Here is a 57671-nt window from a genome sequence, read left to right as displayed (position 1 = left end):
GCCAGCATACGTTGCTGCACATCTAAGCTTGTTTGACTTAGTGAGCCTGAAATCGTTGCCACTAAGCGTGCTTTCTCCGCTTCTGAGAAAATACGATACAGATTACCCGCTTGGGTGTAGTCGTCTTGGTTATAACGGCTATAACGCGCCGCCTCGCCTTCTAAACGCAGTGGTGGCTCGGTAAAGTTTACCGGTTCAACCAGAGCATCCGCAGTGCTGTTCGGGCCATAGTTTGCCGTGGCATCGGCACCCGTTTGGCTGCCATGGTAAGGACATTGTGTGCCCGCCATAGCGCCCGCACGTTGATGGTGATTTGCCTTAGCGGCATGTGGGCAGTTCACCGGTAACTGGTTGTAGTTGGCACCAATGCGGTAACGCTGGGCATCAGCATAGGCAAATAAACGCGCTTGCAACATCTTGTCGGGTGAAGCTCCAACACCGGGAACCAAATTGCTGGGCGCCAATGCCACTTGCTCAACTTCGGCAAAGTAGTTTTGTGGCAGACGATTCAGCTCTAACACCCCAATCTCAAGCAATGGATAGTCGCTATGTGGCCAAACCTTAGTTAAATCAAATGGATTGATATGGTAAATATTGGCATCCGCCTCAGGCATGATCTGCACGTTAACAGTCCAACGCGGGAAATTGCCATCGGTAATCGCCACCACCATATCGCGCTGTGATGAATCGGGATCTATCCCCTTTAATTTATCAGCCTGTTCGTTGGTTAAGTTGACCACGCCTTGCTGGGACTTAAAGTGGAACTTCACCCAGAAACGCTCGCCCTTAGCATTCCACAACGAGAAAGTGTGTGAACCATAACCGTGCATTTGACGGTAGTTGGCCGGAATACCGCGATCCGACATCAAAATGGTCACTTGATGCATGGCTTCAGGGTTCAATGACCAAAAGTCCCACATGGCCTGCGGATCTTTTAAGTTTGTCTGGGGATTACGCTTTTGCGTATGGATAAAGTCTGGGAACTTAATCCCGTCACGCAAAAAGAAAGTCGGCGTATTATTACCCACAATATCGTGATTACCGCGAGCCGTATAGAAACGTAAACCAAAACCGCGTGGATCGCGCTCAGCATCGGCTGAACCCATTTCGCCACCTACGGTCGAGAAACGAATAAAGGTTTGAGTTTGCTTACCAACGCCATTGAAATGGTCGGCAATGGTGTAATCGCTTAAATCTTTGGTCAGAGTAAATGTGCCGTAAACACCGGTACCTTTGGCATGCACGATACGTTCAGGGATACGCTCACGGTTGAAATGGGCTAACTTTTCAATTAAATGCCAATCCTGTAATAGCAAAGGACCACGTTCACCCGCCGACAGTGAGTTTTGATCGTCGGCCACTGGGGCACCACTTTGGCTCGTTAAGTACTGACTTGTTTGATGTTGTTGACTCATGCCCTGCTCCTTAGTCTTGATTGCTGGTTAACCAGGTTTCAATTAAATCGTAAATGGTGGCCATGGTTTATCTCCTTGGCTGCGACGTGTTGTCGATGGAGCAAGAATAGATAATTACCAACAAAGAATAAAACGATTAAACTAGATTCATGCAATCTACAAAAAAGATTAGAAGCGAGATAGCAAAGTAGATAAACGATTGCGCGGACTCACAGCCAATGATTCGCTCACATCATTTAAGATGTGGTTGAAAACCAACATGGCTGCTCGCTGCGATGAAGCGGAGTGCTGTAAAGCAAAGTGCGGTACAAGCAAGCGGAGAAAGATGATGCGTTGCCATTAACTGGCGGGAGAGTCGGCTTCGCGGTAAAGCTTAACCAGATAATAAGTGTCAATCAGCACGATAAAAAAGTTCACTAAGGCAACAGGATAAGCCCCAATTGCCACGCCGTAGGCCACAAATAAAGCCGCGCCGATGAGATTCCACCAGCGCAGTTTTTTGATGTTCGACATCATCAGTGATATTGCGACGACCACAGACGCTAAATAACCAACCCATTCCCAAATTGTCGCGTTATCCATATCCAATCCTTATTTATATATTATTTAAATCAAACGATTGATACGCCATTCACCACAAGAAATAGGCCGGGCTATTGCACTTAGCATTTAGCATTTAGCATTTAGCGTTTAACGACAGCCGCCGTCATCCGTGAAATACAGGTCAGTTCACCGGCGCTGTTATGGATTAACACTTCCCATACAGAGCTGCGTTTTCCTAAATGAATAGGCTTAGCCGTGGCAGTTAATAGCCCATTACGGGAAGCCCGTAAGTGGTTAGCGTTAATTTCTTGACCGACACAATAGTACTGCTCAAAATCCACCGCGAAATTTGCCGCATAGCTAGCAACGGTTTCAGCAAGCGCGACATTCGCGCCGCCATGGACTATCCCCAAAGGGTTATGTACTGCTGGACTGGCTGGCATAGTTGCCTTCATGTAATCGTCGCCAATCTCACTGATCTCAATCCCTAAGGTCTGCATCAAGGTGCCTTTGCCGCCCATACCGGCATCTAAACGCGCGCAATCCTCTAACGTGACAGCTCTAAACCAAATACTCATTGCAACTTCCTAGTCAATAAAACCAATCAGCAGTTTACTGCGAAGTGGATGAAGTTCAACTAGTTTGCGCTAAGCCAGTCCCGTCAATCTCGGCAAAAATAAGACTCAAACTAACCATTGTTTAGTAACACTCAGCCGACTAAACCAGACGAGAAACAATCCCCAAATCACCACCACACTCGGCATGATTAACGCGTCAGCCCCCAGCACCACAGCCGCTTGTTGAATGCAAAACACATAGCTCATTTGCAACAAAACCGCGATAAGCGAGGCAACCAGCACTTTATAGGCAAGGGATTTTCGTAAAAACAACAATAGGCAGCCTAGAACGCCCGACACCACAGCAAAGCCAAATATCGCATCAACGAAAGCCGGCGTGGTTTCATAGAGTTTGATTTGATCTGGGCTCATTTGCGCCAAGGCATCCGGCGTCATGGTCATTTGGATCACAAAGGCCATCAGCCCCATGATATTCCACAATAAACTGAGCGTTGCGACAAAGTAAAACCACAGTGGCGCTTTCGCTTTAATGGTTTTCAGCGGATTTGAGACTGTATCCATACTCACTCCTAATAAAAACTGAAAAAAACAACTAAAAAAGGGATGGCGAACCATCCCTTCGTTTCAGTCTAGCTCACAAATAACACTTGTGAGTTCACCCGTTACACAGGTTAACGGCGACGACGTTGTAAACCAAACAAGGACATCAGTGCTAAACCTAAATAACCCAAAGCACCGCCATCATCTTTAGGCGTTGGCTCAGGTTTTGGTGGCACTACTGGCGCTGGGTAGCTTAAGGCAACGATCACAGGATCGTGGTCCGATGCAGAGAACGCATTTTCAGATTTAGCCAGATCACCAGAGAACTTCTTACCGTATTCAAACAGGTTAGATTCCACTGAGTTGATGTGCCAATCTTCAATATCCACTAAACGTTTGGCTAAGCTAGCATTGGCTAAAGCGTGATCTAAGTTGCCTAGCTCGCCGTTATAGCTGTAAGAGTAAGTGCCTGCACCGTGGGCTTTCGTGTTCAAGTTGATCAGGCCATAACCTTTTTCAATCTTGCTACCTTGGCGTTCAAATACTTTGCCATCGAGCGTCGTCCACGAAGCGGTCATGATGTCACGATCTGACTTGCTCGCATCAAAGTCGGTCAGCACACGGATAGGATCTTCCATGCCGTAGGCATTCATATCACCGATGATCAGTAAGTCGCCCTTCACGTCTTTTAGCGTTTCACCCAAGACTTTGGCAGCAGATACGCGGAAAGCATTACACTTGCCCTGTTGATCGGCAGGATCGACTGACTCTTCAAAGTTAGCCCAATCTTCTAAACAGCCTGAGCCTTTAGATTTCAAATGGTTAACGACTACGGTCAGCGACTCATCATGGATTTTAAAGGTTTGCGCTAAGCTGTGACGTTGGTAAGCATCGTTACCTGGATTTGTCTCAGTTTTGCCATCTTTAGTACGAGTCACGCTGCCAGCACTGGCATGTTGCTCAGGAGTATCGATAGCTTGAGCAGCACCAGCTAAGGTCACTTTGCCGCCACGGTATAACATGCCCACAGTGATAGCATCAGTGCCAAAGTACTTGCCGTCATACTTGTCAGCGTCGGTGATTTCAACAAAGCTATAAGCGTTTTCAGGCGTTTGCTTATCGTTCAGTGCATCGACTAAGTTTTTAATCGCACTCTTCTCACCAAAACCGTTGTTGGCAATTTCCATCAGACCGACGATATCGGCGTTCATGGCAGTAATAGCGCTAACGATTTTAGTGCGTTGTAGCACCATTTCTTCCAGCGTTAGCGCGCCACGGTTACTACCTGATGGATTGGTATCACCACCATCAACATCGTTAAAGAAGTTCAACACGTTAAAGCTAGCCACGCGCAGATCGCCCTTAGTGGCGACGCTTGGGGCATCAGTTCTATCATCACCACGGATAAAATCACCCGCTGTAATAGTGTTCGTTGCCACTAAACGATAAGCACCGTAGCTGTAACCAATCACGCCTTGCAGGTTAGTCAGTTGGTCGCCCACACGGATATAGCCCGTTTCCACATTGAAATCAGGGAAGTATGGAATTACACCGTCGGCAGGTTTGTAATCAGATTCGATAAAGAGTTGGTTTTCGAGGTTAGATTTAACTAACGCAGTCGCTTCTGCAGAAAGCGCAGGATAAAGCTGTGTCGACTTCATTAGCGGTTCTTTATAAGACACTAGCATGTTATTACGACGGCCTGCGTAGTCATAGCTGAAGGTACGGCTGATCTTAAGATCGCTGCCCGCATCTAAAGCCACATTCATGCCTTCATAACGCTCTAATGCTTGCGCTAAGGTTTCGCCATCGGCGACATAGAAAGGCGCGGCAACTGGAACTTCACCCTTAGCGCCGACTTCAAATTTCTTATCGGCTTTAATATCAATTTGAGTTAAGCCAAAGTATTCTTTCACTTTACCTTGTACACAAACTTCAACCCCAGGTTGAATCGCTTCAGGTACCGCTTCACCTAAGAATACAAACACACCATCAGAGGTATACGGTGAGTTATCACCTTTCACTTCTTGTAGATAAAAACCTTTAAACAAGCTTTCACCACGGGCAGTCACGACACCGCGCACTGTAACTTCAGCTTCAGACTCAAATGCACCTTCTGGAACGTAAGGGCTAGATTCACCCGCACCTTGTACTTGATAAATCGGCACTATTTTAGCGCCGCTGCAGCTAAAGAGCGGCACTTCTGGCTCTGCTGGGGCTTCTAGATAACCTAATCCTGAGAAGGTATCTTTAGGTAATTGTTCCCACTGGGCGGCATTAAATACCGTATTCGCCACTAACGCATCTAATTTACGTTTTAGGGTAACGTCTAATCCCCAACCCGTTGGTGTTGGTACATCGCCAATAATATCGACAACCGCATCATCTTTAACGAGTGCGACCGCATCACCACCATTAAAACTTAAACTGCCAGAGTAACTGTCAACACCTTGGTCAAGCGTGATCACAGCGCTAGAATTTAAAATGACTTTAGTCGTTTTAGGCGCAATGGATTGGCCATCTAATGCCACCATATCTGATGCAACAGTTGCCCCATCTTTATAACGAACCAGTTTATAACCCGTGAGATCAATTGCCGTATCGCCGCTGTTATACAGTTCAATTGCTTTATTGTTTGCGCTACCTTCAACATATTCGGTAATCATCACATCTGCGCTTGCCATCATAGGCAAAGCTGCTGCGACAGCTAAAGAAATCGCCGTTAACTTATTAACATTATCCATATCATCAACCCCATTATTATAATATTGCCGCTAACTTCTATTAACGTGCGGGCGGATTATTTCAGAGTTGAATGCTTAAAAAAAGAGGGCAAGATCGCACATTGCCAATGTAACACATTGATGAGTAAATGATTATGGACATGACACTGTTCACCTAGCAGAACAAGGTGATAATTCGAAAGTATTAGCCAAATAAAAACAAACAGTAAGAGTAATACACATATGCTCAGCCAAAGCACTAGCGCGAACAAATAATAACCAATATTTTAATGTGATATTTTGATGATATTTTTCAGTATGGGATACCCAATAAAATATAAAGAACGCGGCGCTTTAACAGATGACCGATATCATTAAAACGTAATTTAGTCTTCATCATTTTGAAATAAATCCAACGCTAAAACGGACTGGATTTAATGATTAATCTCATCCATTGGCATATCCGATAGATATTGATGGTTGCTATACAAAACTAAACATGACTAAAGACTGCAAACCTTGTATAGCATGGCAATAAATTAAGCATTAAAACAATAATGTGATTTTTACAGACAAAAAAATACCGCCCATTTAGGAGCGGTATTCCACTTACTGAGTATTAAACGCGGCAGTTAATTCATTACTTTTTAGCTGCTGGTTCAGCGGCTGGCGTTGCAGACGCTTTCTCAACTGATTTCAATTCAACTTCAAAAACCAGTGTGGAATTTGGTGGAATAGTACCAGTGTCACGCTCGCCGTAGGCTAAGTTTGCAGGAATAACAAACTTGTACTTAGCGCCAACAGGCATTAATTGAACGCCTTCGGTCCAACCTGGGATCACGCGGTTCAGTGGGAACTTAGCCGTTTGACCACGTTTGTATGAACTGTCGAACTCAGTACCGTCGATTAAAGTACCAACATAATCCACTTCTACAGTGTCTTCTGCGGCAGGTTTTTCGCCAGTACCTGGTGTTAATACTTCGTATTGTAAGCCAGACTCAGTTGTCACTACGCCAGACTTAGCCTTATTTTCTTCAAGGAATTTTTTACCGTCTTCGATGTTCTTAGCAGAAATCGCAGTAGCTTGTTCCTGACGTTTATCGTTTAACTTTTTATCTAGACCTTGAAGAATGGTTTGCATTTCTTCTTCGGTTAATTTTAATTGGTCATTCAGACCATTAGTGAAACCAGTGACGATCAGAGTGCGATCAACTGGTAGGCCTAATTCTTCTTGCTCTTTGATATGGCCAGACATGTAACGACCGATTGAAGCGCCTACACTATAAGCTTCTTTTTGAGCTTCTGTCGTTAATTCAACACTTGTACTCGCAGCAGCTGCTTTTTCTTCTTGATTACAAGCAGATAGGCCAATAACAGCCAATGCAACTAACGATAATTTATAAATCGATTTCATTAAAGCTTCCTCAGCATCCTCAAGCGGTTACAATAACCTAAGCGAGACAACTTTATACTAGTTATCTCGGTTATACCAACTAGATTCTTTATGGGTTAACAGTGATTAATGTCACTTGATCAAGTCTAAAGACAGCAACTTAGGGAGCAAGTTCATGAAGAAAAATCTACTGCTGGTAATTTGCACAATTTTTCTGACAGCTTGCCATCCTAAAGCGGAAGACATTAGCGTTCTCACCACGGAACCTAGCTATAGCGCGAGTCTATCGAGCAATGGACAATTCGCCTTAGTCGCCACCCAAAGTAGTGGAGTCCAATGCTGGGATCTCAGCACCCATACACTTAAATACCAATGGATACATGGCGATATCAATACTGGCGTCACAGGTACGGCAATTTCGCCCAACGGACTATTTGCAGCGTCGTTAAGCCGAGATTCAGTTGCCATGTGGAGAATAGCCGACGGTAAATCCCTAGGATGGTGGTCTTTGCCTTCATCCGGTGAAAGCGTGGCGGTAGCTGATAATGGCGCGCTACTCATTGGTTTAAATGATGGTTCCGTTATGTCGCTCAATGCCGCCCAAAGTGCCTTAATCAAATTTCTGGGACATAAAGATCGCGTCAATAGCGTGGCCCTCTCCGCGGATGGCCGTTTAGCATTGACGGGGTCGAATGATATGCAGGCGATTCTTTGGCAGGCGCAAACGGGTCAACCGCTTCATAGCTGGACCTTAAGCAGCCGTATCACTAAAGTGGCGCTTAACGACAGTGGCACACTAAGTTTTACCAATGGCAGCACAAATGAAGCCAAAATCTGGGATAACACTAGCGGTAAACTGTTAAATCAGTTAGATATTACCCGTCGTCAGATGAACTTTTCTGCGGTGAGGTTTATCAAACAAGACAGCCAGATATTAACGGGAACGCCGGCGCGGGAAGTCATATTGTGGCAACGCGACTCGGGTAAAGAAATCGAAAAATGGCAGGTTGCACTCACTAAAAACAGCCAAAATCGAGGAGCCGTTGTATACTCTGTGGCAATTCGAGATACCAATAAAGTCGTTAGTATCAGTAGCCAAGGCTTAGTTGAGACTTGGCAGCAATAGAGGTTAGTCATGCAAGGCGTACAAGCACAAATTGAAGATCTAGAAACCAAATTGGCTTTTCAAGAGCTCACAGTCGAAGAGTTAAACCAAGAAGTGATCAAATTGAATCGACTGGTGGCTCACCAGCAACACCAAATTCACATGTTAATTGGTAAGTTACAAGACATGGAACCGAGTAATATGGCGACTCAGGCTGAAGAAACGCCGCCGCCACATTACTAATACTGACGCTTTAAAATAAGACTTTGATTCAAAGACGGTTACCGCAAAATATCCAGGGAATGCGATGTTTAAACATTTGATGCCAAAACAAACCCCGCCTTTATTACCCATAGCGTTAGTGGGTGAAGCTATCCTAGGGCAGACTGCAATTGCAGTGCATCATTTCGATGCCGAGCTCGCGCACCTTGCAGAGCAAATGTCTGCCAGCATGGAAGCCGCCAAAGGCGTTGGCATCGCGGCGCCACAGGTTCACAGTCCCTTAGCTTTATTTATTATGGCTTCTCGACCTAATGAACGTTATCCCGACGCACCCAATATGGCGCCTGTAGTCGTGGTTAATCCACAAATCATTCATGCATCGAGTGAATTAGTCGGCGGCGAAGAAGGTTGCCTGTCCGTTCCCGGCCAAAGATTTAACATACTAAGACATCAAGCCATTGAAGTGCGCTACCAGAATTTACAAGGCGAGTGGCAACAGGCCGAATTAACAGGCTTTATTGCGCGGATTTTTCAACACGAATTTGATCACCTGCAAGGGATCACCTTACTCGAGCGTTCACGTATGCCTGAACAGGCTCAGTCGATTTCAGCCCAGTCCATCGAACAAGGTGAAGCGCAATAATGAAACTGTCTTTGGTTACACCTTTATCTCGCGCGTTTATCGCCCCCGCTTTGGCAATAGGATTGGCGCTAGGTTTATCGGGCTGCGCCTACAACAGTATTTTTATTAATTACCCTTCACAGATTGAACCGCTTAAACAAGAGTTGAATAGTGCAACGCCCTTGGCCGATATCGACAAACTTGCCAGCAATATCAATGGCAACGATGGCCTGCTCTATGCTCAAGAAGCGGGCCGTATTGCTCAAGTCGCCGGCGATTTTGCGGCCAGTAAAAAGTACTACCAACAAGCGGTCGATGCTTACACCGCCTTTGATGATAAGGCCAAAGTCAGCGTCAGTGATATTAGTGCCACAGCCAGCAGCTTAGTGTTAAACGACAATGCGATTCCGTACCGTGGTCCTGGGTATGAACGCATCATGCTGCACCAATACCAAGCGCTGAATTATTTGTTTAGTGGCGATTACCAAGGTGCTTTAGTCGAAGTTCGTCGCAGTAACGAGTTACAAAGCAGTGAGCAAGAGCGCTATCAAAAATCGCAAAAGTCGGTACAAGCCATGGCGAACGGGACTATCGATGCCGAGGTCAACAAACTAGGCCAAGCCGCAGGCACTGTGACGAGTTCGTTCTTAAACGCTTACAGCTATTACACCACTGGCGTATTACATGAAGTACTGGGTGAGCCGAACGATGCCTATATCGATTATCGTAAAGCGGCACAAATCACCCCAGACAACACCTATTTACAGCAAGATCTGGTGCGTCTCGCCAAGCAACTCGGCATGCCGCAATATGATGAGTTCAAACGTCGTTGGGGCGATGCTAAATTGCCTAATCCCAAAGATGGCCAAGTGATTTTAATGGTTGAACGCGGCTTTGTGCCCGCCAAGCAAGCCCTCACAGTGCCTTTTACTATCCATGGCAATTGGCAAACTGTATCGCTAGCCACTTACATGCCAAACAATACTTTTGTGCCAGAGACGCAAGTGCAAGGTTTAGGTACAGTGCTGAAAACTGAACCTATTGCCAATATCGATGCCTTAGCCATCACAGCACTCAAAGAAGATCTGCCCGCAACCTTGGTTCGACAAGTCGCACGTGTCTATGCCAAATCTGAGATGGCCTATCAGGTTGGAAAGAGTGGCAGCCCCGGAAACAATGCCGCCGATATTGGCAGCATAGCGATGCAGATTTTTAACGTAGTAACAGAGCAAGCGGATCGCCGTAGTTGGCTGACGCTGCCTAAACAAGCACAGATCGGGCGGCGTTATTTGAGTGCAGGTGAATACACTTTGCAGTTAGATAAAGCGCCACCGGCAAAAATTGACGTTGCAGCAGGCAAAACCACCTTAGTCTGGGCAATTGATACTGGTAATTACACCCGAATTTATTCAATAATCATTTAGCCTAGCGGTTGTGGTATTTGAATAAGACGTGTGTCATTAAGTTTATACAATCACAAAATGGAACTGACTATGAAACAATTTAAACTGATTTTTGTGCTGGCTGCCGTTATGGGTCTGGCTGCATGTCAATCTAAAGTCGAATATGGCGATGCCACCGAAGTTGAAACCGTCAATGAGAATTTTGGCTCAACGGATCTACAAGCTATTGCAGCCAAGATGGTGGATAGCATGATGACTTTCCCTCCTATCGTGGCCATGACAGCCAATAGCCGTCCGATTTTATTTGTCGACAGCATCAAGAACAAAACCTCAGAGCACATTGATACTGAGTCTGTTACTGACTCTATCAGCAACAAACTATTGCGCTCAGGCAAGTTCCGTTTTATCGACATGACTAAAGTAGATTCAGTCCGTAAGCAATTGGATTACCAAAACAACACTGGCATGGTTGATCCATCAACCGCCATCAAATTTGGTCGTCAAATCGGCGCGCAATACATGTTATACGGCAATTTATCTAGCATAGTTAAGCAAGACGGTAGCACTAAAGATGTGTACTACAAGATGACAATGCGTTTAATGGATTTAGAAACAGGCCTGATCGAATGGTCTGATGAAAAAGAAATCCGTAAGATGAAGTCTAAGTCTTTCTTAGGCATGTAATTGTCTATTGGCGCTTACTACCGCCAAACAGAGATCCCAAGAAGCCAGCTTAAACGCTGGCTTTTTTTTACATTTTTAACATTGGTTATCCAAGGTAAATAAGGTAGTGTACTCGGCCAAAATACACTGCAATGATACTGGCTCAAATCGGCGCTGACGCGAGGGATCATTTGCCACTCAGGCAACCCCAAACTCCCGATATTGAAAGCAAATATCCAAGCAGAAAACAAAACAAATTGTTGAAGGATTCAGTTGTGAACTTGTTTAAAGCCAGTTTTGTTGCCCTTGCCTGCGGCGCATTGATGTCGTGTGCCACCCAAAGCACTCTTAATACGGGTCCACGTGACGCCAGTGCTTACATTAGCCAGTATCAGGCTGCGCTGCGCTCGCAGATCATTTCCGATGTTCGCTATGAATTGGATTTTCAGCTCACAGGGGAAGCCGAGTTTTCCGCCACCTCCAAAGTGACCTTTCAATTAAGTGAAATACCAAAACAACTGAGCTTAGATTTAAACAAGGCACAGATAAAACGCTTTATCATCAACGGCACCGCTGTATATCCAAACTATAATGGCGCTTACATTAGCTTAAATACGCGTCTGCTGACCTCGGGTGAAAACACGGTTGAAGTGCAGTTTACTCGCCCTCACAGCACTAATGGCGAAGGCCTGCACCGTTTTAAAGATCCGGTCGATGGCAAGGTCTACCTCTATTCGCATTTTGAACCCGCCGCCGCGCAGCAAATGTTTGCCGTATTCGACCAACCGGATATCAAAGCCAACTATCAGATTACGGTCACAGCGCCCAAAGATTGGCAAGTGATTAGCACTATGCGTGAAAGCCAAATCACTCCAGCGGGCGCTTACAATCGTTGGACCTTCCCTGATACGCCAAAACTCAGTCCGTATAACTTTTCTATGCATGCGGGCCCTTACCACATGTGGCAGGACAACTCGGGCCGCTATCCGATGCGCCTGTTCGCCCGTGAATCTGTGGCGAATCAAGTCACACCGCAGGATTGGTTTAACTATACCAAACAAGGGTTAACCTTCTTCGATAACTACTTTGGCATTCCATATCCCTTTAAGAAATATGATCAAATTCTGGTGCCTGATTTCCTCTATGGCGCCATGGAAAACGCGGGTGCGGTGACCTTTGCCGAGGATCATTTCCTCTATAAAGCAGCCATGACGGCAGATCAAAAACAAAGCCTAGCCGGCGTGATCATGCATGAAATGGCGCATCAATGGTTTGGCGATCTCGTGACCATGAAATGGTGGAATGGCCTGTGGCTCAATGAAAGCTTTGCCTCCTTTATGGGCACGCTTGCGACTCAGGAGGCGACCGAATTCACCAATGCTTGGCGCACTTTTTACGCCAAAGGCAAACAAAGAGCTTATGAGCAGGACAGCTTAGTCACTACGCATCCAATTGAAGTGCCAGTGGCAACGACCCAAAACGCCTTCGATAATATCGATGCGATCACTTATCAAAAAGGCGCATCGACACTGAAACAACTGCGCCACTTGCTGGGCGACATGGTGTTTCGCCGCGGAGTCAGCAATTATTTAAAACAATATAGTTATCAAAATGCCGAGTTAGATGATTTTATCAATAGCCTAGGCAAAGCCGCTGGTCGTGATTTAAGCGCATGGACTCAAGAATGGCTCTACAGCGCGGGCGTTAACACCATCAAGGCGGAATATCGCTGTGAAGGTAACCGTATCAGCGACTTTAGCCTGCTACAGCTCCCAGCAAGCGCTGAGCTGCCAACATTACGCGAACAAAAAGTCCAAGTGGCACTCTTTACCCAAGGCCGCTTCGATTTGCGTCATGACGTCACAGTGCCAGTGACTTACAAGGGGGAGCGTACCGAAGTCAAACAACTGATTGGTGAGCGCTGCCCAGACTTAGTCTATCCAAACTTTGATGATTGGGGCTTTGTGAAAGTCGAGCTCGATGACAAATCCTTTAACACCGCAAAACAGCAGCTGAGTAATGTGTCAGATCCACTGCTGCGCTCTATGCTGTGGCAAAGTCTGTGGGACAGCGTTCGTGAAGGTAAATTGAGCTTAGAGCAATACCTAAGCACAGTGTTTGTTAACGCGCCTGCTGAGACGGACTACACCATTGTTGGTCAGATCATCGATAGCATGTTGCGCTCGAAGCAGTATCTCGCACAAATCGCACCTATTCAGCAAAACTACGCTGAGAATGCAATCAAAGGCTTAAGCCAGATGAGCCTTAGAAAAGCGATGGAAAGCAAAGGCGATAATGACTTCCAACGTATTTGGTTCGATGCGTATGTCAGTTTAGCCAGCGACAGGGATTCATTGCGCCATTTAGCGCAACTCGTTGACGGCGAGACAAAAATTAAGGGATTAACCTTAGATCAAGATTTACGCTGGGCGATGATCACCCAGCTCAATCGCTATGATTACCCTAACGCGCAGCAACGTTTAACCAAAGAAGCGGCTAAGGATAATTCGGACTCAGGCGAGAAAGCAGCGCTTGCGGCGCAAGTGATCCGCCCAGAAGCGGCGGCCAAACGTCGCTGGTTAAGCAAGGTTCATCAAGACAGCCTGCCTTTCTCCAAGCAACGGATCATTATGGAAAATCTTTATCCTGCGGAGCAGAAACTATTGAGCGCGGCTACGGCGGATGAACGTCTGGCGAGCTTGAGGGATATGGATAAAAAAGGCCCTGTGTTTATGCGTAACTACGCTCACAACTTGATTCCTACTGATTGTAACTACACTAGCATAGCGGCATTGGATAAAGTGCTTGATAGCCAAACTGGATTATCGAATTTCACCCGCCGCAATCTATTAGAAACCCGTCAAATGGAACAGCGCTGCGTGCTGATCAAAAATAAAATGACTCAATGAGATTAAGGCCATTTTAGAATTAACAAGGAGCTTCTAGGAGCTCCTTTTTTATGTGCAGTAATAAATGAAGCCTAAGCACGAAGCAGAACAACAAGACTCCCCACAGAAACTTAGCCTTCAAATAAACAAGTTGTCATTCTGAATAATAACTCGTAAAACGGTAACATATTTAATTATATCGTTAGCGAGAACGAGTATATTTTAACGGTCTACTGACGATAAAGAATGATATTTGTCATTTGTAGAATATTATTCATCCCTCCTCGATTCAATCTTCTCAGTTTTATCGAGTAGCCATTAATAAAGAATGGCTCACTCAATCGTTATTAACATAAAAATCATGTGATTATAAAAATTTTAAATTATGGGAGTCACTTCTAAATTTATTACTATAATTCACTCATGGTTTAATGTTTTCCCCCTTGCTGCCGCTATACTAAAACAACGTTAGAGAGCTAACGGAATATAAAGGAATAGATTATGCGATCGACACTCAAAACACGGCTGCTGTTCAGCAGTCTTTCCGCTGTACTGATCACTATTGCTGTACTCGTAAGTATCTCAACTTATTTCATTAGAAATAATGCGTTAGAAAATACCCAGAATGAAATTGACCAACTGGCGAATACCTTTTCATCCGGCATTGGTCAGTGGATGCAAGACAGAAAAATGGCCATTACCAGCCTAAAACAAACCATTGAAGCCGATCCGAGTACAAACGTTACCCCTCATTTGCTGCAAGCGCATACTGCGGTTGACTTTGCCCTCACCTATTATGGCGACGAGCAAGGCAACATGTATCGTCAAGATCCGTCTCTGAATACCGCGAATTATGATCCCCGCGTTCGCCCTTGGTATATGGACGCTAAAGCTGCCGGTAAAATGATCATGACAGCGCCCTACGTCAGCGCCACACTGAAAAAACAAGTCGTGACGATTGCCGAACCTGTAATGAGTTCGGGCCAGCTGATAGGCGTGGCAGCAGCGAACTTAACCATAGATCAATTGACCGATGCGGTGCAGCGCCTCGAAGTACCGGGCGAAGGTTATACCTTGATGGTCGATAATGCAGGACTCATCATCAGTCATCCCAATAGCCAGCTCAATACCCAACAACTCACGAAAATTGATAGTGATTTTAGTAATAGCTGGTTATCACAACGCACCAATGCCAATACCATGGAAGAACGCACCCTAGATGGTGCAACTAAGTTAGTCTATGTTGCGGCAATTCCCTCAACGGACTGGGCGCTGATTTTCGTGATGGATAAACAAGAAATCATGTCACAGGCAACCGATCTTGCCTGGTGGATGTCGGCAGTAGGTGTCGCCCTATTAGTGCTATTTGGCTTGATTTTAATCGCGATTTTCAAAATCCAATTCAAAGATCTCGAACGCGTTGCCCAAGCACTCAATGATATCGCCGAAGGTGATGGCGACCTAACAGTGCGCATTCATACTGCCAACAGTCACGATGAAATTGGCATGTTGGCTTCGGGCTTTAACCGCTTTGTGGAACGTCTCCATGGCATGATTTCCCGTATGCATAAGATTGCAGGTCAATTGGAGCATCAAGCCCAAGGCAGCAGCGCTTCGGCTACGGACAACAGCCAACGCATTGAAGTACAACAAGATGAAGTGACTATGGTCGCCACGGCTGTCACCGAAATGGCCAGTGCCACCGAAGAGATTGCCAGCAACGCCGAGCACACAGCACAAACGGCGCAAAATGCAGTCGGGCTTTCGAATCATGGCCACAAACAAGTCGCCCAGAGTCAGCAATCTATCCGTAATTTAGCCAGTGAAGTTGAAACTGCCGGCCGAATTATCGGTGAGCTGAATGAGCACTCACAGAAGATCAACAGTATTCTGTTAACGATCAGTGGCATCGCCGAACAAACCAACTTACTCGCACTCAACGCGGCCATTGAAGCCGCGCGTGCGGGTGAACAGGGTCGCGGTTTTGCTGTGGTTGCCGATGAAGTTCGAGTACTGTCACAACGTACCCATTCATCGACCCAAGAAATTCAAGCGATGATCGAAACCCTCCAACAAACCGCCGGTAAAGCCGTTAAATCTATGACCCAGAGTCATGAAATGGCAGAAACCAGTGTGGCCGACGCCAATTCCGCCAGCGAAAGTCTGTTGCTGATCAGTAAAGCCATTAATGATATTTCGGATATGGCGAGCCAAATTGCTACGGCAGCTGAAGAGCAAACCTCAGTCACCAGCGAAATCAACCGCAATACTGAGTCGATTCGTGAAGTGTCAGAGAATCTCTCGATTGAAGCGCAAACCTCTATGGTGCAAGCGCAGGAACTCGCCCACTTAGCCGCGTCATTACAGCAGGAAGTGAATCGCTTCAAACTGTAGAGTCATCACGACTCTATAGTTTGATGCCGCAAAACCGCTACATACAATAATGCCCGCTAATGTCACTGACATTCGCGGGCATTTCTTTACACATTCCAGTAATTCAAACTCTTGCGCTTGAACGTCTCAATCAAACTCACACTATCTTAGTCACCTTGTTTTCAAGGTTATTTAACTCAGTGTCTTTTAATTCACGGTCTTCTAACTCAGTGTCTTTTAACTCAGCGCTCTTTAACTCAGGAGCCGCAGTCAGAGGATCTGCATGCAGATTTCTCAGCCCTTGATAACCCATTTCAATGCGATTGCCCCCATTTTTCTTAGCCTTATACATGGCTGCATCCGCACAGGAAAGTAACTGTTTTTCGTCCGTGCCGTGCTCTGGATACAGGGCAATACCGATACTCGGTAAAATATGGATTTGCTGATCGGTAAGCTCAAAGGGTTGATTGAGCACTTGTAATATTTTTTGCGCTGCCAACAGGGTATTTTGTGCCGAATCAACGCGCTCGAGTAAGATGACAAACTCGTCGCCCCCAAAACGCGCTACGGTATCTGAGCCCCTTACACAGCTGACAATACGTTGTGCTGTCACTTGCAGCAATAAATCGCCCACACTATGACCAAAGGTATCGTTTACCCACTTAAACTTATCTAAATCTAAATAAAGTAAAGAGAAATAACTTGATTCCCTATGGGCTCGGGATAGCGCCTTTTGAAACCTGTCGTAAAAAAGCTCGCGATTGGGCAACAGGGTTAGCTGATCATACAGCGCAATATGCTCTAATCGCGCAAGCATTTGTCGGCGTTCAATCGCAAAGGCAATTTGCGTAGAAACAAACTCCAATAGCTCACGGTCTTGGTGCGTATAAGAAGCCGAAGTGGGCAAGCTATGCATCATCAAGGCACCGATAACACCTTTTTGCAGCTTTAGCGGCACACCCAACCAACTTAAATTGCCATTACCCAGCTCTTCACGAATGGCTTGGGGATACTCAGATAAGGTCACGGGACACAGGAGTAAAGATTCTGCACTGTGGATCACTTGTTCGGTAAACAAGCTGAAACTTGCAATATCGACCAGTGAATTATCACCCGCAGCGGCTTTGTAAGGGAAACTGAGTTCATTTAAATCTTGATCGTACAATGCGATGGCAAAGTTTACCGCGGGCAGCAATTTTGCAATGATTTCATGGATGCGGCGATATAGGGCTAGCAAGTCCTCAGCGACATGCACAGCTTCAGAAATCTCATACAGTGCAGCTTGTCTGCGTTCGGCGTTTTTACTCTTAGAGATATCTCTGGCGACCGCGACGCGTTGTTGGTAAGCATCGGACCAGCGTGCGGACCACAAAATATCGACAATTACGCCGTCTTTACGCACATAACGGTTTTCGAAATCGACCTTATAGCGGCCAGTCATAATCTCATTGGCGGTTGCGAGTGTGCGCTCTCTATCCTCAGGAATAACAAGATCGAGCATCTGCATGCCAATCATTTCTTCTGGGGTATAGCCAAAAATGCGTTCTGCCCCGGCACTGACAAATTCAAACCGCCCAGCTTTATCGACGACGCAAATAGCATCCAAGAGAAGGTCGATAAAATTGCTTAGGGAAGTGTAGCCATCATTATTCACGCAGTTCTCCAATAAACGTCTGTCTTTGGCTAAGTCTTAAACTCGATCATAAGCATAAAAAGAGTAATAACGCACTATTAGAGTAGGTTAATTTTCAATGTCATTCCAGAGTTGGCCAAGTTAAGTCCAGCTTTTACAGGATTAAATGCACAACAAAATCAAATACAATACCTCAAGCCATCAGCGGCTCGATTTGACTCTAGACTATTAGTATCGGCACAATGCCCCTAACCCCTAGCCTACATAAGGCTAGGGTTACATTGGCAAATGTGAATAAAATTTAAGGAATTTATTTTTGGATGAGTTGCGTTCTGGGTTAGATAAACCCAGCCATTTTCGCCTTGGCCTAGCCATGTGGTCACACTCGAATTGGCAAGAGAGTGTTTATGGCCATGGGATTAAACAAGCGGAGCGACTAGCCCGTTACGCCACAATATTCAACACTGTCGAAGGTAATACCAGCTTCTACGCGACGCCTGCACAGCAAACCGTTATGAACTGGCACAGTGCCACGCCCGATGATTTTCGCTTTACCTTCAAGCTGCCGCAAACCATGACTCACCAAAGACTATTGCAACACTGCGGCCAAGAATTGAAGGATTTCTTCCAAGTAATGGCGCCATTAATCGATAAAACGGGGATCTGGAAAATTCAACTTCCCGCCCATTTCGGCCCAGAAAACTTACCTGTGTTAGCACAATTTCTCAATCAAGTCCCCCAAGGATTAACCTATGGCGTTGAAGTCAGGCATGCAGCGTTTTTTGCGAAGGGAGACGCCGAGCGCGCACTCAATCGATTACTTATCGATAAAAAAGTGAATCGCATCATCATGGATAGCAGGCCCTTGTTTGCCCTGCCGCCCAGCAACGCCGCCATTATCGACGCCCATAAGAAAAAGCCTCGGGTGCCAGTGCATGCGATTGCCACCGCTAATCATCCTGTGGTGCGCTTTATCGGCCAACCAGACGATGCCGTAGCACAACTCGCGCAGCAAGGCGTAAGCGCTTTGCCTAAGGATAACGATGCCTTTTTTGATAATTGGCTAACCCAACTCCCGCTGTGGCTCGCAGAAGGTCGTGAGCCCTATCTGTTTATTCATACTCCCGATAATGAAACCGCGCCTGAACTGGCCATCCGTCTCTATCAAACATTGCGCAGCCAAATTGCAGCGCACATTCAACTCGCCGAGTTAAGCCTACTTGAGAAGATACCTGAGGAGACAAGTACGCAGATGGGACTTGCTTGGTAAAACGGGCGCGAGGTAAAACGGACGTAAGAAGGAACCCACGGCAAGCTCGCCGTGGATATAGATTAAAAACAGCTTTAACTCGGGATATATAAGTTATTCATTCGTTCAAAATCAAGGGCAATAACTTTAGGTATTGAGCCATTATCAGCGGCAATAACCGCATCTTTTGGCTGTTGCTGAAACGGCTTTGCCTTAATTGAATTTAACAAAATTGGATTAAGCAAAGTGCCATAGGCTTGTAAAAATGCAGCCGGACCGGTGGAAAAACGCTGCACACCTGCACCAAATAACTCGTCGATATCCATCTGCTCATTCAATAGCATAAAATTCAGTGGCATATCCACAGCGGCAGACAAGCGCTTAGCGGTCTCGACCTTGGTCGCGCCAGGGATAAAGCCGCCATCCGCGCCCGCAGCCTGATACTGAGTTAACCTATCGATTGTCATAGCGACCGCGGCATCACCACTGGCTAAGCCCAGTAAATACACATCGGTTCGCGCATTAATAAATAATCCTTGGCAACGAGGATGGGCGCGAATAGCTTTAATTTTTGCCACCATCTCAGCAACACCTGCACTGCCATCCTCAATATTAATCCCTGCTACGCCAAGCTCAGAGAGCTGCGCAACAAAAGCAGTAACCTCATCGGGATCTTGGCTATAACCGGATTCAATATCTAGCGTCACAGGCACTCGGCTCAGCCGTAGGATATGGTTCACTGCGTCCAATAAAGCCGCCTTAGGTAGCGCTTGGCCATCGGGATAACCGAGCGACCAAGCCAATGCCGCGCTACTGGTCGCAATGGCAAGGGCGCCCGATGCTTGGATGATAGCCGCACTGGCAGCATCCCAAACATTGGTTAATATCAGCGGCTCTGATTGTTGGTGTAGTGCTTTGAAAAGTATTCTCAATTGCTCAGCCATCTTATGTCCTTGTTGGTGTTGAAAACTCAACTCTAACAAGATGGCTTAGGTCATTATCGCGGAAAACGGCACTGAACCTAAACGCCAAGCGCTCAAGGCTTGGCTATGTGAGTATTCAACTTGGGTATTCTTGGCTAACCCCAAAGTGCATTGGCAAGGATAAACACGCACGCAGAGAGCAACATAGTAATAGGAAGCGTCAGCAGCCAAGCGAGCATGATTTGCTTAATTGTTTGGATCTGTAGCCCCGAACGATTAGCCACCATAGTGCCCGCAACGGCGGAAGATAAAATATGAGTCGTCGACACAGGCATGCCCGTCATACTGGCAATCCCAATCGATACGGCAGCGGTGACCTGTGCGGCAATGCCTTGGCTGTAGGTCATACTCGATGAACCAATTTTCTCCCCCACGGTATACACAATCCGTCGCCAGCCCACTAACGTGCCGCAACCCAGCGCAGTCGCAATGGCAATAATCACCCAAAGAGGCGCATATTCAGTGGTGCGGGTGAGATCCTTGCGCCATTTAGCCAATGAAGTCAGATCTTTAGCTGGGAGATATAACTTCGCCACTTGGCGAGCAGTATCATCGATACACAGGAGTAACCGACGCACCTCGCGCCGCTCTTGTACATCCATGTCTTTGTAAGTCGAGACTTTTGCCAAGCGGCGGTCAAGTAGCGACATCGCAGGTAATACATTTTCAGATGAGCAATGGGCCAGCATATATTCGGGGACGTTTGCTGAAGCGCTAAAGTCGATCACATCCGCGATCACGGCTTGGTTACGATCGTAAATCGCCATAATGCGCCGATTGGCATCTTGAGTTCGTTCCAAATCATAGGGTTGACTGCCCATGTCCAAGGCAAAATACGCCGGAGCCATACAAATCAGCACTAGCATCACTAGGCCGATGCCCTTCTGGCCATCGTTCGAACCATGGGCAAAACTCACCCCCATAGCAGAGACAATTAAACTCGCCCTTGCCCAAAATGGCGGGTGTTTTTTGCCATTAATCTGCATCTGTTCATCGGGAGTGCGGTGAATTTTATGTTTCTGCCAGACGTATTTCATGATGAGTAGAAAAATCCCCGCCATCACAAAACCTAAAGTCGGCGAAATGATTAAGGACAACATGATCTGCGAGGCCTTAGAGACATTAATGCCCTGCAAGATAGGCTGATGATTCATCCAAGCGAACGCGCCGCCCACGCCCATTATCGAGCCAATCAAGGTATGAGAACTCGAGGCAGGAATACCAAAATACCAAGTGCCTAAGTTCCAGATAATTGCCGAAAACAGCAAAGAAAAGACCATCAATAAACCTTGGGTCGAATCCATGCCGAGCAAGGAATCTACGGGCAACAAATGCACTATTGCATAGGCCACACCTAAGCCACCTAGTAGCACACCCGCAAAGTTAAAGAGCGCAGAGGTAACGACGGCAAGATTGGCTGGCATAGCCTTGGTATAGATAACCGTAGCCACCGCATTGGCCGTATCGTGGAAGCCATTAATGAATTCGTATGCCAATACAAACAGTATCGCAAGCACTAAACCCACAGACCAAGCAAAGCCTAACGTTGTGAACATTTCAAACATAAAATACTGACCCATGGCGAGAACGCCCACAGATTACGCCCAAGTTTGGCCTCTTTTACAGTGAAAAATTATTTAGATTGTCAAAAAGTGAATTAGTCCTCAATAACTCAGTAGCATGCTTGCAATTAACACTGGCTTGATTTTATTCGGCCAAATGAATCTCTGTGCTGCCAAAAGGTGCAAAGCATTGATTAAATGTTAAATGATTCAACTAAAAGCAGTGTTAAACGCCATAAATCGTAACAGGATTATATCCCATGATCGCCTAACCGAAATCGCTGTGGCGTCATCCCAAAACGCTCCTTGAAAGCTTTGATATAGGATGAATCATTTTGATAACCAATTTGGTGGGCCACATTCTGTATTGATAGGTCAGTGGCCAATAACGACAGCGAATAGATCAGTCGCAAATGTTGACGCCATAATACGAATGAGGAACCAAACTCCCTCACAAATAGCCTCGACAATGTTCGTTCCGATGCCCCAACCCTCTCTCCCCATTTCACTAAAGAGAAATCTAAAGCTGGCGTTTGGGTTAAATGCTCAAAAATCAATTTTAGGCGTCTATCTTTGGGTATCAGTAACTTAAAAGTCTGTCCTCCCGCACTATTAATTTGATCGTATAGCACCTCAAGCAAACGCAGTATTGGCGCCTGAACCATTGGCTCAACATTTATTGGGGTATTAAAAGCACATTGTTTTCTGAGTGTTAACACTAACTCCCTTAGAAAAGCACTCATAGCGACGAGTTTAATCATGGCACCATAATCTCGACCACACATAGGATTCAGATAGACGCCAATAAAGCAGGTATCAGTAATCGCAACAGACTCATGTATCACCCCTGCAGGCACAAAAAGCGCTGTGGTATGGGGAACTAAAAACAGTGCGCCATCTGCCTCTGTCTGTAACAGGCCTTGAAGTGGAAAAATAAGCTGATGCCAACAGTGCTGGTGTAAAACATCCACATAACCCTTCTGCATCTCAATCGTTTTTACAAAAGAAGGCATATTAGGCGCTTGCTCAATAATGGCGTTAATCGAATCGAGTTGGCGACTTAGCATTATTACTTGTCCATATAACGTTATTCAGCCAAATAAAAAGGATTGTAGCATAGCGTTATCCCATAAATGACACAGGAAAACTCAATGCAGATTCATTGCATTATCCATGAAAGCTATGAAGGTCCAGGCTATTTTAGCGATTGGGCCGCAAGTAAAAACTACAAAATGAGCTTTAGCAGAGTCTATCTAGGTGAAGCTTTACCCGAAAATAGTGATGGTTTTGATCTGTTAATTATCCTCGGTGGCCCCCAGTCTCCCGCGACATGCCAAAGTGATTGTCCATATTTTGATAGCCAAGCAGAACAAAGACTTATCAGGCAAGCTATCCAGACAAATAAAGCCGTTGTGGGGGTTTGTCTTGGGGCACAGTTAATCGGCGAAGCATTAGGTGCCCGTTATCAAAAGAGTCCACATGCCGAGATTGGTTACTTCCCCATTGAACTAACTGCGGCAGGAAGAGGTGATATTAGCCTTAAGACATTTTCGACAACTGAAGTTGTCGGCCACTGGCATAACGATATGCCGGGCCTCACTCCCGATTGCGAAGTGCTCGCCACAAGTGAAGCTTGCCCAAGGCAAATAATACGTTACACACATTTAGTTTTTGGATTTCAATGCCATCTTGAATTTATCAGTAGCCAATTAACGCCATTAATAGCCCAAGAACATGCTTTTTCCAGTACACAAAAAATGCCCTATATTCAAAGCCCAGAGTTCATCTTGAGACAATCAACGACTCGAATGAATCAGTTGCTGGGGCATTTTTTAGATAATCTAGTCTTTGCCTATCAAGCCGTATAAATCCAAAAACTGAAGATGCAGGATTTAGCAGGCTCAGTTAAAACAAAAACGCCAGCTAAGTTAGCTGGCGTTTTAGATTAATGACTCACTAATCGCTTATTGCAGATGACCCGCATTGTGCAATTCACGATCATCCTTAGCGGGCGGATTCCACTGATACATCCAAGTTTCAGACAATGGCTGGCCATCAACTTCTAAATAGACTCTCAGGTTAATCGGCTCAGTACCGTCTCCGGGGGGCACTACGTCAAACATAGCGCGGTAACCATTAATGGACGCTAAAGGACGGGCAGATTCAATTTCGACTTTGCCATCAGATGCAGTGATCACAGCTTTTACTTGGGTGTCTTTGCCTATCATAGGCAAAGTGCCGCCCGCGAAATCCACCACAAAACGCTTACTGTAGTATTTGCGTTTCTGGCCAACTACGCCGCCAATCCCGGTGAAGGTATCAACAACGCGAGCACGGGGTGATTGAACCGGTGGAATGCCGCCCCAATACATGTTGTAGCTATACAACAGCTCTTGACCCGGAACAATCGGCTCAGCAGGATTCCAGAATGCCACTATGTTATCGAAGGTTTCATCCAGTGTTGGGATTTCAACTAACTGCACCGAACCTTTGCCCCAACTGCTGGTTGGTTCAATCCACAGGCTTGGGCGTTTATCATAAAACACGCCATCGTCCTGATAGTGATCGAAGTTACGGTCACGTTGCAGTAAACCAAAACCTTTTGGATTTTCATCGCTATAGGCGTTGAATCGCAGGTTTTCTGGGTTACCTAGCGGACGCCAAATCCATTCACCATTACCCGTATGCATGGCTAAGCCATCGGTATCATGGATTTCTGGACGCCAGTCGTAACCGGTGCGGCGATCATTCTCACCCACCATAAACATACTGGTCAGTGGCGCTACGCCTAAACGTTCAATCGCTTTACGTGGATAAACAGCCACATCCACTTTCATTTTTAAACGCTCACCCGGCTCGATATCGAAACGGTAAGCACCTGTCACACTCGGAGAGTCTAATAAGGCATACACAGTCGTGATGTTCGATCCTGGTTTAGGTTTTTCTAACCAGAAGTCGGTGAACATTGGAAACTCTTCAGGTTTTGGCAGCGCAGTATCCACTGCTAAACCACGAGCCGACAGGCCGTATTGCATCTCATGACCCACAGCGCGGAAATAGCTGGCGCCAAGGAAAGCGACAACGTCACGTTCCCAATCGGTATTGAACTGCATACGGAAACCCGCAAAGCCAAGATCCTTAGGCAACTGACTGCCTTTCACCTTTGACTTGCCGTAATCGAACATAGAAGGCGAATAGTCGATTAACTTAGCCTTGCCTTCATTCAATTCATAGATGTGAATTGGCGTGTCGAAATACAGCCCTAGGTGGAACAGCTCGGCACGAAATTCCGAGTCCTGATCGCGCCACAGTGCGGCTTTCTTCTTGAAGTGGAATTGTTGGTAATCATCCCAGCTCATGCCCTGAAGGCTTTTAGGCAATTCGCCTTTATGGCTTTCATAAGGTTGTGCAGCCATAGTACGGGCGTAGCCCTTAAGCCAAGCGTAACTGAACTCTTCACCTTCTTGTGGTGACGCCTGCTTACCCGCCGCACACGCCGAAAGACTCAGCAATACGCTACAGGTTAACAATACGCTGCCAACCATGCGCTGCAAACGGCCGCGACGAGAGGAGGATTGGGCTTCAATCGAAGGTACTGTCACCATCGATTGTTGGTAAACGTTTCTTTGTTCGGGAAATAAATTGGGTTGCATAAGCAGACTCTGAATTGGTGTAACTTCCTGACACTTCCCTGCAAATCTAACCAAATTGCAGTGATGGCCCTGTGGAGAACTGTTGATGACAGAGGTAACAATACAGCGATCAGCAACAATTCGCCAGAATCTAACATACTTTCTGTCGAATGGAATATCGCATGCTAGCTATTTTCAATCTTGAAGCCTATTTATGAAAATATGATGAAAAAATTCCGTTATTTACTGAATTAACATCTATATAAATCCTTACCGCTAACAAGGCAATCACCGATTTGATTGCTGGTGCTAACGCGATGTTTGATTGCTGATGTTAGTGCGATAATAGCGCTCAGATTCGGCATGAGTTAACTCATCAATCCATGGCTTAAACTCGAAGAGGCCGTATCGCCGCAGCACGCGATGGAAAAGCCAAGGCAAAGTGCAGCACAGATAAGATTGCATAAGCGCATTGAATCGGTTTACGGCCTTAAAATCATGCAAGTCGCCGTGGCGGTAGCCAGTAATTTTCCATCCTGCGTTTTTAGCGTGCCTTCCGAAATCCCTAAGGACTTAGACAGATTAATCACTCTGCCCTCGGCCACTAGCACTTGATGCTTAGGCACAGGTCGAATCATTTTAATATTCAAATCGATAGTGCCGTAACCCACACCCGCTTCAAGCAAAGTGTGCACGGCACAACCTGTAACCGAATCCAGTACAGTGGCTGCGAAACCACCATGAACGCCGCCCAGCGGATTCAAATGCTTATCATCAGCTGTCGCATGAAACAGCACTGAACCTTCTTCGGCTTGAACCAAGGACATAGGCATAGTCTGGGTGATCGAAGGTGCGGGCAGTTCGCCCTTTGCCATTGCCTGTAAAATAGCTAAACCCGACATTTGCTGAATGCTCATATTCCTACCCTAAATTGATAAACACCATTACAGATTAATAAAAATGACCGCTTAACCACAGAGGGTTAGGCGATCATTTGACTGATAATCCACTTAAGCGCTAAGCCAACCTTCAACACGACAAGGCTTAAATTGGATCCATTAACCACTAAAATAAGACTAACAATATCAGTTAAAGCTAGGCTCAGCGGAGATCAAACCTATCTAAGTTCATCACCTTAGTCCAAGCCGCGATAAAGTCATCGATAAATCGCAGCTGCGCATCGCTGCTCGCGTACACTTCAGCAAGCGCACGCAGCTGAGAGTTAGAACCAAAGATCAAATCCACCCGCGACGCCGTCCATTTTGGCTGGCCGCTAACGCGATCCACGCCCTCAAACCTATCTTCCTCTTTTGAGGTGGGTTTCCACGTCGTGCCCATATCCAGCAAGTTAACGAAAAAGTCGTTGGTCAAAAACTCAGGACGCGCAGTAAATACACCCGTCTTAGATTGATCAGCGTTAGTATCTAACACCCGCAACCCACCGATGAGTACCGTCATTTCCGGTGCAGTTAAAGTCAGTAATTGTGCCCTATCGACCAATAACTCCTCCGCAGATACCGAAAATTGAGTGGGATGATAATTTCTAAAGCCATCGGCGACCGGTTCCAGTACCGCAAAAGATTCCACATCCGTTTGCGCTTGTGTGGCATCCATACGACCCGGCGTAAATGGAATAGTCACTTCAACCCCCGCATTTCTGGCCGCTTGGTCAATACCGACACAACCTGCCAGCACAATCAAATCAGCAAGGGAGATTTTTTTACCGCTTTTGTTGAACTCAGACTGAATGCTCTCAAGTACTTTCAGCACCTTAGCGAGTTGCTCAGGCTGGTTTACTGGCCAATCTTTTTGCGGCGCGAGGCGAATTCGGGCACCGTTCGCACCACCGCGCATATCAGAACCGCGATAGGTCGAAGCAGAGGCCCAAGCGGTTGCTACGACTTCTGAAATCGTTAATCCAGAGCCAATAATCTTAAGTTTAAGATCCGTGACATCCTGCTCATCAACCAAGGGATGATCAACCGCTGGGATGGGATCTTGCCAAAGAAACTCTTCTGCTGGCACTTCAGGACCCAAATAGCGTGTGCATGGCCCCATATCCCTGTGCGTCAGCTTGTACCAAGCCTTTGCAAAAATCTCGGCAAACTCATCGGGATTTTCAAAGAGTCGACGCGATATTTTCTCGTAATCTGGATCGAAGATCAGTGCAAGGTCAGTGGTTAACATGGCCGGCACATGGCGTTTTGAGGCGTCGTGCGCATCGGGAATCACCCCTTTACCCGCGCCATTTTTAGGTATCCACTGATGCGCGCCAGCTGGGCTCTTAGTCAGTTCCCATTCATAACCGAATAGATTTTCAAAGAAATTATTACTCCACTGGGTGGGAGTTGAGGTCCAAGTCACCTCAAGACCGCTGGAAATAGCATCGCCACCTTTACCGCTTTTGTAGCTACTCTTCCAGCCTAGTCCTTGCTGCTCAATACTAGCGGCTTCAGGCTCTGGCCCGACTAATGCCGCGTCACCAGCCCCATGGGTTTTACCGAAAGTATGGCCACCGGCAATCAGCGCCACGGTTTCTTCATCATTCATCGCCATACGGGCAAAGGTTTCGCGGATATCAACGGCGGCAGCGAAGGGATCGGGATCGCCATTGGGTCCTTCTGGGTTGACGTAAATCAGCCCCATTTGGACTGCGGCGAGGGGGTCTTCAAGATCCCGTTCGCCAGAATAACGTTTATCGTCTAACCACTTATCTTCGGCTCCCCAGTAGATATCGGCTTCGGGTTCCCAAATATCCACCCGCCCACCGGCAAAACCTAAGGTTTTGAATCCCATAGATTCCAGCGCGACATTGCCCGTGAGGATTATCAAATCGGCCCAGGAGATTTTATTGCCATATTTTTGCTTTATCGGCCAGATAAGCCTGCGGGCTTTATCGAGGCTGACGTTGTCAGGCCAGCTATTTAACGGCGCGAAACGTTGATTACCGCTGCCCGCTCCGCCGCGTCCATCACCAGTGCGATAGGTGCCAGCGCTGTGCCAAGCCATACGAATAAATAGTGGTCCATAGTGGCCAAAGTCCGCTGGCCACCAGTCCTGTGAATCAGTCATTAATGCGAGGAGGTCTTGCTTTACCGCGGCCAAATCGAGGGATTTAAAGGCTTCAGCATAATTGAAGTCATCACCCATAGGATTCGACAAGGAAGAGTGCTGGTGCAGAATATCGAGCCGCAGCTGTTTAGGCCACCAATCTCGATTCGTGGTGCCACCAGCAGAATGATGCATAGGACATTTGTTCTCAGACATAACGTGCTCTCCTTCTGTTCGCAAAAAATATTCAAGTAAATAAAAACTAAATGACTTTTGCTGCATGTTTGTACTGCATAACGTTCTCTATCACCGACTAATCGTTTCAATAGAGAAACAAAAACCAGTCTAACGACCTTACCTTACCTCTAGATGAAACGCGATGAATCATCCCATTAAATAATGTTCAGCAAACATTCCCCTTTATAAATTAAGATATTAAAGGATAGTCAACTTACTGCGGCTCATAAAAAAACAAGGGCTGCAAAATGCAGCCCTTGTGTCTATACGGTCAAACTTGGCATAACGGACTATTTCACGTCTGCCACAGGTTTGCGGCGGTTGTGCGCAATGATCAGCGCAACTAAACAGATAACCCCGACTGCGATACCCACAGGCTGGCTCAAAGGTTGTGGTAAACCCAGACCAATACCCGCAGTCATAATGTAAGAAACCGTGACGCTGGTGCCACCAATGGCTGGCAGGCTGACAATCCAATGGAAGGTCCCGCGATCGAACAAATACTTAGTCGCTAACCACAATACACTGGTTGATAGCAGCATATTTGAGAAGGCAAAGTAGCGCCAAATCAAGGAGAAATCGATCTTCGTCATAAAGTACGCAATCGTGAGAATAGGTACCGCGACAAGTAAACGATTACGCATGCTTTGCGGTATATGGAAGGCGTCGATAATCGTCAGTCGCAACGAACGGAACGCGGTATCACCAGAGGTGATCGGGAAGATAGCCACAGCCACAATCGCCATAATGCCGCCCACCACACCGAGATAAGTCGTCGCCACTTGGTTAACCACTAAACCTGGGCCACCTTGGTCGAGCAGACTCTTAAGCTCAACATAACCACCAGGGAAAGCCGCAATACCGGCCGTTGCCCATACACAAGCAACAATACCTTCAGCAACCATAGCGCCATAGTACACGGGACGCACATACTTCTCGTTGGTCAAACAACGGGCCATGATAGGCGCTTGGGTCGAGTGGAAACCACTGATCGCACCACAAGTAATAGTCACAAACAACAGTGGCCATACTGGTAATCCGTCTGGATTTGGCTCAAGTAACTCGTTGTTGTAGTGGCTGTGATCAAAATAAGCAAACACATCACCCATTTCAGGTAACTGCGGCGCATTGAGCATCAGGGCAACTGCTATAGAAACCGTCATCACTATCATCAACAAACCAAATGCGGGATACAGTTTAGTGATGATTTTATCGATCGGCAGCATAGTCGCCAAAAAGTAATAGGCTAAAATCACTAACACCCAGAAGGTGTTATTGCCAAAGATGGTGTCTTTGAAATAATCGAGATTACTCAGCAAACCTGCTGGGCTCATGATAAAGACCACGCCCACAAAAAACAGCAGCATGGCAGTAAACAGCAACATCACGCCTTTAAAGTAGATATTAAAGTAGTGACCAGCGATCTCAGGCAAACTCTTACCGTCTTCTTTAATGCTGAGCACGCCAGAAAAATAATCGTGCACCGCGCCGCCAATAATGTTCCCCAGCACAATCCACACTAAGGCAATGGGACCGTACAAGGCACCGAGGATCGGACCAAATATCGGTCCCACACCTGCGACATTGAGGAATTGGATCAGAAACGCTTTAGCCGGATGAACCGGAACATAATCGACGCCATCTTCGAATCTCGCCTGCGGCGTCTTGGCTTTAGGATCTATACCCGCTTGACGTTCCACGAAGGGGCTATAGAACTTGTACGCAAGCACTAAGAGTGCGATACAAATAAAGAAAATTAACATTATTTAATTATCCATACTTTAGTAGGAGGTGATTTAATGGAGAGTTTCATTGAGTTAGCTACTGAGGTCAAGCAACACCCTATTAGACTAATGTCGGGTTGATTATCTGAAACAGCCAAAGGAGTGGGTCTAGGTGAAGAAATGCGTTTAAAAATAGTTCATCGTACTGTTTATAACGTCAGTGATGTAGCCTGCTATTTTGGCATTCACTGATTGCCGCGTCTTAACCCCTTCACCCTAGGTCTTCCCGTAAATCTTCTCTACCAATAATGAAATGAACACAGCCAATATCGTGTGTAACTGGCGACTGGATGCCTGCAGCGTGGCGAGTTTTTCCTGACATCCCAATATGAACCCCCAAGTTAAAGCCACAATCGACACTCACAAACTAAACCCGCAATCTACACTACAATCGATAGCCACAACCTGAAACTCACATGCCACTTGATGATGTTCATCTAACCTATTTTTAGGTCGCTAATAGCTCGACTCTAGCATGCATCATTTTTAGCTATTTTAGAAAACAAAAAACCAGCCAAATGGCTGGTTCTTTTAGGGGGCATTCATCACTGTGATGGTTTAGTTATACCTAAATCAATCACTGCAAACTTAACCTGTTACGACTTACTAAAAGTCGCGTGGCTAAGAGCTAATACAACAAGATGTTCAACAAAATGCCTTGTTCGACTGCATTACGCCTGTGGGCGCATCGCTGGGAACAGGATCACGTCACGGATAGTATGAGTGTTAGTGAACAACATCACTAAACGGTCGATACCAATACCTTGACCTGCCGTTGGTGGTAAACCGTGCTCTAGTGCAGTGATATAGTCTGCATCGTAGAACATTGCTTCATCGTCGCCGGCATCTTTCGCGTCAACCTGCGCTTTAAAGCGGTTGTCTTGATCTTCAGCATCGTTCAGCTCGCTAAAGCCGTTAGCCACTTCGCGGCCACCGATGAAGAATTCGAAACGGTCAGTGATGAAATGGTTGTCATCGTTACGACGTGCCAGTGGTGAAATGTCCGCTGGATAACCTGTGATGAAGGTCGGTTGCATCAATTGCCATTCAGCGGTTTCACCGAAGATTTCTTCAAGCAGCTGACCACAAGTCCAGAACTTCTCAATCTTCATACCTAAGCTTTTCGCTAGATCGCGCATGAATTCAACATCTTTCACTTGCTCATAGGTCATAGCTTGGATGGTCGCGTTATCAGGATTGTACTTCTGAATCGCTTCTAACATGCTTAAACGTGCGTATGGGCCGCCGAAATCAACTGTGTGCTCGCCGTATGGCATTTGCGCACTGCCAAGCAGTTCGATAGCAATCGAGCTGAGCATTTCTTCGGTTAAGTCCATCAGATCTTTGTAGTCTGCATAAGCCATATAGAATTCCATCATAGTGAATTCTGGGTTATGACGTGGCGACAGACCTTCGTTACGGAAGTTACGGTTGATTTCGAACACACGCTCAAAACCACCAACCACTAAACGCTTCAGATATAATTCTGGCGCGATACGCAGGTACATTGGCATGTCTAAGGCGTTGTGATGAGTGATGAAAGGACGGGCCGAAGCACCACCAGGGATCACATGCATCATAGGGGTTTCAACTTCCATGAACTCTTTTTTGATCATGAAGTTACGGATTGCAGAAACCACTTTAGAACGCATGATAAAGGCATTGCGCGAATCTTCGTTAACGATCAGATCCACGTAACGTTGACGGTAGCGCATTTCTTGATCGGCTAGACCATAATAGTCCGCAGGCAATGGACGCAGCGCCTTGGTCAGTAGCTCGTACTGTTCCATGTTGACGTATAAGTCGCCTTTGCCAGACAAATGCAGCTGACCCGTTACACCGATAATGTCACCGATATCCAGACCTTGAAAACGCTCTTTCAAGTCAGCTTGTACGCTTTTTTCAGCATAGGCTTGAATACGGCCAGACACGTCTTGGATCACTAAGAAAGGACCACGTTTTGCCATAATGCGGCCAGCGATGCTGGTCTTAAAACCTAAGGCTTCGAGTTCTTCTTTAGTGTTTTGACCATACTGTGCTTGCAGTTCAGCCGCTTTATGGGTGCGACGGAAGGTATTTGGATGCGCATTAGCACTACAGTTTGGGCGGATGCTTTCTAGCTTGGCACGGCGCTCGGCGATCAGTTTGTTCTCATCAATTACTTGTTCAGTCATCTTATTTCTCGTCTATACCTTGAATTAATTACAGCCCAGATTTCAAACTGGCTTCGATAAACTTATCCAGATCGCCATCGAGTACCGCTTGAGTGCTACGGTTTTCAACGCCTGTGCGTAAGTCTTTAATGCGGGCATCGTCTAATACATAAGAGCGAATTTGACTGCCCCAGCCGATATCAGACTTAGCGTCTTCAGCGGCCTGTTTGTCGGCATTTTGTTTGAGCATTTCTAACTCAAACAGTTTTGCTTTCAGCTGCTTCATCGCAGCATCTTTGTTCTTGTGCTGTGAACGGTCGTTCTGACACTGCACGACTGTGTTAGTCGGTAAGTGGGTAATACGAATCGCCGATTCTGTTTTGTTAACGTGCTGACCACCCGCGCCCGATGCGCGGTAAGTGTCGATACGCAGATCCGATGGGTTGATATCGATAGTAATATCGTCGTCGATTTCTGGATAAACGAACACAGAGCAGAATGACGTATGGCGACGACCCGATGAGTCGAATGGCGACTTACGCACTAAGCGATGCACGCCCGTTTCGGTACGTAACCAACCGAACGCATATTCGCCAGTGAACTTAATGGTCGCGCCTTTAATACCGGCCACGTCACCATCGGTCACTTCCATCAACTCTGGGCTAAAACCATGGGCTTCGCCCCAACGCAGGTACATACGCAGCACCATGTTGGCCCAATCTTGGGCTTCGGTACCACCACTGCCAGACTGAATGTCTAAATAACAGTTTGACGCATCTTGCGGGCCGGAGAACATGCGGCGGAATTCGAGATCGGCAAGGCGGCTTTCGAGATAATCCAGCTCTTTACTGGTTTCGTTGAAAGTGTCTTCGTCTTCCTCTTCAATAGCCAGCTCGAGTAAGCCTTCAACATCTTCAAGACCTGAGTCCATATCGTCTATGGTTTTGACCACAGCTTCTAGGCTGGCGCGCTCTTTGCCTAAGGCTTGGGCGCGCTCTGGGTCGTTCCACACTTCTGAACTTTCAAGCTCACGGGTAACTTCTTCTAGACGCTCATTTTTGGCATCGTAGTCAAAGATACCCCCTAAGAAGCTGCGTGCGCTCGGCAAGCTCCTTAATTTTGAATTTTACTGGATTAACTTCAAACATGAATTTTCAACTTTCTTTATTTGGCCGCTTTAATTGATCTTCCACTAAAAGAGGCAGTGATTAACAGTATTTGCAACCGCGCATTTTAACCTAACCAGACTGGTAAACCTAGGGGGGCACTGTTCATTAAATGGGATAACGAGGATTATTTTCCGGCCTAAAAGACCACATTACCACAGCCGAGACTAACAAAAAGCGCTGACTTAAGACTGTGATCTTACTTAAATTTAGCCAAGCTAAGTGATTCAGTAGGCCAAACGCGACCCAAAGTACCACTTACCTGCCAAGAAAACATTCGTAATATCAATGAAATTACCACTAAAAAGCCCAAATACCACCAACCTAATCACAGCTCAATTCGAACAAACATTCATCAGCGCACAGTCTGCACAAGGTTTGTGATTCAAGCTGCAATTCTGCTGCAAACTTCCCTCGCTCATAAGCGTCTTCTAAAGCTGTCTAGGTATACTCGAAGCAACCTAAGCCTGCAGCCCCGCGCTATAGCAGCTAAGCACCCTACATATAAAAAAGGCCATGGGATGATAGAACTTCGAATTGATGACCAAGTGTTGTCGGTTAACCCGACCGATAACCTACTGCAAGTGGCACATGCCGCGGGCATAGCCATACCCAGCTTATGTGATCCCAGCGCGGCCTCGCAGCAATTAGGCACTCATGCACACACTCACGCACAAGCAGACAAGCAAGCCTGCAATTTGTGTGTCGTCCAAATTGAAAATGCCGATGCCAGTTTGCGCTGCGTACGCGCCTGCGAAACGCCTATCGAAACGGGCATGCGGGTAATAACTCAGTCCGAATGGTTAAGTCTACAACGCAAACAAGCGCTAACTGAAATCTTGAGCGATCATTTTGCCGATTGCGAAGCCCCCTGCCAACAAGCATGCCCTGCGGGCGTCGATGTGCAGAGTTACCTGTATCACATCGCCCAAGGCAACCATACCGAAGCCGTTAAAGTCATTAAACAAACCTTGCCACTGCCGCTATCTATTGGCCGAGTTTGCCCCGCTTTTTGTGAGGCGCAATGTCGACGTGGGCTAGTCGATGAGCCCATCGCTATTCGTCAACTCAAACGCCACGCCGCCGATCTTGATTTAGCCGATGGCGAAAAGGGCGGCACGAGTTATGTGCCGCCACGCCAAGCCGACACGGGCAAAAAAGTCGCGATTATTGGGGCGGGCCCAGCAGGATTAAGTGCAGGATATTACTTATCAAACCAAGGCCATAGCGTTGAGATATTCGAAGCTATGCCACAGGCAGGTGGCTGGCTGCGCTATGGCATTCCTGAGTATCGTTTACCTAAGGCGATACTCGATAAAGAAATCGAACTCTTGTGCCATAACGGCTTAACCATACACACAGAAATGCGCCTCGGCCATGAGGTGCATTTAAATCAATTAGTTGAAGATTTCGATGCCGTCTGCCTTGCGATCGGCGCCCAAAAAGCCGTGCCTATGGATTATCCCGGCAGCACGCTCAAAGGTTGTTATTTAGGCGTTGATTACTTGAAAGATCATTGCCTCGACCAGACACTCGTACTGGGCAAAAAAGTCGCCGTCATTGGTGGCGGCAATACGGCTATCGATTGCGCCCGCACTGCGGTGCGTGAAGGCTGCGATGTCACCTTAATTTACCGCCGCACCCGCGCAGAAATGCCCGCCGAAGCTTACGAAGTACACGAGGCTGAAGTCGAAGGGGTGAAATTTCATTTCTTAACCAACCCAATTGAAAACCATAGCGATACGCAAGGCAGAGTCCACGCAGTCACCTTTGCCAAAATGGCGCTCGGCGAAGCCGATGCCTCGGGCAGACGCGCTCCCGTTGATACCGGTGAAACCTTTACCCAAGATTTTGATACTGTAATAGCCGCAGTATCGCAAACTCCCGACCTGAGTTTTATGCAAGATCCCGCCAGTCCTTTAAGCCAAGGTACACTTGCCCTTAGCCGCTGGAATACCTTTATTGGCTGCGAGCACACTATGTCGTCCGGGGTTGAAAAGCTCTTTGTGGTGGGGGATGCGCGCCGCGGTCCTGCCACCGCAGTTGCCGCCATAGGTGATGGTCATAAAGCCGCCATCGCCATAGATAAATTACTCAAACAAGGCTTAAGTTGCGATCTGCATGCCGATGCATTTAATTCCGCTAGAGCCATCAGCAAAGCGGTGACACAAAACTTGCCCGCAACCGATCTTTATCCCGCCGTACCGCGTAAAGCCCGTTTAACCATGCCCGAGCTGAGTGCGGTGCAGCGTTTACTCAATTACGGCGAAGTCGAGCTGGGCTTTGCCCCCGATGCCGCCATGCAAGAAGCAGCGCGCTGCCTTGAATGCGCCTGCCAAGCTAATACGGATTGTAAATTAAGGGACTATGCGACCGACTACCATGTCGAACCTAAGTCACTCAGCACTCAAAGCGCGCGCAAGTTTTCGGTCGATAAATCGAGTCCGTTCATTCAATTTGATGCGAATCGCTGTATTAGCTGCGGTAAGTGCGTTGATGTGTGCCAGTTGCAGAGTGGCCATTGTGCGATTCAATTTGCCCATGATTCCTATCAAGCACTGCCGCAAGACCTAAGCGAAACCATCGAACGCCGCGCACCGAGAGTCGGCTTTAGCGCCAGCATGGCCGACAGCAAATGTGTGCAATGCGGTAACTGTGTGCAGGTTTGCCCAACAGGCGCGCTCGTCGATGCGCGGGATAAACGCCAAGGCGATGAAACGCCACTCAAAACCGCCTCAACGATTTGTACCTATTGCGGCGTAGGCTGTCGGCTTGACCTTAAAATTGATGCCAGCACTAATCAGATCCGTCATATCGAGGGCAACAAAGAGTCTGTGGTTAACCAAGGCATGCTCTGTGTCAAAGGGCGATTTGGCTTCGATTTTCTTCACAGTGAAAAACGCCTCACCACGCCACTCATTCGTAAAGATGGTCAGCTCACGCCAAGTAGTTGGCCTGAAGCCATCGCCTATGTGACCGAACATTTACAGCAAATAAAACAGCAACATGGCAGTAATGCACTGGCAAGCTTGGCCTCGGCAAAAGCCACCAATGAAGAAAACTTCCTGCTGCAAAAATTTGTCAGAAGCATACTCGGCACCAACAACATCGACCATTGCGCCCGTCTGTGTCATTCATCCACTGTCACAGGCCTGCAGCAGAGTATTGGTAGTGGCGCTATGACCAATGACATTCCGAGCATTCAAGCATCGGATGTGATTTTTATCATAGGCTCAGACACCAGCAGCGCCCACCCGATCATTGCCTCGAAAATCAAACAAGCCGTGGCTTTGCATGGTGCAAAATTAATGGTGGCCGATCCTAAACGTGTCGCCATTGCCGACAGTGCACAGCTCTATGTCGCCCACAGACCCGGCACTGACGTCATGCTACTCAATGCGATTATGGCGGAAATCATCCGCAACAACTGGCAGGATAAAAGCTACATCGCCGCACGCACCGAAGGCGTGGATGCCCTCTACGCTGAACTCGCAAAAGCAGATTACAGCCTAGAAAACGCGGCCTTGATAACCGGCGTTAAAGCCGAAGATATCGCCTGTATCGCCCGCACCATAGGCAAGGCCGAAAAAACCGCAATCTACTATGCTATGGGCATTACCCAGCACACGACGGGACACGACAATGTCACCGCCATATCCAATCTACAACTTCTGTGCGGCAATATTGGGGTTGAGGGTGCGGGGATTAACCCACTGCGGGGGCAAAGTAATGTGCAAGGTGCCTGCGACATGGGCGCACTACCCAACTTCTTCAGTGGCTACCAAAAAGTCACCGACATTCATGCCAGAATGCGTTTCGAGGCACATTGGCAAACGCCGTTATCGGGAGAAATTGGCGTAACTGCAACCCACATGATGCATGATATTTCCAAAGGGAAAATCAAGGCTTTGTATGTCATGGGCGAAAACCCTGTATTGAGCGATCCTGACCAAGCCCATGTGCTTAGGGCCCTTAACGCTATCGACTTTTTAGTGGTGCAGGATATCTTCCTCACTGAAACCGCCGAGCTTGCCGATGTGGTTCTGCCCGCCGCAGCCTTTGTCGAAAAACGCGGTCATTTCACTAATACAGAACGGCGAGTACAGCGACTCGAACAAGCCCTGTTACCGCCAGGTGAAGCCCTGCCCGACTGGCAAATTGTTCAAGCCATTGCCAATGCGATGGGCGCCGCTTGGGATTACCCCAATGAAGAAGCGATTTGGCAGGAAATCAATGAGCTAACACCACAATATCGCGGCATTACTTGGCAGCGATTAAGTGCAGCCGCTGACGGCAAAATTCCCCAAGGCATTCAATGGCCTTGTCCAGATGCAACCCATCCGGGAACGCCTATCATGCACCAAGGCCAATTCACCCGCGGTTTAGGCAAGTTTACGCCAGTGAGTTATCGCTTACCCGCAGAAATGCCCTGCAGTGAGTACCCGCTCACCCTCTCAACCGGACGCTTACTGGAACAGTTCCACACTGGCACCTTAACCCGTAAAACAGCGGGGCTCGACTTACTCGGCTCGCCTAAAGTAATGATTTCAGTCTATGACGCTGAGCAACTCGGCATAGGCAATGGCGATAAAATCAAACTCACTACCCGTCGCGGCGAAATTGAAATCGACGCCTTTGTGACGAAAAGAGCGCAAGCTGGCGTGCTATTCCTGCCCTTCCATTTTGTTGAGGCTGCTGCGAATAAACTCACCATTAATGCGCTCGACCCTGTGGCCTTTATCCCAGAATATAAGGTCTGCTCTGTGAGGGTGGAACGGGTTGTCGAGAAGATTGATTAAGGCGAACGAGCTAAGGTGAATGGGTTAACGTACATTGACTAGAGTGAATTGGCTTACTTGAATTGTCTAAAGTGAATTAGCTTGGATGAATTCACTCAGCTGAATTAACGCTTAAAAAATAAACGAGCCAAATAAAAACGGGAGACCTTAAGTCTCCCGTTTTTTTATTTAGATTGATGTAATTAAATCCTAAACTGTCCCACTAATTTACCTAAGTTAATACCTTCCTCTGATACCGTCAGACTCACTCTGGCCGCATCTTCACTGGAGTGCAGTAGCTCATTCACAATCTCTTGGATGGCATACACGTTGCGGTTAATTTCTTCAGTTACTGAGCTTTGCTCTGTCGCCGCGGCCGCGATTTGGGTACTCATATCGTTAATCGCCGTCACAGCCGAAGTCACTGAACCCAGACTGTCGGAAATCGTGCGAGAAGAATCCACCGAACGCACGCAGCTTTGTTGACTCTCTTCCATCGCTTTCACGGCTTGGGTCACTAGCTTATGTAATGCCGATAACATCTCATTGATTTCTAACGTACTGGCTTGAGTGCGGCTGGCTAAGTTACGCACCTCATCGGCGACCACAGCAAAACCTCGGCCCTGTTCACCGGCACGGGCCGCTTCGATGGCGGCGTTTAATGCCAACAGGTTGGTCTGCTCGGCAATACCACCAATCACTGACAGTACGCTGTTGATTTTCTGGGATTGCTCGCTGAGTGATTTGATACTGCCCGCCGCATTATTGATTTGCGACATTAAAGACGCAATCTCTTCCAGCGAAGCATCAACACAGCGCTGGGCATTAGCCACATCACCCGTTGCTGCGTGGGTCGCCTCAGCCACTTGAGTGGTATTTTTTGCTACTTCGTTAGCGGTGGACGACATCTCAGTAATCGCCGTCACCACCTGATCGGTTTCATTGTTATGACTGACTAACTGACTCGACATAACTTTAGTTTGCGCATGAATCGCATTAGCCGCTGTTTTCACTTTAGCGGTCGCCGTCGCCACATCGCCGATGATATTTTGCAGCTTATCGACAAAGAGGTTAAAGGAACGTCCAAGTTGAGCGATTTCGTCCTCCCCTTTTACGGCGAGTCGTTTGGTTAAATCCCCTTCGCCCTTAGCGATATCATTCAAGTTATCGGCCATATTCTTGATTGGCACGACCATACGGTGGGCAGCGATCATGATGATAAAGCCAGTAATACCCGTAAGGAACAGTGCTATCAGTAAAATGGCGAAGGATTTATCTGCCATTTGTTCTGTCACTGTGGCGCGGTATTCCTCAACAACGGCATCGATATCATCAATATAGGCGCCCGTACCTAACATCCAGTCTGTACCCGGGATCATCATGGCGTAGCTGATCTTCTCAATCTGCTCATTAGTATTGGGTTTTTGGTAGTAGTAGGAGAAATTACCATCGCCACGTTTAGCGGCGTCGAGCAGGCCGACGATAATTTTAGTGCCGCGGGGATCTGTCATATCCATCTTGTTTTGCCCTTCTAAACTTGGGATTAGGGCATGAAAGATATTTTTACCTTGAGAGTCATACATAAAAAAGTAACCTGCACTACCGAAACGTATGTCTCTGAGTGCTTGATTCACATTGCCTTGCTCTTTTAGCGATAATTGATAATTCACTATGCCTGCAGCAATTTCGGTGGCTTCTTTAATTTGTTGTTTACGCTCACCGACGAGCTTAGTTTTAAAAGTGACCACTTCAGCGGCAAGTGCATCTTGTTCGACATAATAGGAAACCGACATCAATATGAGTAATGCGAGGATCAAAGGGAACAGCGATAGCAATAGTAATTTATTGCGTAAACTCAACTTAGACATGCTTGAATGCTCCAAAGGAATACAACTTGTATCTTTGGAGTATAGCTAACATTGTTATTTCTCTATGGGCTTAAAGTAACAAAATCTTAATCTTGCTCAAGAAACCTGCAATTAATCGCCCTAAGTTCAAAATACATTTAACAAGATCCCACACAAGCTAAAGCCTAAAACTAGCACCAGCATGGGTGGTTTAAATAACTTTAATGCACCAAAACCGAGCAATACCAAGGCCATATCTTTGCCCGAGAATACCGCCTGAGAAAAAACCGGTTGATAAAGCGCTGCCGCGAGTAAGCCAACAACGCAGGCATTGACGCCAGCTATCGCACCAGCAATTTTCGGTCTTGCCGCAATCGCATGCCAACTCTTCAGGCCCACCAGCATAAGGAGAAATCCGGGTAAAAAAATGGCTGCAGTCGCGATGCAAGCCCCCATGAAGGGCTTATCTAGCATGACTTCGGCGCCTAAAAAGGTCGCGAATGTGAACATAGGCCCAGGCACTGCTTGGGCAAAGGCATAACCCGTTAGAAAACGATCGCCGCCTATGGTATTGCCCACTGCTGTTTCTAGCAGAGGTAGCACGACATGACCGCCACCAAACACTAAACTCCCTACGCGGTAAAACTCGCTGAAGATCCAAGCCTCAGGTCCGAAATCCACCATAAAAAAACTGCCGATGAGCAGCACGAAAAAGAGCAGTAAATAGAGATAATTCAAGCGAATCGGTGCAAGCGGCACAGTGTCATCTTGCGTTGCACTCAATTTATAAATACCAATAGTCGCAGCGCCGAGTAACAGCAGGATTTGCGTCCACATAAATGGCGCAATCAAAATCGCCGCAGCACTGACGAGCATTAACAAACGGGCGAATTTGCGTTGGCAGAATTGTTTAAACATGGCAAGAACGGCATCGGCAACCACAACGACGGCCATCAATTTAAGCCCATAAATCATTCCTTGAACATAATGATTAGCAAGCCACGCCGACGTTGTTACCGCCAGTAAGTACATCAAAATAAAGGAAGGTAGCGTAAAACCAGCAAAGGCAGCAAGCGCCCCCACCAGTCCACCTCTTTGATAACCAATGGCAAAGCCCACTTGGCTCGACCCTGGCCCCGGCATAAATTGGCTTAAGGCGACGAGACTGGCGTAACGCTTATCATCGAGCCAACCGAGTTCATTAACAAAGGTCTGGCGAAAATAACCAATGTGCGCCGCAGGTCCGCCAAAACTCATCAAGCCTAAGGTAAAAAAGCGTAGGAAAATCTGTAGCATAAATCGCCGCCCATCAATGCATAAAGTGCTGAAGATTATGCCACTAAAAAGACACTTTGATGAAGTTTCATGCGAGCAACGCAGATAAAAGCATAACAAGGGCTCCACACAGCAGAGCCCTTAAGATAGTTTGAGCGGATTTGAAGAATCGTAAAACGAGTGAGTACAAATGCTTAGTGATAAATTGATGGGCTAAAAGATTAATCCTTCACCAACATAGCTAAGACTTCAAAATGATCGGTATGCGGGAATAAATCAAATAGCTGCACCTTGGTTAAGTGATAACCTTGAATATGCTCGAGATCTTTTGCTAAGGTTTTGGGGTTGCAGCTGGAATAAAGAATCGCCTTAGGCGCAAACTCGCTTAATGACTGGCATAAAGCCTCGCCAATGCCACGCCTTGGCGGATTAACAATGATCAAATCCGGCTTATCGGCAGCACTTTTGCCCTTGGCAAAGTCGGTGGAATCGAGCGCCATAAATTGCACGTTTTCGAGCCCCATCATTTGCGCTGACATCTGCGCGCAGGCAATCGCCTCGGCTTCAATTTCAATCCCTGTGAGTGCAATGTCTTTGGATGCGCAGTGCAGTCCGAAACCGCCGACGCCACAAAACAGATCCCATAACGAGCGAGGAGAAAACTCGGCAACCCACTCACGGGCGGTTTGATATAACTGAGCCGCAACCTGCGGATTGGTCTGGAAAAAGCTCTTGGGCCGAATGAACAAAGGCACATGATTAAAACGTTCTTCAAGCCTAGTATTCTCAGTTAAGAAAATCTCCTCATCGCCTTCAAGTATCGCCATATGAACTGGTTGGATATTGACTGACACCACTTTAATTTGCGGATATTCCGCCAATAATGCAGGTAATTCGCGTTCGATACGTTCAATGCCATTGTGGGATCGCAGCACAAAACGCAGTAGATACTCGCCGCCTACTTGGCTGCGGGTCAGCAGAATAAACTTAAGCTCGCCCTTGGCTTTATCAACCCGATAGGGAGGAAGGCCCGCCTGCTGCACAAAGCGGGTTAAACGGTGCAACAAGGCTTGCATATCAGCGGGATATAACAGGCAATCGCAAAGATCTACCGCATCACCACTTGGGCTCACAATCCCCAACACGGGTTCATGGGCGGCACCGAGCACCACCATTTTGGCTTTATTACGAAAGCCGCTGTCATCGCCAGTAATAGGTGGCAGAAAAAGTTCTGCCGAATTTGCGGGAATAAAAGGCGCGAGTAATTGCTGTAACGTTTGGGTTTTAACCGCTACTTGCTGCGCTAGAGGCTGCTGAATATGCCGGCAAGAAAGGCACTGACCTTGATTAAAATAACCACATTGCTTAACGGCATTCACAATAGCAGCACTCACGACAGATCCTAGATTCAGTAAAAAAGCGCCACACTGTAGCGGTTTTACGGGTAAAAATCATCTCGAAACGCACTCAACCAGTACCAAGGGCGCAATTTTAGGTTTATTCAAGACAAGCTGAGTTTATCAACATCGGCAATCGCCTCGCGCTTACCAAGGGCCGTTTCAATCCATTCAAGTACTTCTGCCGAGGTGCTGCGAAACGTCGTTAACTTACCGCCGTATAAACTGAGGATGCGCGGATGGGAAATTGATGTTTTCATCAAGGTATCCCGCGGCCGCTCAAAAGCTTGGCTATTTTGCTTAGGTAAAACCCGAATACCGCAGAAGGTTTGAGTTATCTTCGTCTTAAGCTCATCAATCTCCGGCGTTAGCGGGAAGTAATGCTTATAAATACCAAGCAGATAATTAATTTCAGACTCGGTCGCTTGGGGTGGTTTATCTAAAGACGCCAGTTCCGTTTCTGTGGTGCCAACCAAGGTTTGCCCATACCAAGGCATCACAAATATGACCCGCTTATCAAAGCAAGACTCTAAATACAAGATGCCATCGGGCGCAGGAATATCCAGTAGCACATGGGCACCTTGCACCCAATCGAGTTCAACACCCGCAAGTGGAGGCAAGACTTTGCTTAAAACCACATTCACCCAAGGGCCTGCAGCATTGATCACTAGACTCGCTTCGGTTTTATGGATTTCGCCCCTGTGACTAAAACACAGCTCACAAGTTTCGCGCCTATGTTCCAGCTCAAGAAATTCAGCCTCGGCATAGACTTCGGCGCCCAATGCCTGCGCGCTGCGCGCCACCGCTTGAGTTAACAACTTATCGTCGGTCTGCGCATCCCAATACTGAAACACCGCCTTTAATCCATTGAGTTTCAATCCTTTAAAGCGATGCCAATGCACGGCAGGCACAGACACAAATTGGCCTAAGGGATCAAACTCACTCAGCAGCGCATACATGCTTAAGCCCGCGCGAATAGTCCAGGGACTGCGCTGACTGTTGTCATACACTGGAATATAAAAAGGCACAGCTTTAACCAGAGTGGGCGCAAGATTGAGTAAATTGCGCCGTTCAAGCAAGGACTTACGGACTAAATTGATTTGCCCCGTTTCTAAATAGCGCAAACCGCCATGGATAAGCTTGCTGGAATTAGCCGAGGTTTGGCCGCCAATTTCGCCCTTTTCAATCAGCAAGGTGGAATAGCCCGCTGCTGCCGCATATTGGGCAATGCCGACACCGCTGATCCCACCGCCAATAATGGCTATATCGAAACTGGCCATAACTCACTCTCGCTAACGTTCCATAGACGACCGACCTACTGAGCCTCATGCATTCAATCAAGCTCAGTCGAACAGCTAATAAGCGTTAATATGTCAATAAGTTAGTCTTAGATCAAATCTCGACGATAAGAGTTTAATCAATACTGGCATGTAATTGTTTAAGTGCTTGATCGCACATGGCCTTTAAGGCTTTTAACTCGCTCGCCTCGTCGCCGACTTTGCAACGCATTAAATGGGGGATTTCACTTGCCTGCGTTTTGAGCGCAATTCCTGCGGCCGTTAAGGCGAGCACTCTCACACGCTCATCTTGTTCGCTGCGACCGCGAGTCACTAATCCCTTGGATTCTAACCGCTTTAGCAATGGCGTTAACGTGCCTGAATCAAGGAAGAGTTTATCCCCTAAGGTTTTGACACTAATGCCCTGCTCTTCCCATAACACTAGCATGACCAAGTATTGCGGATAGGTTAGATCCAATTTATCTAACAAAGGGCGATAAGCTCGCACCATAGCATTCGCGGCGCTATAAAGTGAGAAGCACACTTGGTTTTCAAGGCATAAGGCATTATCTGCGCTGGTATTTTCGGCCATATCGACAGGATTAACACGGGTGTTGGGTTGAGTTGTTGCCATAGGAAGATCCGACAAATTAAATATATTGCGCACAATATACTTGCATTCACACCAAAGATCGAATTATAGTTTACCACAATTGAATTGCGCACAATTCAAATCAATTTACTTAATCCTTAATCTAAGAAGGTCAATATTATGAAAACACTTTATGAAACACGTGCCACAGCAAAAGCGGGTCGTCATGGTCAAGTTAGCACTGATGATGGTTTACTGGATGTGGCGTTAGCCTATCCAAAAGCCATGGGCGGTAGCGGACTTGCCACTAACCCAGAACAACTGTTTGCCGCAGGTTATGCTGCCTGTTTCTCAAACGCCGTTTTGCATGTTGCTAAAATCGGCAAAGTGGATATTACCGAAGCGCCAGTCAGTGCGGTTGTTGGCATAGGTGCCAATGATGCCGGCGGTTTTGCATTAGCGGTTGCTTTAGAAGTCACCTTAGATTTACCACAAGAAGCCGCTGAAGCCCTAGTGCGTCACGCGCATCAAGTTTGTCCATACTCGAACGCTACACGCAATAACATCGACGTGAAACTGAGCGTAAATGGCGTAGCCTTAGGTTAACCCCATCATCGAGCCAGCAATAAAGCACCTTATATTTTATAGGGTGCTTTATCTTTATTAATCAATAACGATTCTGGCAGAGTCAATACTACTCAGATTGTAAAAGCCTATATGAAAGCCGCTGTGTAAGTCGGTGTGAAAGCGGCTAACCACAGATCAGAATCAGCCTGAGAGTGGCAAACCTGATAATAGTAAAACCAAGTTCGAGGCCCAGAATGTGACCCGCTAAAGTGTGATGAGCCAAAGTGTGCAGCACACTATTTCTACCCTAATTCTGCCCTAAATTTCTTTCTGTCCTAGAATTTCTGCCCTAGCTAAACGTTTACAAAGATAAACTTGTTTCAGTTCCCAAAAAATTGTTATTCGCGAGTTAACTAACACTTCTTAATATCTAATTTAATCAAAATGATTGATTTAAGTAGAGTAAGAGTTAATCGAACCGTTTGACGATACTTAAACCCACTCTCAGTGGGAGGCGCTATGACAAAATATCTATCTAAAATCTCGCTGTTTTGCTCTCTATTATTCCTCTTTGCCTTTTCCATCCCGAGCTGGGCCGAAACATCGCCAGCAAGCTCAGCGGATCAAACTTGGCATTATGTGAATGCTCAAGGTGAACTCAAAATTAAACTGTATTTCTTCTGGTCCAAAACCTGCCCACATTGTGCAGAGGCCCATCCTTTTATTGATTCATTACCGCAAAAATACCCTTGGATAGAACTCGAATCCCATATGGTGTCCGCTCCAGGCGTGCAGGATATTTGGCAAACTATCGCCGCAAAAACCACGACAGAGGCGCGTTCTGTGCCCTATATGGCCAGTTGCGAAAAAGCCGTGGTGGGCTATTCGAGCGAAGCGGTCACGGGCGAGTTTCTCGTCAATCGACTGAAAAATTGCTATTTATCCCTTGGCGGTAAACTCAGCGAAGCGGACTTGCCCACCAAAGGCGTTGTCAGTACGAGCGCGAGTACAGAAACCGATGCGCCGCTATTTGGCACCTGCGGCACAGATACAGGTGAAGGCACCTGCGATGCCACCAGCTTGGGTGACGCTACAGAACCGTCGTCAGTGCAATCTGAAGTGCAGCCCGTTGAGTTGCCCTTAGTGGGCGTAGTGACACCTGAGACTATGTCTTTGCCGCTGCTCACCTTAGTGCTTGCAGGGGTTGATGCCTTTAACCCCTGCGCCTTCTTCGTTTTACTGTTTTTATTGTCGATCATGGTTAATGCCAAGAGTCGCAGCCGCATGTTGCTCGTCGGCGGGATTTTCGTGTTCTTCTCAGGCTTTATCTATTTCTTGTTTATGACAGCATGGCTGAACATCTTCCAGCTGTTGGGCGCAGGCAGTGATGGTGGCATGATCATCTTAGCGGCGGGTTGTTTGGCCTTAATCGCAGGGGTCATCAACATTAAAGATTACTTCTTTACTAAGGGGGAAGTGACGCTGTCGATGTCGGCGGAAAACCGGACGAGCTTGATAAAGCGCATGGGTAAACTGTCAAATTCGAGTAGCTTAGGCGCCTTACTTATTGGATCGACCGTACTAGCAGTCCTCGCCAACGCCTATGAACTGCTCTGTACCGCGGGCTTCCCAATGATCTACACCAGCGTGCTTTCTATGCACAATCTGCCAGACATTGAACGCTATATGTATTTGGTTTTATATAACATTGTTTACGTGATCCCGCTGGCGATTATCGTTATCGTCTTCAGCGCGACCTTAGGTAAACGTAAACTGACTGAAAAAGAAGGCCAAGCCCTAAAACTCATGTCAGGTGTGATGATGTTGGGTATGGGTATCGCGCTGGTTATCGACCCTACCGCACTGCAAAATGTGGCGCTGGCACTGGGGTTGATCTTAGGCTCATTGGGGATTACAGCCATTATTGTCATCGGCCGCAAACTGTTCTCGGCTAAGGCCAAGTAATTGACGAAACAATCGGCGAAATAATTGGCAAAATAATGGAAGATTGGTAAATTTATGGCTAACGACTAAAGTTAACCTTGGGTTTGCCGATAAAGGGATCCAGCTTACAATCGAGGTTAGTTATGTCTATTTCACTGAACACCCAAGCTATCGCACCTAATCTAGAAAATGGTGCAGTTGGCGTTAAGGTTGCTCAATTAGCCAAAGAGCAGCAAAAAGCCGAAGGTAAAATCGCGGTAGATTTAATTGCAGCTGCGGCGCCAAAACCGGTAGGTAATGCAGGCCACAACATCAACACTACGGCCTAATTGTTAGCAATACAGCATTTAAAAAAGCGCCTCTGATTATCAGGGCGCTTTTTTTTGTTATTTTTCTATAAAACGTCAGGCGAATTTAAGAAAAAGCGTTGCCATTCACATGCATAATTGTAAATGTCCACACCACGAACGCCAGTGGGATATGCACTAAGGCATAGAAAAACTGATCGAGTCGTCCCATTCCTTTTGCTAACCAAATCAAATACAAGTGTAATCCAATCACCAGCGGGAACAGGGCTAATAGCGGATACAGAGCGACAGGGCTGGCATCGGAAAACAGGCTATGACTTAATAAAGCCCAAGCCACCATGACAGCGGTCGTTAGCGGTGGTGTTGCAATGCGATATTGCTCTGGATAGGGAAACATCCTACGACCTCTTGAGTCTCAATCGGTAAACTTACGTTTTAGGTTTTCGCGCAATCAACTGTGCTTTATAACTGCTGTGAGTGGACTGCGGATCACATAATCGACCTTCAAAGTAATGTAAAGGTTGCCAGTTAGCAAACACTGATTTGAGTTCATTTTCAGTGAGTAAGAAATCGGGGTTACGTGGCCGCCCACTCTCAGCCTGTTGTGTGGTAAAGGTTTCATAGACGATAAGGCCTTCAGTCTTAACCGCCTTGGCAATTTTCGGCAATAATGGCCGATGCAGATAATTGAATACTAACACTATGTCGTACTCTTCAATCGGTAGCGATGGCGCAGCCTCGGCTTCTAAATCCCATTGATATTTGCGGGCGTTCACATGCTCAATGTGCGACATGGCAGACAAATCTCTGTCGATAAATATCACCTCAGCCCCTTGCGCTAAAAACCACAAGCCATTACGCCCGGAGCCGCAGGCAAGATCGAGCACTTTAAGTCCATCGAAGCGAGAAACAGGCCAAGCAAACTCAGTGATTAAGGCTGCGGGTGTCACGATTGGCGCATGGATTACAGACATTAGCATTAGCCCTTAATTTCTTTTTTCGAGTCGATTTGCCGACGATGCACAATAGAATAATGCCTCAGTCCAGCAGGACCATGGGACACAATCACGGACAAAAAGAGTATCACGATTAACAGCTCAGGCTTGAAATTTGCTAGGGGTACAAACAGACCAAATAAGCCTACTTTTACCAAGGTTAACACACCCTTAAGCTGAATTAACCAACGCCAATCACGCACAATTTCCCACAACATTAATATGCTGCCCGTCGTCATGGCGAGATACCAATAATTCAGCCATTGCGTTTTATCTACACCTAATAAAATGCCACCGCCAACACCGACTATTCCTAAAATATGCAATGCCCTTAAACTGGTTTTACTCAAACGTTGAATCCAAAAACGTTTTTCTGATATGCCTTGTTTCTGCATTACATCCCCTTAAGAATCAACTATGTAACATTTAATTAAACTAATAATATAATTCTATACAATAAAGGCTGGATAAATAACATTATTTATAGAATACTCAAAAATAAATAATTGAAATTATTAATATGCAAAGTCACATTATAATATCTATAAAATACAACTAGATAAAATACCTCGCAAAACCCACAATCAATACCATTTTTATTTCATAAAGTTAAATCCAATCCATTCAACATGTTAACTCGCGCAAGTTATACCGTATTCAATCAGTGATTAGCTTCAACTTGATTCATATTTCCCGTCCTATTGCACATTTTAAATATGTTATTTCCGTTGTAACAAAGGTTATGTGACCTGAACACATATATACCTCTTTAGATAGTGATAAATTTGCAAATGGAGAATGCTCTAACAATGCGTGAATGACGTAAAAAATAAATATCACGCCACGATGAATAACCCTTATTAAGTAGATGAATGTACGGCGGAGGAACTACCATGTTCACAAGAAAGATTCAAAAAACAGCACTAGCCATGCTGATCTCTGGCGCAATGGCAGGAACTGCCTATGCTGCACCAGAAGTGCTAGCCGATTTTCACGGTGAAATGGGCAGTTGCGACAGCTGCCACGTCTCAGACAAAGGTGGCGTCAGTGATGACAACCTTAGCCATGAAAATGCCCAATGCGTTAGCTGCCACGGCGATTTAAAAGAACTGGCCGCCGCCGCACCTAAAGACAAAGTCTCACCCCATAAATCTCACTTGATTGGCGAAATTGCTTGTACGAGCTGCCATAAAGGTCATGAAAAATCAGTCGCCTATTGCGATGCTTGCCACAGCTTCGGCTTCGATATGCCTTACGGCGGCAAGTGGGAACGTAAGTTTGTTCCTGTTGATGCTGACAAAGCGGCACAAGATAAAGCCATTGCCGCTGGCGTAAAAGAAACCACTGATGTGGTTATTATCGGTTCAGGTGGTGCGGGCCTTGCTGCTGCAGTATCAGCCCGTGATGCTGGCGCAAAAGTAATCCTGCTCGAAAAAGAACCTGTCCCAGGTGGTAACACTAAACTGGCTGCTGGCGGTATGAACGCTGCCGAAACGAAGGCGCAAGCTAAGTTAGGCATTGAAGATAAGAAACAAATCATGATCGACGACACCATGAAAGGTGGCCGTAACATTAACGATCCTGAACTTGTTAAAGTGCTTGCGAATAACTCTTCAGACTCTATCGATTGGTTAACCTCTATGGGTGCCGATATGACCGACGTAGGCCGTATGGGTGGCGCAAGTGTTAACCGCAGTCACCGCCCAACTGGTGGCGCTGGCGTAGGTGCACACGTTGCGCAAGTGCTGTGGGACAACGCAGTCAAACGTGGTACAGACATCCGCTTAAACAGCCGTGTTGTCCGTATTATTGAAGATGCGAAAGGCAATGTGACTGGCGTACTCGTAAAAGGCGAATACACTGGCTACTACATAATCAAAGCCGATGCCGTTGTTATTGCTGCCGGTGGTTTTGCGAAAAACAACGACCGCGTAGCTAGATACGATCCTAAGTTAAAAGGCTTTAAAGCCACTAACCACCCAGGTGCAACCGGTGATGGCTTAGACGTAGCACAACAAGCTGGCGCAGCAACTCGCGATTTAGAGTTCATTCAAGCTCACCCAACTTACTCACCAGCAGGTGGCGTGATGATCACCGAAGCGGTACGTGGTAACGGTGCTATCGTGGTTAACCGTGAAGGTAACCGCTTTATGAACGAAATCACTACCCGTGATAAAGCGTCTGCCGCGATTCTGCAACAAAAAGGCGAAAGTGCTTATCTGGTGTTCGATGACTCAATCCGTAAGAGCTTAAAAGCGATTGAAGGTTATGTGCATCTGAACATTGTTAAAGAAGGCAAAACCGTCGAAGAGTTAGCAAAACAAATCGATGTGCCCGCCGCTGAACTGGCTAAAACCATCACGGCATACAACGGTTTCGTGAAATCAGGTAAAGATGCGCAATTTGAACGTCCAAACCTACCACGCGAATTAGCCGTAGCACCTTTCTACGCATTAGAAATCGCACCTGCTGTTCACCACACTATGGGTGGCGTTGTGATTGATACTAAAGCCGAAGTGAAGAGCGAAAAAACCGGTAAACCAATCCAAGGCTTATATGCCGCAGGTGAAGTAACTGGCGGTGTTCACGGTGCTAATCGTCTAGGCGGTAACGCAGTATCTGACATTGTGACCTACGGCCGTATCGCCGGTGCTGAAGCGGCTAAATTCGCTAAAGATCACTAGTCACAAACCGTATCAGGGTTAACGGACTAACCCTTGGCTCTCAAAGCACGTCTTTAAATGCGAGAGTCCAGCTTGAACAACTCAAGCACAGGCAGTCAATCCATAAGCGAGCCATCAGGGCTCGCTTTTTTTATCAACAGTTTTAGCCAATTGATGACAAAGCTCACTCTTTTAATAGCCAATTTTCTAAGGCTGAGGACAAAAAGCCCTAACTCACTTACACTCTTTGGCTGATAACTACATCAAAATCCGTTAGGTGACTGAAATGAGAATTGGATTCTTTAGCGCAAAACATTACGACATGCAGCATTTTAACCGCACAAATGCCGCGTTTGGTGCACAAATTGAGTATTTCGATTATCGCCTCTGCATGCAAACAGTGAAACTTGCTGAAGGGTTTGAAATCGTTTGTGCCTTCGTTAACGATTCACTCTGTGAAGAAGTCCTCGTTGAACTCGCCAAGGGCGGCACAAAAATTATCGCCATGCGCTGCGCTGGTTTTAACAATGTCGATTTAGTCACCGCTAAACGCTTAGGCATGCAAGTCGTCAATGTGCCCGCTTATTCCCCGGAATCCGTGGCCGAACACACAGTCGCGCTGATGTTGACGCTGAACCGCAAAATCCACAAAGCCTACCAACGTACCCGCGATGCCAACTTCTCCCTTGAGGGGTTAGTCGGCTTTAACATGTTCGGCAAAACCGTCGGCGTAATTGGTACGGGTAAAATCGGCGTGGCCACCATTAAAGTCTTGCTCGGTTTTGGCTGTAAAGTCATCGCCTACGATCCCTTTATCAATCCAGCGGTTGTTGCGCTAGATGTTGAATATCAAGATCTCGATGCGATTTATGCCAACAGCGATATCATCAGCTTGCATTGCCCACTCACGGCCGATAACCGCCATTTACTCAACCAAGCCAGCTTCGCCAAGATGAAACCCGGCGTCATGGTGATCAACACCAGTCGCGGTGGTTTACTCAATGCCTTTGATGCGATGGAAGCCTTAAAACTCGGCCAAATAGGTTCACTCGGACTCGATGTGTACGAAAACGAAAAAGGCTTATTCTTCGAAGACAAATCGAATGAGATCATTCAAGACGATGTATTCCGTCGATTATCTGCCTGCCATAACGTGATTTTTACCGGTCACCAAGCCTTCCTCACCGAAGAAGCCTTAGGCGCCATCGCCCAAACAACCTTGAGCAATGTAAAAGCGCTATGTGCAGGGGAACGCTCAGGTAACGAATTGTTTTAACTGACAGATAAAATCCTGACTGCTAAAGTGAGGCTTCAACGTTTGAAGCCTCACAGAGAGAACTAAATATGTTAGTCACTCAGGAAACTCAGGATATCTCCACGCCTTCAGGGCTAATGCGCACCTATATCTACCGCCCAGAAGCACAGGGGCAATTTCCAAGCATCATCTTTTATTCCGAGATATTTCAGCAAACTGCGCCTATTGCGCGCACTGCGACAATTCTTGCTGGCCACGGTTTTGTGGTATTTGTGCCGGAAGTGTTTCATGAACTCAATCCTTTAGGCACAGTGCTCGCCTACGATGAACCGGGTAAAGACAAAGGCAACGCCGATAAATTTGCGAAACCTTTAGAACACCACGACAGCGATACCCAAGCACTCATCGACTTTGCCAATCAACAAGCCTACTGCAATGGCAAAGTGGGCAGCATGGGCGTGTGTATCGGCGGCCACTTAGCCTACCGCGCCGCACTCAACCCCGCTATTTTAGGTGCATTTTGTCTCTATCCGACTGACATTCACTCCAACACCCTGCCCTGCGCCTACGGCAATGACTCTCTGAGCCGCAGCGGTGATATTCAAGGGGAATTAGTGTTAGTGTTTGGTAAGCAAGATCCCCATGTATCAGCGGAAGGCCGAGTGTTAATCCACCAGCAATTAATGGCGCTGAACCGTAACTTCACTTGGCTTGAAGTCAACGCTCAACACGCCTTTATGCGTGATGAAGGCGATAGATACGATCCGGCTTTAGCGCTGCAAATGTACTTACAAGCGACGGCATTTTTTCAGCGAGTATTGCGATAGAAGAGTTACATAAACAACAAGGAAGTGATTATGAGAGAGCGTATTTTTAGATGACTAGCTGGAATACTCAGTGTAAGCCTGTTGCTTGCGACTGGCCAACAAATCAATTCTGCGATGCTTTCAGCCATTGATATTGGTATATATCTCGCGATTTGTGCTGTGTTGTTATATTTTTCAATCAAAGGTAACGCTGGATTTAACTATCCAATCCTGCAATTTTTTGTCAAATCAATCGACAAAAAATAAGTCTGCTTCGTTACCGCAAACAGGTAGCACCTTAATTAAGATTTAGGTGCTACAGCTTCTGTCAAGTTGGTTCCCAGTCGGTTTACGCACCTAACAAAGGTAGATGTTTGATACTTTTGTATTTCAACGATAATTCAATACATTGGGAAATTGCGAATTCAGGCAAGGGATCATAGATATTCAACACTATGGCTCGATTCCCTTCAAACTGCAGCACATCGGAATGCAGTTCTCGAAATGTATCAACCAGCTGAGTTTTACAATTAAAGAATAGGCAATATTGTTCGGGATATTTAGGCTTCCAGTCAAATCTTACTGTGCTGCCATTTTTAACTGAATAACTCGGCTCGCCCCATTTTAAGCTCTCTTCCACCGCGCCTAAATCCTGCGCTTCGGCAATTGCAAAAACCAAGGTTCGGATCTGTAATAGCAAGGGCGTTATATGCTCAGGATAGCGTTCAAACTTGTTCTGCACTTGCGCTTGCATGCTCTTATCCTCCCATTTACACCATGCCGAATCATCATATCTGTAAAACAAAAAACACGCTCAGGCACACATGGTTGAACTTCCAAACCCTTAGTGAGCGACGATTATATCAGCACTTTATTATAAACCGCGCATTAGGGGTGTGACACAGTGTCGCAGGTCGTTGAGTTTTTATTGAGATACCCACTTAATCCTATATAAAACATACCATTATTTAAACAAACCTTTCATAGGCTTATTATGACCCGCTCCGCAGTAATGACTTCAATGGCAATATCCCTTGTAAGCATGGCCACTTTTTCAGGGATAGCAGCCGAAGCCGAAACTGAAGCAATGTTTCCAGCATCTGCAATTAAACCTCAAGTATCGACTCCCACGGCTATCGAAAGGATTGCCATTACAGGGAGCCGAATTCAAAGGGAAGAGATGGCTTCCACCGCGCCTATGACCGTTTTTACCGCGCAAGATATCGAGAAAACCGGTGCCACTTCAGTTGAAGTATTGCTGCAAAGAATGACAGCCTCTGCGGGGTTTGCGGGTAATCAAACGAATGCCTATTGGACTGAAGGTGGCTATGGTTCAACCCAAGTTAATCTGCGTGGATTAGGGGTTAATCGCACACTCGTACTGCTCAATGGTCGACGTATGCTGAACAGTGGCACTGGGGCAAACTCCTCCGTAGATCTTAATACAATTCCCATTAGCGTGGTTGAACGAATCGAGGTATTAAAAGATGGTGCATCCGCCATTTATGGTGCCGACGCGGTTGCTGGCGTGGTCAATATCATCACTCGGCAGCAAATCGAAGGGGTTGAGTTTCAAGCACGAACTGGCATAACCGAGCAAAATGATGGTGAACAGTACAAGCTCGACCTTGCCCTCGGTCATGTCGGTGAGCGTGGCAGTGCATATGTGGCGATGAGTTACGATAAAACCCAAGCAGTCGATATGCTGAGTCGCGCGTCTTGTCCGCTTGAGGAAGTGAATGGTGAGCTAGTGTGTGGCGGTAGCTCGGCGCTTCCAGGAGGCAGAGGCCATTTCATTGATACCAATGGTAATCCAATCGGCGATCCGTTAATGCTTTTACCAACAGGAAGTGCCCCTTACACAAGCAGCCATAAAGACAATATTTATCAGTATTTTAATGCGGTTCAACCTAACGAGCGAGTCAATCTTTTTGCCTACGGTGAATATGACTTAACGGCAAGCAGCCAAGTGTTTGCTGAGGCTATGTACACTCACCGTAGCTCACAATTACCCGCTACTCCGCAATCGGTGTCAGGAATAGTCATTCCTGCTTGGCATGAGTCAAATCCGACCGATGCAGACTTTCTGCTCCAGAGTCGCAGACTGGCTGAAGCGCCCCGACAATTTAATATTCAAGCGGATACTTGGCGCTTAGTGACAGGTTTTAAAGGGGATTTGGACAACGGTTGGCAATGGGATGCTGCAGTTAACTTCGGCAGTAACCGTGGTTCCTATGAAGTGACCAATATCATTAATAAGTCTCGTCTTGCCGAGGCGACAGACTATAGCAGTTGTAATATTGATCCTAATGTCCCTTGCGCAAACTTTTGGGGAGCTGGCTCACTCACACCTGAAATGCTGGACTATTTCTTGTTTAACATGCGTGATAGCGGCGGTAATGAGCAGTTTAGTCTCACAACGAATATCACAGGCGATCTATGGCAGTTACCCGCGGGCATGATGAGTTTTGCTGCAGGACTAGAGCACAGAAACGAGAAAGGATGGAATGATCCTGACCCACTTAAAATCAGTGGTGAAGCAAACACTGCCCAGCAAGATCCGATTGATGGTCGTTACACTGCCGACGAAATATATCTTGAAACCTTGTTACCTATTTTAAGCGGCCTGCCCTTTGCTAAGTCGGTCGAATTAACTGCGGCGTTGCGATATTCCTATTTTGATACCTTCGGTGGCGATACCAATTATAAAATGGGGCTGCTGTGGGTCGTCAATGACGCAGTGACGCTGCGGGCCACCCAATCTACGGCATTCAGAGTACCGAATATTCCTGAGTTGTTTGGCGGCATAGATCAAGGCTCCATGAATACCACAGATCCTTGTAGCGAGTGGGCTAAGCTCGATCCTAGCTCGAATCGATACGCTAATTGTATGGCATCAAACGTGCCAACGAATTATAAGCAAGAAGGCACAATATTAACCGACCGTGGTGGCAATGCTGAACTTGAACCAGAAGAAGCCAATACCTTTACTGCGGGTATTGTTTGGGATCTGGAATTTATTGAAGGGCTCAATATCACGCTCGATTACTACAAGATAGAGATTAATAACGCCATTAACTCAGTCAATGGTTCGAGCAAATTAGCCGCCTGTTACGACAGCAAAGGGATGACGCATCCTTTCTGTAGCGACGAGCACTTTGTGCGAGACGCAATGACAGGCAACATCACCTATTTACAAACACAACTGGGCAACGCCGCCAATGAGGTGGTTTCAGGTGTTGATATGGCGATGTTTTACCAGAAAGAAATGGGCAGCGTTGTGACTAATACGACTTGGGAGCTGAGCTATTTAGATCAATACGATCTGCAAACCTACGCCGGCGCCCCCGTTGAATCTCGAGCAGGCACTATTGGTTATGATGGTAGCTACACCAAATGGCGCTCAAACCTCTATTTTGATGTCACTAATGACAATTGGCGCTTTAGCTACAACATTCAGTATATTGGCGCGGCGGATGATCAATATGCCAATGCCGGAGAGATAGGCGACTCAGTTGATGCGATCACTTACCATAACGCACAGGTTCATTATCAAATGGACAACAATATCGCCTTAACGGCAGGTATCGATAATCTGTTCGACAACCAAGCGCCATATCATCAAAGCTATACCGACGGTAATACCAACACTATGACGTACGACCTAATGGGACGTCGTTACTATGTCGGGATGAAATGGGCTCTGTAGTGCTTTGGGCTTAAGGGGGCTGCCCCCCCCTTAAGCAAGCTGGCTAAATTAGTTCTCAAAATAAAAGGTGAGTCATCAACTTGAAGCGGGTTAACACACTTAAACGAGTCTCATCGGCGCACTTTCTGCACAGATGGTTGATGCTATTGCTGGTACTGCCGATTGGGATCTGGTCAGTCACCGGCAGCTATTTCGTCTTAATGGATCTTGGGTTTATCCGTGGCGATCATATTAAAGAACAATACTTCCAGCATATCGATCCCAGCCAGATCCATTACCCAATGGCAGCAGTTTATGAACGTTTCCCCAAGGCTCAAGCAATCGCGTTAACCTCAGTCAC

Annotated in this window: 43 protein-coding genes (2 of these 43 cut by a window edge); 18 read left to right on the top strand and 25 right to left on the bottom strand. The window is 46.7% G+C overall.

Annotated elements, in window-relative coordinates:
* The 6 genes from katB to fkpA all read right to left on the bottom strand — a co-directional run.
* On the bottom strand, positions 1 to 1415 hold the 5' portion of the coding sequence (gene katB, locus DYH48_RS02795; protein WP_115333992.1) for a catalase KatB. 61 nt of this gene lie to the left of the window's left edge; only the first 1415 of its 1476 coding nucleotides appear in the window; the start codon lies at positions 1413 to 1415; its stop codon lies off the left edge, out of view.
* 339 nt (positions 1416 to 1754) lie between these two features.
* Positions 1755 to 1997 carry a YgjV family protein gene (locus DYH48_RS02790; RefSeq protein WP_006080419.1) on the bottom strand — a complete coding sequence of 81 codons (243 nt, stop codon included), beginning with the start codon at positions 1995 to 1997 and terminating at the stop codon, positions 1755 to 1757.
* Positions 1998 to 2098: 101 nt separating this feature from the next.
* On the bottom strand, positions 2099 to 2536 hold the full coding sequence (locus DYH48_RS02785; RefSeq protein WP_006080418.1) for a PaaI family thioesterase: 438 nt from the start codon (positions 2534 to 2536) through the stop codon (positions 2099 to 2101).
* A 105-nt stretch (positions 2537 to 2641) separates the two neighbouring features.
* On the bottom strand, positions 2642 to 3097 hold the full coding sequence (locus DYH48_RS23640) for a hypothetical protein (RefSeq protein ID WP_172481140.1): 456 nt from the start codon (positions 3095 to 3097) through the stop codon (positions 2642 to 2644).
* A gap of 110 nt (positions 3098 to 3207) precedes the next feature.
* The gene (exeM, locus tag DYH48_RS02775) at positions 3208 to 5820 is read right to left on the bottom strand and encodes an extracellular exonuclease ExeM (protein WP_115333991.1); all 2613 of its coding nucleotides are present in this window, start codon (positions 5818 to 5820) and stop codon (positions 3208 to 3210) included.
* A 619-nt stretch (positions 5821 to 6439) separates the two neighbouring features.
* Complete coding sequence (gene fkpA, locus DYH48_RS02770) at positions 6440 to 7213, bottom strand: FKBP-type peptidyl-prolyl cis-trans isomerase (protein WP_006080412.1); 774 nt, start codon at positions 7211 to 7213, stop codon at positions 6440 to 6442.
* Positions 7214 to 7367: 154 nt separating this feature from the next.
* Between fkpA and DYH48_RS02765 the strand changes: the two genes are divergently transcribed.
* The 7 genes from DYH48_RS02765 to DYH48_RS02735 all read left to right on the top strand — a co-directional run bounded on the left by DYH48_RS02765 (position 7368) and on the right by DYH48_RS02735 (position 16489).
* Positions 7368 to 8318: a WD40 repeat domain-containing protein gene (locus DYH48_RS02765; protein ID WP_012197598.1), complete on the top strand. Its 951-nt coding sequence runs from the start codon at positions 7368 to 7370 to the stop codon at positions 8316 to 8318.
* A 9-nt stretch (positions 8319 to 8327) separates the two neighbouring features.
* Entirely contained in the window at positions 8328 to 8540 is a 213-nt protein-coding gene (locus tag DYH48_RS02760; RefSeq protein ID WP_006080410.1) for a SlyX family protein, read from the top strand.
* 64 nt (positions 8541 to 8604) lie between these two features.
* Positions 8605 to 9162, top strand: coding sequence for a peptide deformylase (gene def, locus DYH48_RS02755; RefSeq protein WP_012197599.1), 558 nt, complete (start codon positions 8605 to 8607; stop codon positions 9160 to 9162).
* The gene (locus DYH48_RS02750) at positions 9162 to 10565 is read left to right on the top strand and encodes a COG3014 family protein (RefSeq protein WP_012197600.1); all 1404 of its coding nucleotides are present in this window, start codon (positions 9162 to 9164) and stop codon (positions 10563 to 10565) included. Before def ends, DYH48_RS02750 begins: the two co-directional genes overlap by 1 nt.
* A gap of 69 nt (positions 10566 to 10634) precedes the next feature.
* Positions 10635 to 11228: a penicillin-binding protein activator LpoB gene (gene lpoB, locus DYH48_RS02745; protein ID WP_006080406.1), complete on the top strand. Its 594-nt coding sequence runs from the start codon at positions 10635 to 10637 to the stop codon at positions 11226 to 11228.
* Positions 11229 to 11482: 254 nt separating this feature from the next.
* Positions 11483 to 14116 carry an aminopeptidase N gene (gene pepN, locus DYH48_RS02740; RefSeq protein WP_115336081.1) on the top strand — a complete coding sequence of 878 codons (2634 nt, stop codon included), beginning with the start codon at positions 11483 to 11485 and terminating at the stop codon, positions 14114 to 14116.
* Positions 14117 to 14596: 480 nt separating this feature from the next.
* On the top strand, positions 14597 to 16489 hold the full coding sequence (locus tag DYH48_RS02735; protein WP_115333990.1) for a methyl-accepting chemotaxis protein: 1893 nt from the start codon (positions 14597 to 14599) through the stop codon (positions 16487 to 16489).
* Between the two features lie 136 nt (positions 16490 to 16625).
* On the opposite strand, the gene DYH48_RS02730 is transcribed toward DYH48_RS02735, so the two are convergent.
* Positions 16626 to 18122, bottom strand: a complete 1497-nt coding sequence (locus DYH48_RS02730; RefSeq protein ID WP_115333989.1) for a GGDEF domain-containing protein — start codon at positions 18120 to 18122, stop codon at positions 16626 to 16628.
* Positions 18123 to 18417: 295 nt separating this feature from the next.
* Here DYH48_RS02730 and DYH48_RS02725 point away from each other — a divergent pair, with 295 nt between their 5' ends.
* Positions 18418 to 19371, top strand: coding sequence for a DUF72 domain-containing protein (locus DYH48_RS02725; RefSeq protein WP_115333988.1), 954 nt, complete (start codon positions 18418 to 18420; stop codon positions 19369 to 19371).
* A gap of 74 nt (positions 19372 to 19445) precedes the next feature.
* On the opposite strand, the gene DYH48_RS02720 is transcribed toward DYH48_RS02725, so the two are convergent.
* The 3 genes from DYH48_RS02720 to DYH48_RS02710 all read right to left on the bottom strand — a co-directional run bounded on the left by DYH48_RS02720 (position 19446) and on the right by DYH48_RS02710 (position 22962).
* A complete protein-coding gene (locus DYH48_RS02720; RefSeq protein WP_115333987.1) occupies positions 19446 to 20294 on the bottom strand; it encodes an isocitrate lyase/PEP mutase family protein in 849 nt (282 codons plus the stop codon).
* Between the two features lie 134 nt (positions 20295 to 20428).
* Positions 20429 to 21898 carry an inorganic phosphate transporter gene (locus DYH48_RS02715; protein ID WP_012197606.1) on the bottom strand — a complete coding sequence of 490 codons (1470 nt, stop codon included), beginning with the start codon at positions 21896 to 21898 and terminating at the stop codon, positions 20429 to 20431.
* 248 nt (positions 21899 to 22146) lie between these two features.
* A complete protein-coding gene (locus DYH48_RS02710) occupies positions 22147 to 22962 on the bottom strand; it encodes an AraC family transcriptional regulator (RefSeq protein WP_006083979.1) in 816 nt (271 codons plus the stop codon).
* An 84-nt stretch (positions 22963 to 23046) separates the two neighbouring features.
* Between DYH48_RS02710 and DYH48_RS02705 the strand changes: the two genes are divergently transcribed.
* Entirely contained in the window at positions 23047 to 23763 is a 717-nt protein-coding gene (locus DYH48_RS02705; RefSeq protein WP_115333986.1) for a type 1 glutamine amidotransferase, read from the top strand.
* Between the two features lie 96 nt (positions 23764 to 23859).
* On the opposite strand, the gene DYH48_RS02700 is transcribed toward DYH48_RS02705, so the two are convergent.
* The 6 genes from DYH48_RS02700 to prfB all read right to left on the bottom strand — a co-directional run bounded on the left by DYH48_RS02700 (position 23860) and on the right by prfB (position 33900).
* Positions 23860 to 25548, bottom strand: a complete 1689-nt coding sequence (locus DYH48_RS02700) for an OpgD/OpgG family glucan biosynthesis protein (protein ID WP_115333985.1) — start codon at positions 25546 to 25548, stop codon at positions 23860 to 23862.
* Positions 25549 to 26009: 461 nt separating this feature from the next.
* Positions 26010 to 26444, bottom strand: coding sequence for a PaaI family thioesterase (locus DYH48_RS02695; protein WP_107403900.1), 435 nt, complete (start codon positions 26442 to 26444; stop codon positions 26010 to 26012).
* 184 nt (positions 26445 to 26628) lie between these two features.
* Entirely contained in the window at positions 26629 to 28794 is a 2166-nt protein-coding gene (katG, locus tag DYH48_RS02690) for a catalase/peroxidase HPI (RefSeq protein WP_115333984.1), read from the bottom strand.
* 311 nt (positions 28795 to 29105) lie between these two features.
* Entirely contained in the window at positions 29106 to 30578 is a 1473-nt protein-coding gene (locus DYH48_RS02685; RefSeq protein ID WP_006080390.1) for a carbon starvation CstA family protein, read from the bottom strand.
* 692 nt (positions 30579 to 31270) lie between these two features.
* On the bottom strand, positions 31271 to 32773 hold the full coding sequence (lysS, locus tag DYH48_RS02680; RefSeq protein ID WP_006080389.1) for a lysine--tRNA ligase: 1503 nt from the start codon (positions 32771 to 32773) through the stop codon (positions 31271 to 31273).
* Between the two features lie 28 nt (positions 32774 to 32801).
* Positions 32802 to 33900 (bottom strand): peptide chain release factor 2 gene (gene prfB, locus DYH48_RS02675; RefSeq protein ID WP_006080387.1). Its coding sequence is split into 2 segments (ribosomal slippage): positions 32802 to 33824 and positions 33826 to 33900, totalling 1098 coding nucleotides; the frame shifts between segments, so codons are not numbered across the junction.
* Between the two features lie 539 nt (positions 33901 to 34439).
* On the opposite strand from prfB, the gene fdhF reads away from it, so the two are divergent.
* The gene (gene fdhF, locus DYH48_RS02670) at positions 34440 to 38717 is read left to right on the top strand and encodes a formate dehydrogenase subunit alpha (RefSeq protein ID WP_115333983.1); all 4278 of its coding nucleotides are present in this window, start codon (positions 34440 to 34442) and stop codon (positions 38715 to 38717) included.
* A 182-nt stretch (positions 38718 to 38899) separates the two neighbouring features.
* On the opposite strand, the gene DYH48_RS02665 is transcribed toward fdhF, so the two are convergent.
* The 5 genes from DYH48_RS02665 to ohrR all read right to left on the bottom strand — a co-directional run bounded on the left by DYH48_RS02665 (position 38900) and on the right by ohrR (position 45126).
* Positions 38900 to 40564 carry a methyl-accepting chemotaxis protein gene (locus DYH48_RS02665; protein WP_115333982.1) on the bottom strand — a complete coding sequence of 555 codons (1665 nt, stop codon included), beginning with the start codon at positions 40562 to 40564 and terminating at the stop codon, positions 38900 to 38902.
* Between the two features lie 126 nt (positions 40565 to 40690).
* On the bottom strand, positions 40691 to 41839 hold the full coding sequence (gene chrA / locus DYH48_RS02660) for a chromate efflux transporter (protein ID WP_115333981.1): 1149 nt from the start codon (positions 41837 to 41839) through the stop codon (positions 40691 to 40693).
* Between the two features lie 200 nt (positions 41840 to 42039).
* Positions 42040 to 43212, bottom strand: a complete 1173-nt coding sequence (gene rlmC / locus DYH48_RS02655; RefSeq protein WP_172481139.1) for a 23S rRNA (uracil(747)-C(5))-methyltransferase RlmC — start codon at positions 43210 to 43212, stop codon at positions 42040 to 42042.
* 107 nt (positions 43213 to 43319) lie between these two features.
* Positions 43320 to 44495 (bottom strand): FAD-dependent oxidoreductase, encoded by a 1176-nt coding sequence (locus tag DYH48_RS02650; RefSeq protein WP_115333980.1) that lies wholly within the window; start codon positions 44493 to 44495, stop codon positions 43320 to 43322.
* 133 nt (positions 44496 to 44628) lie between these two features.
* Positions 44629 to 45126 (bottom strand): transcriptional regulator OhrR, encoded by a 498-nt coding sequence (gene ohrR / locus DYH48_RS02645; RefSeq protein WP_115333979.1) that lies wholly within the window; start codon positions 45124 to 45126, stop codon positions 44629 to 44631.
* 138 nt (positions 45127 to 45264) lie between these two features.
* Here ohrR and ohr point away from each other — a divergent pair, with 138 nt between their 5' ends.
* The 3 genes from ohr to DYH48_RS02630 all read left to right on the top strand — a co-directional run bounded on the left by ohr (position 45265) and on the right by DYH48_RS02630 (position 47924).
* Complete coding sequence (ohr, locus tag DYH48_RS02640; RefSeq protein WP_115333978.1) at positions 45265 to 45690, top strand: organic hydroperoxide reductase Ohr; 426 nt, start codon at positions 45265 to 45267, stop codon at positions 45688 to 45690.
* Positions 45691 to 46170: 480 nt separating this feature from the next.
* A complete protein-coding gene (locus tag DYH48_RS02635) occupies positions 46171 to 47616 on the top strand; it encodes a cytochrome C biosynthesis protein (protein ID WP_115333977.1) in 1446 nt (481 codons plus the stop codon).
* Positions 47617 to 47738: 122 nt separating this feature from the next.
* Positions 47739 to 47924, top strand: coding sequence for a hypothetical protein (locus tag DYH48_RS02630; protein ID WP_006080378.1), 186 nt, complete (start codon positions 47739 to 47741; stop codon positions 47922 to 47924).
* Between the two features lie 85 nt (positions 47925 to 48009).
* Here DYH48_RS02630 and DYH48_RS02625 read toward each other — a convergent pair whose 3' ends face one another.
* Genes DYH48_RS02625 through DYH48_RS02615 form a run of 3 tightly spaced genes read right to left on the bottom strand, consistent with a single transcriptional unit; the run spans position 48010 to position 49293 of the window.
* Positions 48010 to 48300 (bottom strand): hypothetical protein, encoded by a 291-nt coding sequence (locus tag DYH48_RS02625; protein WP_012090084.1) that lies wholly within the window; start codon positions 48298 to 48300, stop codon positions 48010 to 48012.
* Positions 48301 to 48331: 31 nt separating this feature from the next.
* Positions 48332 to 48877 (bottom strand): class I SAM-dependent methyltransferase, encoded by a 546-nt coding sequence (locus DYH48_RS02620; protein WP_115336079.1) that lies wholly within the window; start codon positions 48875 to 48877, stop codon positions 48332 to 48334.
* 5 nt (positions 48878 to 48882) lie between these two features.
* The gene (locus DYH48_RS02615; protein ID WP_115333976.1) at positions 48883 to 49293 is read right to left on the bottom strand and encodes a hypothetical protein; all 411 of its coding nucleotides are present in this window, start codon (positions 49291 to 49293) and stop codon (positions 48883 to 48885) included.
* Between the two features lie 498 nt (positions 49294 to 49791).
* Here DYH48_RS02615 and fccA point away from each other — a divergent pair, with 498 nt between their 5' ends.
* The 3 genes from fccA to DYH48_RS02600 all read left to right on the top strand — a co-directional run bounded on the left by fccA (position 49792) and on the right by DYH48_RS02600 (position 53643).
* Positions 49792 to 51582, top strand: coding sequence for a fumarate reductase flavoprotein subunit FccA (gene fccA, locus DYH48_RS02610; protein ID WP_006080372.1), 1791 nt, complete (start codon positions 49792 to 49794; stop codon positions 51580 to 51582).
* Between the two features lie 265 nt (positions 51583 to 51847).
* A complete protein-coding gene (locus tag DYH48_RS02605; protein ID WP_115333975.1) occupies positions 51848 to 52837 on the top strand; it encodes a 2-hydroxyacid dehydrogenase in 990 nt (329 codons plus the stop codon).
* Positions 52838 to 52905: 68 nt separating this feature from the next.
* Complete coding sequence (locus DYH48_RS02600) at positions 52906 to 53643, top strand: dienelactone hydrolase family protein (RefSeq protein WP_115333974.1); 738 nt, start codon at positions 52906 to 52908, stop codon at positions 53641 to 53643.
* A gap of 328 nt (positions 53644 to 53971) precedes the next feature.
* Here DYH48_RS02600 and DYH48_RS02590 read toward each other — a convergent pair whose 3' ends face one another.
* The gene (locus tag DYH48_RS02590; protein WP_115333973.1) at positions 53972 to 54376 is read right to left on the bottom strand and encodes a DUF1801 domain-containing protein; all 405 of its coding nucleotides are present in this window, start codon (positions 54374 to 54376) and stop codon (positions 53972 to 53974) included.
* Between the two features lie 240 nt (positions 54377 to 54616).
* Here DYH48_RS02590 and DYH48_RS02585 point away from each other — a divergent pair, with 240 nt between their 5' ends.
* Both DYH48_RS02585 and DYH48_RS02580 read left to right on the top strand, forming a co-directional pair.
* Positions 54617 to 57331, top strand: a complete 2715-nt coding sequence (locus DYH48_RS02585; RefSeq protein ID WP_115333972.1) for a TonB-dependent receptor — start codon at positions 54617 to 54619, stop codon at positions 57329 to 57331.
* A gap of 140 nt (positions 57332 to 57471) precedes the next feature.
* Positions 57472 to 57671: the 5' portion of a peptidase gene (locus tag DYH48_RS02580; RefSeq protein WP_115333971.1), read on the top strand. The gene runs 466 nt beyond the window's last position; the window shows 200 of its 666 coding nt (coding positions 1–200); the start codon lies at positions 57472 to 57474; the stop codon falls past the right edge of the window.

This window comes from Shewanella baltica (assembly GCF_900456975.1).
In the GTDB taxonomy this organism is placed as follows: domain Bacteria; phylum Pseudomonadota; class Gammaproteobacteria; order Enterobacterales; family Shewanellaceae; genus Shewanella; species Shewanella baltica.
Note: the sequence above shows the minus strand (reverse complement) of the source record. Positions and strands in the feature narration are given on the sequence as shown.

Bases quoted from the DNA above. Each gene is read 5' to 3' on its own strand.
- DYH48_RS02605 (WP_115333975.1), top strand. From the start codon at position 51,848: ATGAGAATTGGATTCTTTAGCGCAAAACATTACGACATGCAGCATTTT.
- DYH48_RS02705 (WP_115333986.1), top strand. From the start codon at position 23,047: ATGCAGATTCATTGCATTATCCATGAAAGCTATGAAGGTCCAGGCTAT.
- DYH48_RS02650 (WP_115333980.1), bottom strand. From the start codon at position 44,495: ATGGCCAGTTTCGATATAGCCATTATTGGCGGTGGGATCAGCGGTGTC.
- DYH48_RS02790 (WP_006080419.1), bottom strand. From the start codon at position 1,997: ATGGATAACGCGACAATTTGGGAATGGGTTGGTTATTTAGCGTCTGTG.
- fdhF (WP_115333983.1), top strand. From the start codon at position 34,440: ATGATAGAACTTCGAATTGATGACCAAGTGTTGTCGGTTAACCCGACC.
- exeM (WP_115333991.1), bottom strand. From the start codon at position 5,820: ATGGATAATGTTAATAAGTTAACGGCGATTTCTTTAGCTGTCGCAGCA.
- DYH48_RS02735 (WP_115333990.1), top strand. From the start codon at position 14,597: ATGCGATCGACACTCAAAACACGGCTGCTGTTCAGCAGTCTTTCCGCT.
- DYH48_RS02590 (WP_115333973.1), bottom strand. From the start codon at position 54,376: ATGCAAGCGCAAGTGCAGAACAAGTTTGAACGCTATCCTGAGCATATA.
- ohrR (WP_115333979.1), bottom strand. From the start codon at position 45,126: ATGGCAACAACTCAACCCAACACCCGTGTTAATCCTGTCGATATGGCC.
- DYH48_RS02635 (WP_115333977.1), top strand. From the start codon at position 46,171: ATGACAAAATATCTATCTAAAATCTCGCTGTTTTGCTCTCTATTATTC.
- DYH48_RS02765 (WP_012197598.1), top strand. From the start codon at position 7,368: ATGAAGAAAAATCTACTGCTGGTAATTTGCACAATTTTTCTGACAGCT.
- DYH48_RS02585 (WP_115333972.1), top strand. From the start codon at position 54,617: ATGACCCGCTCCGCAGTAATGACTTCAATGGCAATATCCCTTGTAAGC.
- lysS (WP_006080389.1), bottom strand. From the start codon at position 32,773: ATGACTGAACAAGTAATTGATGAGAACAAACTGATCGCCGAGCGCCGT.
- chrA (WP_115333981.1), bottom strand. From the start codon at position 41,839: ATGCTACAGATTTTCCTACGCTTTTTTACCTTAGGCTTGATGAGTTTT.
- DYH48_RS02785 (WP_006080418.1), bottom strand. From the start codon at position 2,536: ATGAGTATTTGGTTTAGAGCTGTCACGTTAGAGGATTGCGCGCGTTTA.
- ohr (WP_115333978.1), top strand. From the start codon at position 45,265: ATGAAAACACTTTATGAAACACGTGCCACAGCAAAAGCGGGTCGTCAT.
- DYH48_RS02665 (WP_115333982.1), bottom strand. From the start codon at position 40,564: ATGTCTAAGTTGAGTTTACGCAATAAATTACTATTGCTATCGCTGTTC.
- fkpA (WP_006080412.1), bottom strand. From the start codon at position 7,213: ATGAAATCGATTTATAAATTATCGTTAGTTGCATTGGCTGTTATTGGC.
- DYH48_RS02625 (WP_012090084.1), bottom strand. From the start codon at position 48,300: ATGTTTCCCTATCCAGAGCAATATCGCATTGCAACACCACCGCTAACG.
- DYH48_RS02760 (WP_006080410.1), top strand. From the start codon at position 8,328: ATGCAAGGCGTACAAGCACAAATTGAAGATCTAGAAACCAAATTGGCT.
- lpoB (WP_006080406.1), top strand. From the start codon at position 10,635: ATGAAACAATTTAAACTGATTTTTGTGCTGGCTGCCGTTATGGGTCTG.
- DYH48_RS02715 (WP_012197606.1), bottom strand. From the start codon at position 21,898: ATGTTTGAAATGTTCACAACGTTAGGCTTTGCTTGGTCTGTGGGTTTA.
- DYH48_RS02750 (WP_012197600.1), top strand. From the start codon at position 9,162: ATGAAACTGTCTTTGGTTACACCTTTATCTCGCGCGTTTATCGCCCCC.
- DYH48_RS02630 (WP_006080378.1), top strand. From the start codon at position 47,739: ATGTCTATTTCACTGAACACCCAAGCTATCGCACCTAATCTAGAAAAT.
- DYH48_RS02600 (WP_115333974.1), top strand. From the start codon at position 52,906: ATGTTAGTCACTCAGGAAACTCAGGATATCTCCACGCCTTCAGGGCTA.
- fccA (WP_006080372.1), top strand. From the start codon at position 49,792: ATGTTCACAAGAAAGATTCAAAAAACAGCACTAGCCATGCTGATCTCT.
- DYH48_RS02615 (WP_115333976.1), bottom strand. From the start codon at position 49,293: ATGCAGAAACAAGGCATATCAGAAAAACGTTTTTGGATTCAACGTTTG.
- DYH48_RS02710 (WP_006083979.1), bottom strand. From the start codon at position 22,962: ATGCTAAGTCGCCAACTCGATTCGATTAACGCCATTATTGAGCAAGCG.
- DYH48_RS02695 (WP_107403900.1), bottom strand. From the start codon at position 26,444: ATGAGCATTCAGCAAATGTCGGGTTTAGCTATTTTACAGGCAATGGCA.
- DYH48_RS02720 (WP_115333987.1), bottom strand. From the start codon at position 20,294: ATGGCTGAGCAATTGAGAATACTTTTCAAAGCACTACACCAACAATCA.
- def (WP_012197599.1), top strand. From the start codon at position 8,605: ATGTTTAAACATTTGATGCCAAAACAAACCCCGCCTTTATTACCCATA.
- DYH48_RS02700 (WP_115333985.1), bottom strand. From the start codon at position 25,548: ATGCAACCCAATTTATTTCCCGAACAAAGAAACGTTTACCAACAATCG.
- DYH48_RS23640 (WP_172481140.1), bottom strand. From the start codon at position 3,097: ATGGATACAGTCTCAAATCCGCTGAAAACCATTAAAGCGAAAGCGCCA.
- katG (WP_115333984.1), bottom strand. From the start codon at position 28,794: ATGTCTGAGAACAAATGTCCTATGCATCATTCTGCTGGTGGCACCACG.
- DYH48_RS02620 (WP_115336079.1), bottom strand. From the start codon at position 48,877: ATGTCTGTAATCCATGCGCCAATCGTGACACCCGCAGCCTTAATCACT.
- DYH48_RS02685 (WP_006080390.1), bottom strand. From the start codon at position 30,578: ATGTTAATTTTCTTTATTTGTATCGCACTCTTAGTGCTTGCGTACAAG.